The following is a 45859-nucleotide window of genomic DNA, read 5'->3' as shown; positions in this document are numbered from 1 at the left end:
GGACATTCTCCTTTTTGAATCTAAGACCGAAACAAACCTGTAAATATATTTCATTAATTACCAAAATAGTAATTGGACCATAATTTCAACTTTTCATGTCAGGTTGTTTGCATGGCTAGTGCTTTGGTGTCCCTTAGCCTCCAGATTCCTCTTCTCCTTCCCTTTCTACCTGCGCATCGCCCTCTCCCCCGCCGAAAAGGAATACAAATTTTGGATATAACCTCAAAAAAACCCCAGACTAACCATGAAACCATGGTTAAATCTGAGGAGGTTATCATCATTTATAGGGTTAACTAACGAGCCACTTTCTGCTTCTCCCGCAACGCACGCTGAATATCACGTTGGGCGTCGCGTTTGGCGGCGGAATCACGCTTGTCGTATTGCTTTTTCCCTTTGCCCAGACCCAGAAGCAGCTTCGCGTAGCCGTTGCGGACATAAATCTTCAGCGGCACGATCGTGTAGCCTTCCTGCTTGGACAATCCGAGCAGCTTGCTGATCTGCGCTTTGTGCATCAGCAGCTTACGCGTCCGTGTCGGGTCGATTGGATTAAACCGGTTACCCTGCTCGAACGGGCTAATATGCATGTTGTGGATATGGATCTCGCCGTTCCGGATCGTCGCAAACGCGTCCCCGATATTCACGCGGGCATTACGAATTGACTTGATCTCCGTTCCGGTGAGCACCATGCCCGCTTCGTAGGTATCTTCGATGAAATAATCATGGGAAGCTTTTTTATTTTGCGCCAATACCTTGCCATCATTTTTCTTGCCCATGTTCATCCTCCTTCTGAAGCCCCACGGGGCAGTTTACCAGACATTTATTGTATCAACTCCGGCTGCCAAAAGCAAGGACGCTCATCCCCGGTCCTTACGAATCAATACCGAACACAACAAAGCAAGCGAAAGAATGCCGGCAAACACTTGAAAAGGTAAAGAGTAGCGGTTCATCTCCAATAAATTGGCCGTAAGAATCGGACCCGCACTCGCCCCCGCAAATAAAACGAAAGTATATAAGGATGTTGCAACCCCTCTGTTCCCGCTCCCGATTTCCCCGATCAGCGAAATCAGCGCAGGTACGGTCACGGCAATGCCGGCCACGAACACAACGCTCATAAGGGCATAAACCGCCACCGACTGAACAAAAGACATCATCACCAATGCGGCGATCGAGCAAGCGAGTCCGGTGCGGAGCACGGACAGCATTCCCCATTTACGGCACATTCGCCCGGCAAAGAAGGAAAGAAACATCCCGATCATGCCCAGCGAGCGCACGCCCAGAATCTCCATCTCGCTCAGTGAATACGGCGGTTTAACGAGAAAGGCGCCCATCGCACTGTACATCCCCACAAAGCAAAGCAGAATCGTCACGGTAATGCCATAACATAACAAAAGATTTCGCTTTGACAGCACCGCATACCAGCGGCGACCCTGCCCAACCCGGCCTTGCCTCACCTGTTCCGCCGGAACAGGCGGCAGCCAAACGGTCACAAGACACAATAGCGCAACATAACCAAGCGCCAGCAGCCTAAACACCCAAGGCCATTCCAGCAGCGCGGCAAGCGAGCTCGCCCAGACCTGTCCAAAGATCCCCGCCATTAAAAAGCCCGAGCTAATAAATCCTATAGCCGTCACTCTTTGCTCCGCAGGAAAAACTTCTCCTGCATAAGTTAAGGCCACGGGCGAAAATGTCGCGGCCGCCGCCCCCTGCAAACATCGCAACGCGATCAAGCCTCCGAAACTTCCCACAAATCCCAGACACGCGGTGGCCAGAACCAACACGGCAAGCCCCGCAACGATCACCCTTTTTCGGCCAAGCCGGTTCGATAAAGGACCATAGACCAGACAACCAACGGCAAAAAACAAGGAAAAAGCGCTCCCCGCCAAAGCCGATTCACTTGTCCCGATGTGAAATGCCCCGGCAAACACGGGAAGAAGGGGGACCGTAACATATAAGGAAGACAGGATGAGCAAGGCGGCCCCAAATAACAGCCACCGGATCAGCGTGTAATTGGTGTGAACCCATGGCGGGTTATCCATTTTAGTTTTCATAGGCGCTCCTATTATCCAAATATAATGAAAATGAGTAGATCATCAGATGTTTTGTTTGCTCGTAGGATTGTAATTAAGAATACGCTCGTTTTAGAGTTCATGTCAAGAATTGTACGTCAGGTTTTATGACATAAATCAAAAAAACTTCTTGTGTTTCGACATTTTTCTGCATATAATGTGAACCAACAAATAAAAACAAGCATTGAATATTCCATTCAATGTAATTTTATTTAACATAAGAGGAGGTGGCAAATCATTACTTACACCGAATTCAAAGCCATACCCAGAAGAAAACTGGTCGATGAAGTGTTGGATCAAATGCAAGCGCTCATTCGGTCGGGCCGTTACAAAAGCGGGGACAAGCTGCCGCCGGAACCCGAATTGATGAAGCTGCTCGCGGTGGGAAGATCCACCGTCCGGGAAGCTGTCAAGGTGTTGACGCATGCCGGTTTGCTGGAAGTGCGCCAAGGAGACGGGACCTATATTCGCTCCTCTTCCACAGGTCTTGCCGCAGTAAGCCAAACCCTAACTCCGAAGAACTCTGCTCATATTCTCGAGGCGCGCAGGATTCTCGAAATCGAAGTTACCGGACTAGCCGCCTTAAGAAGAACGGATGAGGATCTTGAAGTGATGCGCTATTTTCTAAATCAACGAAACGATGCTCTGGAGAAGGGACGGTACGCGGAATACGTTGAAGCGGATATTTCCTTTCACATCGCGTTGGCCCAGGCCGGCAAAAATGAAGTTCTCCTGGAAATGTACAAGGTCGTGGCCGAAAGCTTGAAGGAAATGCTCAGCCTATTGATTCTGGACACACGGCAGTACGAAGATAACACGGTTTACCATGAAGCGGTTTATGCCGCCATTGAAGCGGGAAATAGCGATGAAGCCAGAAAATCCGCCATCCAAAATCTCGACGCGGTCCATCGCTCTCAAGTTTACCATTTCTAAACATCTGATGATCTCTTCTTTAATAACAAACATCCGATGATATGTTGAATTGCTCTGCTCGAAAATAAAACCTAGGGGTGAATAAGCTATGAATCATGAGCACGAGAATAACGAAACTTTGCAAGTCGGCATCGAGGACAAGCTCTCCATCGGCGCCAATCTGACCTATGGTTTTCAGCATCTGCTGGCGCTCACTGGGATATTTCTTTTCCCGGTATTAATCGGCCAAGCTTTGAATTTGGAGTTTCAAACGATAGGTTATTTGATTCAAGCCTGTTTCTTGACGACCGGGCTCGTGACGATTCTGCAATCGGGAAAAATGCTGCGGCTCCCCGTCGTGCAAGGGCCGACCGCCGCGTTTTTCGTGGCCGTGCTTTCCGCAAGCGCCAGCGTCGGATTGGGAACGGCCTTCGGATCGATGGCCGTGGCGGGCGTCATTTTCATGCTTCTGGCCCTTCCGATCCGCAAATTCGGCTTAATCGGCCATATCAACAAATTCATCGCCCCGCCGATCGTTTATGGCACACTGCTGATCATCATCGGGGCGCAGCTCGCCGATATCGGCCTTAAAAATTGGTTCGGCAGCGCAAACATAGGCGTCAATTTCGCCGCTTCCATCGTCACGGTTGGCTGCGTGCTTGCCTTGATGATTTTTGGCGGCAACACCATTCTGCGCCGGGGCGCACTTCTGTGGGGGATTATTGCCGGAACCTTGTTTTTCGCGGTGTTCGGCAGCGTCGATTTTTCGGCGGTAGCCACGGCCGGCTGGTTCCGTTTGCCGGAAGTTTTCCCGTTTGGCTTCGGCATTTCCATCCCTGTCGTCATTCTCATGCTGCTGGCTTTTCTGCAGGCTTCCGCGGAGGCGGTGGGCATGTATACCCTGCTGACCAAATGGGGGAAACAAGAGCTCGACAGCACCCGGGTTAACCGCGGTTTGTTCGGTGAATTTCTCGGCTGTACCCTCGGCGCCGTCTTTGGCGGGCTGGGCACGACCTCTTACCCGGAAAACATCGGCATCGTCCGCGTCTCGGGCATCGGCAGCCGCTATGTCACCATGACCGCCGGGATCATGGCCGTTATTTTGGGCCTGATTCCCAAAGTCGGCCTGTTTATCGCCTCCCTGCCTAGCGCCGTTTTATCCGCGGCTTCCACGATTTTGTTCGGCATTATCGCCATCAGCGGGATTCAAATGGTCAGCAAGGTCAAGTGGGATGAATTGAATCTCGCCGTCGCCGGCTCCTCCTTTATTATCTCGCTCGGAACGATGTATTTGCCCGCCGAGCTCACAGCCGGCTTGCCGCTGGCTATCCAGAGCGTCGTCACCCAGCCGATGCTGGTAGGTGTAGTTATGCTGATCGTTTTAAACACGATAGTTAATGTATGGATTCGTCCCGTGCTCGAACGGCGTGCGCCGGCAAACGGTTCACAGGACTCCATTCCTACAGAGGCCGCCTGACGCGGCATATTCATTCCGACTTATAAGGAGCGTGTTTCTATATGAGCTTGAAAAACAAAGTAAAATGGGAGATTGATCCCGAGAGAACAGCCGTTATCGTAGTGGATATGCAAAATGTGTTCTGCAAACCGGACGGAGCACTTTATGTGCCGCGGACCGCAGGAATCATCGACAACATCCGGCAGCTCACCGGCGCGGCCAGAACGGCGGGTATGCCCGTGATCTATCTGCGCCATATCGTCCGGGGAGACGGCAGCGACACCGGAAGAATGAAGGACATGTATCCGAATGTGAACGAGATCCTGAAACGCGGCACCCCCGGCGTAGAAATTATCGAAGAATTAACCCCGCTCCCCCAGGATATTATCGTTGATAAGCTGTTCTACAGCGGTTTTCATGATACCGATCTGGATACGATCCTGCGGGCAAAAGATATTAACACGATCATCATCTGCGGGACCGTGACCAACGTTTGCTGCGAAACGACCGTCAGAGACGGCGCGCACCGGGAATATAAAGTGATCTTTCTGAGCGACGCGAACGCGCCTATGGATTACCCGGACATGGGCTGGGGGGATATTTCCGCCGAGGAAATTCAGCGCGTAACGCTGACCGTTATCGCTTACGAATTCGGTCAAGTCAGTTCGACCGCCGAAGTCCTTAACGAAATTCACACGAAAACAAAAGCAGCCCGCTGATGGGAATCAGGGGCTCTCAATCTTAACACAACAAATGCATTCATCCGGCAGGGTGAGTGCTTTTTTATTTTTCGCCGCCCTCTACGCTCATAACTTCCCCTTCACGCCTTCCCCCGCGGCAGCTTGTCGGCATACCTCGCCCGCAGCTCGCCCAGATATTCCAGCTTGGACAGCACTTTTTCCTTATTGAACAGGCCGATGCTCAAAATCATCTGTTCGATCAGCAACAGCGGCGTCACGATCGAGTGGAATTCTCCCATTTCGCCCCGGCTGACGTAAAAAGCCGCCTCCACCTGCGCCCCGTACCGGAACTCCTCGCGATCCGTGATCATCACGGCCGAGCAGCCCACCCGTTTTACGCAGTCGAGGATCACCTCGGTTTCGGGGAGCAGCCGGGTGAAATTGAACAACAGCACCACGTCCTCCCGCTGTACATGCGCCAGCGACTCCAACAGCTCATGCCCGCTGGCCGCCATCATCCGCACCGACATGCCGAACCGGGACAAGCGGTAAAACAGCAGGTCCCCCAAAGCCAGCGCCGGCCCAGGGGCGTACACGTAAACCCGCCGGGCTCCGGCCATCAGCGAAGCGGCGAGCTTCAACTCCTCCGGGTCCGTCTGCTCCGCCGTTTCCCGCAGATGGACCAGCGACTGCTCCAGCATCTGCAGCGGCAGGCTTGAAGGATCCATCTGCGAAATCGTCTTCTCCAGCTTGACCGCCGGGGTCGTGTCGGCAGCGGACCGCAGCTTCAGCCTGAATTCTTTGCCGTTCTCGTATCCCGCCGCACGCCAAAACCTCGACACCGTGGCGATGCTGGTGCCAATCCGGTCGGCGATCTCCTGCTCGGTCATAAACAGCACCTCGTCCGGATGCCTTTCGATAAAATCGGCGATTTTCAACTGGCCGGGGGAAAAACCGCTTTTGTCGGCAAACACTTGATTGCGGGTCAATGGCATTGCTATCAGCTCCTTGGGTCTTTTTTGACGCGTTCCTGACTCCATCCTACCAGCGTTTTGTTATGTAAATTTTATTACATTATTTTCACTGTGTAAAAAATATTACAATGCGTTGACATACAACTCCGCTTCTTTTAATAATCCGGCTCTACACTAAAAGCATAACAAACCCAATTCAGATTCAAGGAGGTTTCCCTTCATGTCACGCAAAACCCTCTACACCCTCACGCCCTCGCAAAAAATGATGATTTTCGTGCTGTCGATGTCGCTGTACGGGCTGTCCAACATGTTCACCGAACTCATCCCCTCACTGCGGCTAGGTCCGATCGAGCTGTCCGTCGAGTATTTCGCGTTTATCCCGCTCACCCTGTGCATCCTGTTCCATCCTTTTTATGCCGCTGTGGGCGCGGCGCTGGGCGAGGTCATCTTCGGCGAGCTGATGCTCGGACAATTCGGCGGTCTGGGGGAACTGGAAAAATTCCTGACCTTCTCGTTTGCCATGTACGTCGCCGGCCGGATGGTGCGCAACCCGCAAAACCGCCTGCAGGTCGGCACCGCCGCGATCACGGGCGTCATCATCCATCAATTGTGCAGCAGCCTAGTGGATATCGGCAAAGTCTGGATCGGCGTGGAAGAATTCGAAGCCGTGCCGGGCCTGGCTCAAAGCGTTGTGGTCGTCGAGGGCGTCGGGTTCCTGAACGACGTGCTGTTTTCCGGGATTCTTTTTGCCCTGCTTCCGACCTTGTATCTGGTACCTAGACTTTATGGAAAAATCGAACCCCTGCTCGGCATCAAACCCCGCGACAAAAACACCAAATACGAAGCAGCCGGCGTCATTACGCCCAAGCTGGTCATCACCGGCATTGTGCTGGCGCTCGTAGCCTTTGGCGCCGAGTCCTTGTCAGAGACCGACTGGAATCTGGGCGAATGGGACAGCGGACTGGCCGACCGGATGGGTTCGGGCGCAATCTGGCTGAGCATCGCCGCAGCTGCGGTCGTCGCCATCGTCGTTCTGCTCATCATGCGGGCGAAAAAATCGCGCAGCTCGCAAAACAGCGACACTGAGAGCTTGCCTTATGCATAACGGGTTTCAAGCCAAAGCCGATACCGCGCTGGCCGCCGAAATCCGCAGCGTCTCCTTTACCTACCCGGGTTCGGAGCAACCGGTGCTGAACGAAGCCTCCCTGACGATTGAAAAAGGAAGCTTCACGGCGATCATCGGCGGCAACGGCTGCGGCAAATCCACGCTTTGCAAACTGTTCAACGGCCTTATCCCGCACTATTATTCCGGGGATTTTGCTGGCGAAGTCGTCATTAACGGCGTTTCGGCCCAGGGAAAAAGCGTAGCCGCCTTGTCCCGCATGGTCGGCTACGTCTACCAGGACTTCGACAACCAGCTCGTCCGGCCGACCGTTCTCGACGAGGCTTGTTTCGCCCCGCTGAATTATGGACTCGCCGATTATCGGGAGCGGGCCCAGCGCGCCCTCGACTTATGCGGGCTTGCGCCTTTGCAGCACCGCTACATCTGGGAACTGAGCGGCGGACAAAAACACCTGCTCGCCCTGGCCGGGGCTTTGTCGCTGGAACCGGACCTGCTGATCGTCGACGAGCCGGTTTCCCAGCTCGACCCCAGCCATGCCCGCCAGGTGTATGAGGTATTGCGTCAGTTAAACCGTGATCACGGCAAAACGATCATCGTCATCGAGCATCACACCGAATTTATCGCCGACTACTGCGGCGACGTCTGCCTGATGGAGCAGGGCCGCGTGCTGTGGAAGTTGCCCGTGGCCGAAGCGCTGAACCGCCTACACGACCTGGAGCGGCTCGGCATCCAGCCGCCTGAAGTTACCCAGGCGGCCGCCCGGTTGCGGGCTATGCTGGAGGAGGGGGACGCCGCTCATACTCATGCTGATGCTCATGCTCATGCTCATGCCGATGCTGGTTACCCGATTACAACAGAAGACGCGGTGAAGTATTTTACCGGCTTGCTGCGGGAGCATAGCGGTGCAAGCAGAGAGGTCAAATTTGCCGTACAAGAGGCGGTCTCCGAATCTGCAGGCACGACAAAGGCTCACGGCTTACCGGAGCAATCAAAAGCTGACGGCTTACCGGAGCAATCCCAGACCGTGCCCCAGACCGTCATCCGCTTCAACCAGACTTCGCTAAACTACCGGACTATCCGCAAAACGGAACAAACGGTGCTGCACGGAATCGATCTCGCCATCGCCGAAGGCGAACGGATCGCGCTGGTCGGCAACAACGGGGCGGGCAAATCGTCCCTGCTGAAGCTGATCGCCGGGATCGCCAAACCGTCGGCGGGCTCCGTTGCTGTGCTGGGGCAGGATACCCGCGGCACCCCGATCGAACAGTTGTCGCGGCAGGTCGCTTTCGTGTTTCAAAACCCGGAGGATATGTTCATCGAAGACAATGTGCGCAAAGAAATCGCCTATTGCTTAAAACGCCGGAAATATCCCGACGCCGACGCGAGAATCCAGCACATGCTGCGCAGCTTCCGATTGGAAGAGCTGCAGGACCGCGACGCCCGCTTGCTCAGCGGCGGACAGCAGCGCCGCGTGTCGCTGGCGATCGGCGCGGCGGTCCGGCCTGCGGTCATGCTGCTGGACGAACCGACGGCCAACCTCGACCTGGCCACCCGGGAGGAGCTGCTGAGCACGCTAGCCGAGCTGGAGCAGCACGTGCGCACGGTGATTATCGCCACGCACGACATGCAGCTGGTGAGCCGGTGGGCAACGCGCGTCATCGTCATGCACGATGGGGCCGTCCTGGCCGACGGGACGGCGGCGGACATTTTCGCCAGCCCGAACCTGATCCGCCGTGCCGGTCTGGCCCTCACGCAAAGCATGGAGCTGTCCGATGCGCTTGGGCTCCGGCCCGCATGCAGTTCTCCGGCCGAACTGGCCGACTGCTTATATCAAACCATCGCTGGAAAGGAGACTTCGGCCCATGCAGCTCGTCCGCAACTGGTTTAACAAAATCTCGCTCGACCGGATTCAGCTGGAGCTGATGAATACGGCTTACGGCAGCGGCCACGCCTCCCTGTCCCGGCTTGATCCGCGCGGGCTGCTGATATGGTATCTTTTTTTCGCTATCGTCCCGTGGTTTATGAACAGCTATCTCATTTTGGCCGGGATGTGCCTGTTTATGATCGTTACGACCGTGTTGTCCCGGGTCACGCCGTTCATTATTATCGTACTTTGCCTCGGACTGATCGGGCAGGTCGGCTGGCTGTTCATCATCTCGCTGTTTTTTGGCGGGGACATCTCCTCCGCCTTGCCGCTGCTCAAGCTGACGATGAAGCTGTCGATCGTGTCGCTGGCCAGCATCACGGTTTTTTCCGGCATGGATCCGGAGAAAATCAGCGACGGCCTGCTTGCGCTTGGCATGCCTGCCGCTTTTTCGTTCAGCTTGTCCTATGGTTACCGCATTTTGCCGGTGCTGTTCGAGGAATTCCGCAATGTGCTGCTGTCCTACCGGCTGCGCGGCCAGGCGCCGGAGCAGAGCGGTCTGCTCTATTGGCGGCTTGGAGCGTATTACCTCAAGCTGCTCGTTTACGCTTTTTTCCCCTTGATGCTGGCGACCGCCAAACGCTCCCGCACCACGGTGGAGGCGCTGGAGACACGCGGTTTTTCCTACGGAATGAAAAATCCGCGCTCCAAAAAGCTGAAATTATCCCATCTGCGCATGAAAAAACAAGACCTGTGGTTTCTATCCGGCTCAGCGGCGTACGTCGCCCTGTTGTTTTGGATCGATTGAGAGCCTCTGAATGAATGCCCAGCCTTGCATAAACCGCCGGTATCCCATTAGAACGCACATTAAATAAGGAGTGTCACCCCATGCGAATCGACCTGCATACCCATGCCAAGCTGTCCAAAGCCAGCGATTTCTCGCCGTCTTATTATGAAGAAATGCTCCGGGAAGCCGTGGTAAACGGACTGAACGCTTTGGCTTTGACCGAGCATTTTAACACGCGTAATTTTTTCGAAGTCTATGAGAGCCTGGACCGGCTTTATCCCTATAACGGAGAGTACTATGAAGCGGGGCCGCTAAAAATATTCCCCGGCATGGAAGTGGACATCCGCGAAACCGGCCACATCCTGCTGATCGGGCGCAAGGAGCATATTGTGGAGGTGCGGCGGAAGCTTGACGACTATACGGAAAAAGACGCCTTCATCCCCTTCGCCGATCTCATGACGCTGGCGGAAAGCTATCCGCTGCTCAAAATCGGGGCCCATCCGTTCCGCGAATCGACGCCGCTGCATCATTTGGACCGGTCGCAGCTCCAGCGTCTGGACGCTTTTGACCTGAACGCCAAAGATATGTACGAATACGGCAACGAGGTAAACCGCGCCAACGTCGAGCGTTTTGCCGCCGGGCTCGGCAAGCCGGTAACCGCTGGCAGCGATACCCACCAATGCCTGCAATACGGCAGCGTATACAACGAGCTTCATCAGCCATGTCACTCTGTCACCGAGTTGAAACAGGCCATCACCACCGGCGCCTACGACGTCCGCATAGCCGAAAGTCTGCCGCTGCAAGTCAAAGCCTCCATCATGCTGAAAAAGCTGCTCAAGCGCCTGGCCCAACTTGAAACGCCGGCAGAGACCACCCCCGTCCCGAACACGCTTGTATAAACCTGCCAAACCAACTAATCCTGCAAAACAACACCGTTCTGGGGGAGCCTCCCCCCTCTTCCGTTATTCGCACCCTCTCATTAATCATCGAAAATTATCGAAAGTTCGAAAACCTGTGAGCAATGTTTTTTGAAGTAGCAAGCTATCAGTTGTAAAATACAGGAAGGGGATGCCTATAGAATTTCCTGCATCGACGCTTCCCACGAAATCATGGAAAGAAGAGAGCGAGCAATGGAAAATAATTATAACCTGAAAGAGGAATTAAAAAAGCCATGGGTTCATATCTCTGTCCTCTTTATTGTGCTGCACATGATCAACTTCGCCATTCTCTCCCCGTCATTACAATCTCTTAAGTATCCTGCTGTTTTTTTATGCGTGACATTAGGAGCTATGATTATCACTTTGGTCATTGTCATCTTAAACCCCAAGTATTCAAAATATAGAGACCAATTTTCAGATTTAACTTCTTATCGTTGGATTTGTTCAAGCGCTTTTGTTGTGGTCAATCTAATTTGCCTTGCGGTCATGTTAAAGTATTCAGAAAAGCTTTTTTTCAACACTTTAAATATGGTTTTATTATTTTTGGCGGTACTGCACTTAATAGTAGGAGTCGTATTCATTAGATCAACCCCCAACCGTTTAATTGGTTTAAAATTTCCTTGGCTGCTTTCGAATGAACTCGCCTGGAAAAAAACGCACCGCATTTCCGCCTATATTTGGATAGCATTTGGCCTAATAGGCATATCTTTGGGGTTAGGGACACAAGTGAACATTTATATGATACTTACTTCTTTTTTACCAAATATCATCAGCTTGATTATTTCTCTTGTCATTAGTAGTAAACTCAAGATACGTGAACGGCGCGAGGGAAAATAAAAAATGAAATCCAAAATGAAACTTATAATATGGTGGTCACTTCTTTTATCCATAACTCCTTTTGGCGTGTTCTATTGTTTTTACACGCAAATCCCCCAAACGATTCCTATACATTTTAATACCTTGGGTGAAGCGGATCGTTTTGTTAATAAAACAAGCATAGAAGTCTTCCTTTTATGCGGCCTGGGATTGTTGGGACTTTTCTTCATGAAGCTACTGGGTATTGCAGTCACTGGACAGAGTACTAAGAAACGAAACGAGGAGGGTGAGATTTCAGAAAAGATTATGGATTTCGCGGCATTGTTCGTGACAGTGCTGTTTTCCGGGATAAGCATTTATTATATTATCATTGTGGCTCACAACTGAAACTTGACACACATCAATGTTGTAAGTATCGTTATTACAACGAGAGGGTGAACCATTTGAGAATCAGCAGCCGATTTACAATTGCTGTACACATGTTATCTTTAATTCACGTTCGAACCGATCTTTTAACTTCCGAGCAAATTGCCGATAGCGTGAACACGAATCCGGTTATCATTCGGCAAATTAGCGTTTTGCTGAAAAAAGCCGGGCTTATTGGGGTGAAACGCGGGTCGGGTGGAGCTTATCTGCTGAAGGACCCTTCGGAGATTTCATTATATGATATCTACCAAGCGGTAGATGTCGTTGAGGACAGCGGATTATTTCACGCGCATGAAAATCCCAACCCCAATTGCTGGGTCGGCGCAAATATTAATGAGGTGCTCGGCGTTTTTTTGGTCAAGGCACAACATGCTATGGAAGGTGTTTTGCGGGAAGTCACCATTCAGGACCTCGTCCATATCATAAGCCAAAAAAAGAATGCTTCTTCGGGAGCATAATTTTTTCGAACGCGTTGTAATGATTTCACTTACAACAATTTTCAGGTTTTCTCTCTCGTTGAAAAAGATGTGTCATTATAAAGGAGGATTATTTTCAAATGACTGCTCATTTTGAATCTGAAATCAAAGAAATTTCCTGGGAACCGGACGTCAATTCCTATGTTCAACTTATTCCCAATATCGTCTATTCCAATAAAGGCAACAGCCCTTTAAAACTAAACTTATTGGTGTACAGAAACCCGAATGACGGTTTATTTCATAGAGAGGGCAACAAAGAAGTGTATCCGCTAATTATTTATCTGCACGGCTGCGGGTGGGGATGGAGCGAGCAGGACATATTCGAATTTATCCCGCAGTTGACCGAATTTGCCAAAAGCGGGTTCGTCGTGGCCAGCGTGCAATACCGCTTAAGTTCGGAAGCGATTTTCCCTGCCCAACTAGAGGACGTGAGGGATGCGATCCATTTTCTCAAATCAAATGCCGCTAATTATAATATAGATCCGCACAAAGTCGGCCTATGGGGAGATTCCTCAGGCGCGCATTTAGCTTTATTAGCTGGTTTGGAAGCCCTGGGAGACGAGGGAGGTCCCTGCAATGTGCAAGCCGTTGTTGACTGGTTTGGGCCGACGGAATTGCTGTCGATGAGTAAATACCCTTCCGTATTTGATCATGACTCTCCGCATTCGCCGGAATCCAAACTGGTAGGAGGAGCCCTTCAAGAGAATAAAGCCAGAGCAAGAGCAGCGAGTCCAATGGAGTATGTCCGCTCTGATGCTCCCCCTATCCTGATTATGCACGGCGACGCGGATGATGTTGTTCCTTTTGAGCAAAGCGTTGAGTTTTTCAAAGCATTACGGCAAGCCGGAAACGATGCCACCATGTACAGAATCAAAGGAGCCGGGCACGACGGGTTTACCCAACGGCAAACCATGGATGTTGTAAAAGCATTTTTCGACGCCCATTAAAAATAACCGCTATTGAACTAACAAAATTCGAACGAACAAAACAGCTCAAAACCAAAAACGGCGCTTGGCAACAGGAAGACGTGGCTCCTTCAAGTGAGGCCCCCGTGGCCAAGGCTAGTAGACGATTCTGGAAATAACGTTAGAATAATGGCAAATGAAGACTTGAGAAAACGGCAAAATTAGTCTATTGAAGATCACGGGTGACAACATAAAGGAAAAAAGGGGCGCTATTTCAGCGATATCCCCCATGTTGCGTGAAATAGAGGAATTTTATGGCGCTATTTTCACGATTTAGCAGCGAAAGGCCGCCTTTCGACCTGTTCATCGAAAAATAAGACCCAATAGTTCCCCTATAGTGATGAATAAGCTCAAGTTCGGAAAATAAGACCCTAAAGTTCCGCTATTTTATGGGGACGATACTGAGCACAACTGACTTTGTAGTCAAGCACCGATTTCTAGGTTGCCGCATAAAATGTGCACAAAACACCGGCTCCCCTGTGATGAAAACAGCATCACGTAAAGGAAGCCGGTTTTTTTTAATCCGAAAAACCTCGCTCACTTTTTCTTCTTGCGCACGAACGCCGCCGTGCCGTTGCCTTTGCCCTTGCCGCCGCCCCGCTTGCGGCGCGGCGCGGGCTCCCCCGCGCCCTCCTCCCGGCCGCCGACAAAAATCCCGCTCGCGGACGTCTTCTTCCGCCGCGAGCCGCCTCCTCCGCCGGTGCGGTACCCGCCACCGCCGTCGCGGGCGACGGCCACCGTCCCGGAGGCATAGCCTCCCTTGCCGGAGCCGAAGCCAAAGCTCGCCGCGGGCGTCCCCGCCGCTTCCGCAGCCTCGCCCGCGCCCGCCGCACCGCCAGCGGCGTCAAACGACACGCCGCCGGCACCGCTGGCACTGCCGGCACCGCTACCTACGACGCCTCGGCCGGGCTTGCCCTTCTTGCCCTTGGCGCCCTTGCCACCGCCTTGGACTCCACTACCTCTGGCGCCGCTGCCCTTGGCCCCGCCGCCCTTACCGCTCTTGCCGCCGCCCTTACCGGCCTTGCCGCCTTTCCCGGCGCGACCGCCGCCCCGGCCGCCGTCAAACCCGCCGCCGCCGAACAACTCACCGCCCCGCTGCCGCGGTTTCATGTCGACCATCTCGAAATCGATCGTATGGTCGTCCATATTCACGCGCGCCACGCGGATTTTCACCTCGTCGCCGATCCGGTAAATCTTCGACGTCCGCTCCCCGATCAGCGCCATATGCGGCTCATGGAAATGGTAGTAATCGTCCGTCATCGCGCTGAGCCGGATCAACCCTTCAACCGTGTTGTCCAGTTCAATGAACATGCCGAAGCTGGTCACGCTGCTGATAATGCCCGGGAATTCCTCCCCGACCTTATCGAGCATGAATTCCGCTTTCTTCAACTGCTCCGTATCGCGCTCCGCCTCCACGGCAATCCGCTCCCGCTCCGAAGACTGCTGGGCGATATCCTGCACCCGGCTCGCCAGGTACTCCAGCCGGGCTTCACTCAACGCCCCGCCGCCTTCGATCACCTCCCGGATCACCCGGTGGATGACCAGGTCGGGATACCGCCGGATCGGCGACGTGAAATGCGTGTAGAACTCCGCCGCCAGCCCGAAATGCCCCGTGCTTTCGGCATCATACTTAGCCTGCTTCATCGAACGCAGCATCATCGTGCTGATAACCGTCTGCTCCTTCGTGCCCCGGATATCTTCCAGCAGCGTCTGCAAAGCGCGCGGATGCACCTTGTTGCCTTTGCCGCCCTTCACCGTATACCCGAAATTGGCCACAAACGCCAGGAAATTCATCAGCTTCTCCTGGTCCGGGTCCTCGTGAATCCGGTAGATAAACGGCACCTTCAGCCAGTGAAAATGCTCCGCCACCGTCTCGTTTGCCGCCAGCATAAACTCCTCGATGATCTGCTCGGCGATCGAACGCTCACGTTTCACGATATCGACCGGCTTGCCGTTTTCGTCGACGATTACCTTCGATTCCTCGAAATCGAAATCGACCGCGCCGCGCCGCATCCGGTTCGCCCGCAGCTTCAAAGCCAGTTCCTTCATCAACCGGAACGTCTCGACCAGGCCAGCGTAACGCTCCGTCACTTCCGGATCTTCCTCCTGCAGGATTTTGCGGACGTTCGTATACGTCATCCGCTCCTTCGTACGGATCACGCTGGTGAAAATATCGTGGTTTACCACTTTCATCTGATCGTTGAACTCCATCTCACAGGACAACGTAAACCGGTCCACCTTCGGGTTCAGCGAACAAATCCCGTTGGACAGCCGGTGCGGCAGCATCGGGATGACGCGGTCGACCAAATACACGCTGCAGCCGCGATTGTACGCCTCCTGGTCCAGCCGGGAGTTCTCGCGCACATAATAGCCGACATCGGCGATATGCACGCCCAGCCGGATGTTGCCATTCGGCAGCCGCTCCACGTGCACGGCGTCGTCCAGGTCCTTGGCGTCCTCGCCGTCGATCGTGACGATCACTTTGCCGCGCAAATCCCGCCGACCTTGACGTGCGATCTCCTCTTCCTCGATCACATCGGGTGCATCCAGCGACTCCGCCAGTACATCCTCGGGAAAAGCCTCCGGAAGCTGATGCTTGCGGATGATCGACAGAATGTCGACGCCCGGATCGTCCTTGTGGCCGAGAATTTCGCTCACCTGGCCGACGGCCGCTGCCCGGCCTTCCGGGTACTCCACGATCTGCGCGACGACCTTTTCGCCGTCCACCGCGCCCCCGAAACCTTCCTGCGGAATAAACACATCACGGTTAATCCGCTTGTCGTCCGGAATCACGAACCCGTACGATTCATGGTTTTGGAACACCCCGACCACCTGGGTGACCGCCCGGTGCACGATGCGCACGACCTCGCCCTCCAGCTTGCCGCCCCCGGCGCTTTTGGAGCTGACGCGGACGAGCACCGTGTCGCCATTCATCGCGCTTTTCAAGTCATTCGCATGAATGTACACATCCGGATGATCCCTGTCCTCGGGGATGAGGAAAGCGAACCCCTTGGCATGCGCCTGCAAACGCCCGCGCACCAAATCCATCCGTTCCGGCACGCCATACCGGTGTGTACGGGTCAAAATAATCTGTCCTTCCTGCTCCAGACGGTTCAGCAGCTTGAGAAACTCTTTGAAGTCGGCGGCATCGGCAATCCCGAAATGCTCCTCAAGCTCCTGATACGTCATCGGCTTATAAGCCTTCTCCCGCATAAAAGCAAGCAGTTCTTGTTCTGTAATCAAATTCAAATGATTTCACCTCAGGCCCGGCCTGTCCTTTTACCGGAATGTTATTTGCAAATGAATTTCCATGAAATGCCTCAACATGGTATATACCCTAGTATACACGAATTTGGCAGTTTGCATCCGTTTGCGGGCGAATCCCCTCCTATTGCTATATAAGTTGAACTAATTATTGTACGGTAAAGGGCAGCCGTGTTAAATGTTCTTACGATCGCTGTTGTTCGCGGATTTCTCTAATTGGACCAAATTCAGATGTTGTAGAAATCCGCTCACAAAGGCGACCAAACTCCGTTATTTTTTTAGTTCAACTTTATATAGCGAAATGGCCGATGTTCACATAAGTTTTACGGTCGAAATTTATCAAAACTCTTCATTTCATAGCATATTTTTCCGAAAATAATAAAGTAATACCATTTATTAGGAGATGAAAATTTCATGGATAGTAACCTCATTTTGCAGAGACGAAACAAACTATTCGTCAAAATCATTTGGATCATGGTCGCTTTTGGGGCGCTGACCGACCTGATGATCGGGGTGGACAGCACCGTTCTGATTTCCCTGATTGCGGTTGGCGGCATCTGCTGCTCGATCGCCACTTATATGAGTTACGCCAACAAGGGCACCCGCTTCGTCATGTTCATCGTCCCCGCCGTCATTTCACTGCTTACGTTTTTGATCATTTACCATGACCCTAATCCCCTGATGAGCTCCTATTTGCTCGTATACGTCAATATCGGGCTGATGACGCTTTATGCCAACTACAAGCCGATTGTATTTTCCGGCATACTCGGGATCGCCCTCACGCTTTATTTTTACAATATCCCGTTTTACCACGATCATATGTTTCCTCGCGAACCGCTGACCTACCTGCTCTTATACCTTATTTTCATCATCGTCGCGCTCTCTTTTGCGGCACGGTTCAGCGAACGGCTCCAGCTGGAGGTCCTGCACAAACAGAAGGATACGGAGGAAGCCAAACAGCGCGGCGATGAGCTGCTCACCCATTTAAGAAATTCACTCGAAGTGCTTGGCCGCCTCAGCACCCAGCTGCGCGATAATGTCAATACCACCGGAAAAATCTCCAAGGAGATCACCGCTACCTTCGGCGAGGTTACCGCGACGCTGGAACAGCAGACACAGGGACTCCAAGCGACGACGGACTCGGTGCACGAGGTGAATGATGCCGTGGAACAGGCGGCGGTCATAGCCTCTCATCTGCAACAGCTATCTGCGGCAATGCAGCATTCGACGGAGGACGCCGGCGTCCGCATGAATGCTTTGTCGGAAAATATGGGGTATCTGCAGCGGGTAATAGCCGGTACGGTGACCCAAATGCAGCGGCTTCGCGATCAAAACGAACAGATCAGCCAAATCGTCGATACGATTCACGGGATATCGGCGCAAACGAACCTGCTGGCCATGAATGCGGCGATTGAGGCGGCCCACGCCGGAGAGCACGGCAAAGGATTTGCCGTCGTGTCCGCGGAAATTCGCAAGCTGGCGGAAAATTCCCGGGAATCAACCGACCGGATTAACCTGATTTTGGAAGACGTGATTGGGCAAATCAACAACGTTGCCGAGCAAATTTCCATTGGCTTTACCGCCATCGATGCCGGAAAAGAAGAAGCAAGAGAACTGCAAAGCTATGTGGCGGAAGTTGCCGGCAATGCGGAAATCGTAAATCAGCAATCGGATCAGGTCGATCAGTCGGTACGGCATATGAAAGAACGTTACGCCAGCATTATGGAAGAAATTTTGGCTGTCGCGGGCGGCACGGAGCAAAATATGGGCGCCGCAGAGGAAATTTTGGCCGGCCTTGAAGCCCAGGACAACAAAATCCATGAGATTGTGCAGCATTATCAGGAACTCGACCGGTTGATTGTTACGCTTTCCGATAATTAGGCCCCGTAGAAATAACCAAAGGCTTGCCCCAGGGGCAAGCCTTTGACTCATCCTGATTATGCAGTTAGCAATGGCAGCGCATCCAAATACCAATCAAAGCGAGGTTTGTTTTCGTAGATTTCGGCCACATGAATGATTGCGGGAATGACGTTCGCTCCTTTGTAAAAAAAGCTTGTCCCCACCTTGGACAGCGGAACGTGGAAGGAAATTTTCAAAGCCCGGGACAAAATCGGATCCAGAAGCGTCACATAGTGGCGGATATGTTGGTCTCTGGCAAACAGCACGATCGACGACAGCAGGCGGTTCAAATTTTTACCGCGGTACTCCTTCAGCAGAGCCACCTTGTCCACTTCGGCGGTGTACTCCGGTTCGGCGATGATCGCCGGATGCTGCGCAAATGGGACCAGCCGATTTAAGCCTTGATCTGCGGCGGAATCATACGGTTTGATCTCTGCCGTAGCAACCGGCACTCCATGCTCATCATACACCAGACAGCGGCCCAATACTTCGCTCGCAAATTCGAGCTCAAACCCTTTTTCCAGCCAAACTTTCGTCCAAATAGCGTGATATAGAGCTTCTTCCTTCAAAGTTGTCACCAGCTTATACATTTTTCTACCTCCAATCCCTGTATATAGTACTATTATACTATTTTTCCCAAATGGAGACAAATACTATAGTCGAAGCAACAAGCACTTCGTCTCTTTCCAATCTGTGGACGCTACTCTAACGGACACCAGCGACCTTATCTGCCCATTTCCCGGGTATTTCCCAGCCTAACGGACACACATGACTCTATTTGGCTCAAAACCCGTTCATCCGGGCCGATTTAAGGTAAATAAGGTCGTCTGTGTCCGCTACATTTTGCAAACCTCCGTTCTCCCGCTAGATAACGGCTCTGGTGTCCCTTAGCCTCCAGTTTCCCCTTCTCTACCCCAACGGTCTATATCTGCGCAAAAAAGCCCTTGCCTCCAAAGGAGACAAGGGCTACATAGCTTATTCGTTAAGTAAGAACTACTGCGACGATGATCGACAGGATAAAAAATCCCGCCCCCAAGGCTACTGTAATGCGTTCCAGAACCAGATCCATGCCGCGAGCCTTCGTTTTTCCAAACAGATGTTCAGCTCCCCCGGAGATGGCACCGGCAAGCCCCGCGCTTTTCCCTTTCTGCAACAATACGACTGCAGTCAAGGCAATCGAGAAAATCACGAGCAAAACCTTCAGCAAAATTTCCATTTAATCCACCTCCTAAGCGAGAACATCCTTATCTATTCCAAGACTTACATAGTTGATATATGAACAAATCATTATCATTTTACCATAGAGAGGCAGGAATAACAACCGTTTGCTGGTTTACGTTCCTGCGATGTTTATGTGATCAAAATTTCGCGGCACGTCAAGGTATTTTCTCATGATCTGCAGCGGTGAATCAGGACAATTTTCCCCAATATTCTTGAAATTGTGCCAAATTCCGACTTTTAACCGTGGTACGATTAGCTTAAGTAAGTCTAGTTCAAACGTATGGGAGGGACATTATGTCGAAGACCAAAGCACTACAAACCAAAACACGGGGGAAATCCGGGGCGTTCCAGCGGAAATTGCTGATCATTATTTTGGCCACTTCCCTGATCCCCCTGATCGCCGCCAGTTCGTTTTTCATCCGTTATTTCAGCGGCGTGACGACCGAAGACAGCCAAGAATTGGCGCAAACGACGCTGGACATGAACATCTCCAAAATCGATGAATGGATCTTGTCCAAAACGTCAACGGTGGAGCAGCTCGTTCAGCAGAACCCGCAATTCCAGTCCTATGATCCGGAGAAAATGTTTCCGATTTTGGACATACTGGAGCAAAGCGACAACCAAACCGAAGGCTTCAGCCTTATCGACAAAAACGGCCAGCTCATCAACAACCTGGGGATGACCGCCGACATGTCGAAAAGCGACTATTTTCTGAAAGCAAAAGAAACGAACAAACTGGCTTTTTCCGAAATGAACTACCTGGAGGCGCTGGGCAAATATTTCATTACGGCGGTCGTGCCGCTTCATGATAAGGGCGGGCAATTTATCGGCGCCGTCGCTTTTTCGATCACGCCCGATGTGCTGACGCAGCTTAGCAACAACATTAAAATGGCGGACACGGGCTACGGATACGTCGTCTCGAACAACGGAATCTATTTCAGCTATCCGGATGCCGAACGCTTCAGCAAAAACATGAAGGATTACACCGAAACTCCCGCTTTAAAAAATGCAACGGAAGCGATTCTCGGTAAACCAAGCGGTTCTCTTACCTACAAAGACGAAACGGGAAAAGAAGTGATCACCTACTACGGCACGATTCCGAGCACCGGGTGGAAAATGGTCATCACCGTGCCGACGAGCGAGATTTTTGCCAAAGTGAACCGGGCCAGCACGTTATCCATCGCGATCGCGATCGTTACGGCCCTGATCGTATCGGTCATCGCTTTCCTGCTGGCCCGCCTCATCGTCAAGCCGATTCTGGCGATCTCCCAGGTCATGAAAAAGGTCGCAGGCGGACAGCTGAACGAGCGGGTAACCGTCCATTCGAAGGACGAAATCGGGGAAATGAGCGAAAACATCAACCTGATGATCGAATCGCTTTCCGGCATGGTGAAGCAGATCGATCTCACGATCGGCCAAGTGGCCGCCGCTTCGGACGAGCTGCTGGCCGCCACCCGGCAATCGTCGCAGGCGACGGCGGAGATCAATTCGGCGATCCGGGAAGTCGCTGGAGGGACGGAGACCCAGTTCCGCGGAGCCGAGCAGTCGGCGAGAGCGACGGAGGAAATGGCCCAAGGTGTGCAAAAAATAGCCGAAGCATCAGGCAGCGTTTCCGCGCAGGCCGAAAACGTCTCGAGTGAAGTCGAGCGCGGCTATGAGGAAATCCAGGCGGCAATCAACCAGATGGCGCAAATTCAAACCACCGCCAACCAAACGGCGCAAGACATCGGCCGGCTGGCCGAGCATTCCAAGGAAATCGGCGAGATTGTTAATGTCATCTCGGACATCTCCAACCAGACCGCGCTGCTGTCATTGAACGCTTCGATCGAAGCCGCCCGCGCCGGCGAAGAAGGCCGCGGATTTGCCGTTGTCGCCGGGGAAGTGAAGAAGCTGGCCGAACAAACCAGCGAGTCGATTTCTCATATCGTCGAGTTGATCCAATTTATTCAAAACTCTACATCCCAGGCCACGAATTCCGTGCAGACGAGCGTCCGAGAGATTAAAGACGGCATTGCAAGCATGGAGAAAGTCGGCGTTTCGTTCGGGCAAATCCGTCAAGCCATCTACCAGGTGTCGGCAGAAATCCAGGACGTATCCGCCACGACGGAGCAAATTTCCGCAGGCACTGAAGAAATCGCCGCATCGGTCGGGGATATGCTGACCATCGCCAAAGATTCGGCGGACAACGCCCAATCCGTAGCCGGCTCAGCCTCCGACCAAGCAACCATTATGCAAAGCATCGAAACATCGGCGGGGTCGCTGCATCAGCTGATGAACGAGCTCAAAGAACAAATCAAAGTATTCCAGGCCTGATGCGCCCAGGCTAATGTGATATACATAGGACGGCATGTGAATAAAAGTACGAATGGCCCTTCCGCAGATCAACCTGCAAGGGCCTTTTTCCTCTCTCCGGTGACTCTATTCTACAATTCCGCAGCGCTCGCCTTATCGGCATGGCTCGGATGCGAGCTTTCGTACGCCTGCAGGATCGAATCGAGCAAGCCGGGAAAGCGGTACTCCAGATCCTCTTCCCGCAGCGACATGAAGCGTTGCGTTCCCTGGATGCGCGTAAAAACGACCCCCGCCTCGCGCAGCGTCCGGCCATGATGGGACAACGTCGATTTGGCGACCGGCACGTGGAAGCAGTTGCACGGCTGTTCGCCGTTTTTGCGGATTTCGGCAACAACGCTTAACCGGACAGGATCGCTTAGGGCATAAAGCACGGAAGACAATTGAATCTCTTCCCGATCCGGATGATACAGCACTTTCATCGGAAAAACCCCTTTATACATATATTCATCTGCCATCAATTAAAAAACGGACAAAAAAAATTTTATTCATTTTACCGGTTCCCTAATTGCATTTTAAACGATGGCATGCTATATTTCAATCGTTCGATTACAATCGAACTTTAAAACAAATAAAGAGTGGGTGAAATGCATGAATGCTGTATCAACCGAAATTCCCGCGGTCCCTTCCTCCGAAACCTCTTTGCAAAAGGAAGGGCTGCTGACACTTCTGCTCGGGCTTGCCGTCGTGCTGGTCATCATGAACACGGCCATGTTTAATCTGGCGCTGCCCGATGTAACCGAAACGTTTGGCCTCTCGGCTTCCGTTTCTTCCTTAATTGTAACCGGATATTCCATCATGTTCGCCATTTCATCCATTACGTTTAGCCGGCTGGCGGATTTCCTGCCCATCCGGCGGCTGCTGGCGACCGGGCTGCTGACGCTGGGGCTTGCGGCCATAGCCGGGCTGTTTAGCACAAGCTTCTGGTTTCTGCTCGCCGTGCGCGTGATTCAGGCTTCCGGCGCCGGGGCGATTGTCTCGCTGTCACTGGTGCTGCTCACCCGGTATGTGCCGGTTCAACGCCGCGGCAAGGCGATGGCGCTGATCATGTCGGCCGTTTCGCTGGGGCTCGGGCTCGGTCCTGTCGCCGGCGGCGCGATCGTAGAATACTGGGGCTGGAGATACCTGTTTGTTGTGACCGCACTGACCCTGGTGCTGATTCCGTTTTTCCTTCAGTACATACCGAAGGAAAAAACGGCGCGCGGCGCATTCGACGCGCCGGGCGCCATATTCGTCGCCATCGGCACAACCGGGCTGCTGCTGTTTTTGACCGAAAGCTCCGGAATCGCGCTGGCCTGCGGCCTGGTTGCGCTCGTTTTGTTCGTTTGGCGCATCCGCAGCACGCCGGAACCGTTCGTATCGCCCGCCCTGTTCGGCAACGGTGCTTACCTGACCTTGTCGCTCGCGGGCATCGCCTCGTATTTGTGCAGCTTCGCCACACTGTTTCTGCTGCCGCAAATCCTGGTGCACCATTTTCATCTTAGCGCCAGTCATGCCGGCCTCATCATTTTTCCCGGCTCGATGCTGGCCATGGTCGCCTCCCGCAAAGTCGGCTCTATCATCGACCGGCACGGCAACGGCGCGATTTTGCGGTATGTGCCGCTCCTTGTGCTAAGCTCCATGATCCTGTTCGCGTTGTTTAGCGGGCAAGCCTGGCTGGCCATTGTATTCATTTACTTGCTGATGAGTCTTGGCTTCACCATGATTTCCAGCAGCGTCTCCAACGAAATTTCCCGCATCCTGCCCGCGTCCCAGGTCGGTTCGGGTATGGGGCTGTTCCAACTGCTGCAGTTTTTCGGCGGCGCCTTCAGCGTCGCCATGGCGTCCAGCGCCATGGAGTGGCAGCACGGCCTGCCGCAGACCACCGCCTACTCCAACATTTTTTGGGGACTGACGGCCATCGCCCTGCTCGCCATCTTCTCTTCGTATGCTTACCTCCGCAGCGCTTCCGTACCGGGGCAAAGAAGCTGCGGGTCCCTTGAAGTTTGAGGATGGATAGGGGAAGCCTCCTCCTTGCGGAACGGCATCCCTTTCATAATAAATGCACCCCATGGGGTGCATTTATTATGAAGAGCTTGTTGCAGGAACTTTGCATTATCGTCAGAATTTTCATCATAACGACACGGGCTGCAGCCTGCGTATTCGCAGCGCCATACCGGGTTTGGCGGGCAGTTGGATGATGCAGGTTCCGCTGAGTGTCTCATCCACCGGGGTTACGGTCATTTCCCAAGTGTCGATAATATCGGCCCGATAGACGCCCGTCTCATCCAGTGTGGCGACAAAATAGGCCGGGCGGTGAATGCCGAAATATCCGAGGTAATATTCGCCTTCCACGCCCAACGTCTCCATCTGGCGCATGGTGAACAACGGAGTGCTGTTCTCGGGAAGCTCCTCCAGAATCCCCCGGAGAAAAGCGATCCTTGCCGGGCTCTCTCCGTGCAACGTGCCGCCTTTGGCCCACCAGATTTCCCCCTCCGGGTGCAGATAGGTTTCGCCGTGTCCGGCATAACCGCCCCGGACGGCCGCTTCCCAGAAGCGGTGAGTCATTTCCTCGGCCGTAATATTGCCCCATCTAAAAGGTACGTTTCCTTCATACAGACACTCGTCGATCACAATTGGCTTGCCGTAGACCCGCCGCCATTCGCGGACGAGCGTCACATCCCAGTGCTGAATGCTGCAATGCGTGACCCATTCCTTGCCGTGATCATACATTACTACGCTTTGCGGCTCGTACATGCGGGTGCCGTTATGGATGGAACGAAGATGTCCGTACGGGTCCTCTTCTTTCACAATCGCGAAAAGCCGGTCCCAATCTTCTATCTTCTTCTCGGTCATGAAGTCGTACTCATTGGCCATCGCCCACCATACATTGCGGTAAGCGGATAGCCGGGCAAGGATGTAGTTCAGGTACCGCGCGTCATCCTCAGCCGTCATGCGGTCAAAGCCCCATCGCCCTTCATCATAGGGATGAAATAGAATCAGATCGGCTTCAATGCCGAGCGCAAGCAGTTCTTCGATATGACCCTCAAGTCTGGTGAAAAACGCGGGATTGAACCGCTGCACATCGAAGCCCGTTTCCGGGCTGCCCTCGTAAGGGAAATCCACTGGATCCGAAGCGTTGAAGCTGTAGTTTTTCGGAAAGACGGTCATGCGGATTTTGTTGAACGGCGAGTCCGCCAGCGAGGCGATCGTCCGCCGTCTAACCTCCTCCGGCTGATGAATCCAGGCGTAACAAGTCGTTCCGAACGGATGGTAGGACGTGCCGTCGGCGTACCGGAAATGCGCCGCATCCTTCACTTGTACGGGCCCGCGGTTCCCCGCCGAAGCTTCCGTGCAGATGAAGCTGCCGGTATGCCCGTGCAGTTCGCCGATTCCGCTCGCCGTCACATAATCCCATCTGCCGGTTCGGTCCGGCATGAACCGCAGCCGATAGGTCCCGTCTCCGTCGTAGAAGCCTTTGACTCCCACGATGCGGTCACCGCAGGTAAAGACGGCGAGCCATATCCCCTCGTGAAACGGATCTTCCGCTTCTGGACCTCGAAAGACGATTTCGAATCTTCCCCACTGCTCGACCGCGGCCAGCGCCTCGTCCGGCCGGTTGTTCATTGTCAAGTTAGTAACCTCCTCTTGCTTTCCCGCAAATTTTCCTATCCTTTAATGCCTGTAGTGGAGATTCCTTCAACAAAGTACTTCTGCATCGAGAAGAACAGCGTCAGGCTCGGTACAAGCGACAGCACCGACATGGCGAACATCGGCCCCCATGAGGATTCGCCGGTGGAATCCATGAACAGCCGGAGTCCAAGCTGAACGGTGTACAGGCTTGAATCGTTCAGATAGAGCAATTGGCTGAAGAAATCGTCCCATGTCCACATAAAGGAGAACAGGGCGGTTGTGATCAGCGCGGGGGCGGCCAGCGGCAGGATCATGCGCAGGTAAATCTGCACCGGCCCGCAGCCGTCAATGCGCGCGGATTCGTCCAGTTCCTTCGGCAGTCCCCGGATGAACTGAACCAGCAGGAAGATAAAGAAGGCCTCCGTCGCCAGAAATTTCGGAACGGTCAGCGGTAGGAAGCTGTCCACCCAATTCAGCTCTTTAAACATAATGTACTGCGGTATCGTTCTGACATGCTGCGGAAGCATGATGGTAACGAGCATCAGCGCGAACCAGAGCTTTTTGAGGCTAAAGTTCAGGCGCCCAAAGGCAAATGCCGCCATGGAGCACGAGATCAGATTGCCCGCGATCACGATTACACAGATGATCAGTGAATTCAGAAAATAAAGGCCAAAGCCTTTGCCCGCGATCCCGTTCCAGCCGGTCGTGTAATTGCTTAACGTAAACTCTTGCGGCCATAAGCTGATATCACTGAAAATCAGCTGGCTTGGCTTCAGCGAGCTCATCAGCATCCAGACAACCGGATAGAGCATCAGGATGCCGATCAGGATGACAAAGCCATGCTTCAGCAGCACCCGGTAATTCCAAGTGGCTCCCATAGGTTATTCCCCTCCATCCCCGTAAGTCACCCAACGCTTCGAGGAAGCGAATATGAGGGCTGTGAACAGGCCGATGATGACAAGCAGAACCCAGGCCATCGCCGACGCATATCCCATTTCAAAAAATGAAAATCCTTTTAAATACAAGTACAGCGTATAGAACATCGTGGAATCCATCGGCCCCCCTTTGCCGCCGCTGACGATAAACGCCGGGGTAAAAGCCTGAAAGGAGCTGATCACCTGCATAATTAGATTGAACAGTACGACCGGGGAAAGCATCGGCAGCGTGATACTGAGAAATTGCCGCATTTTTCCCGCACCGTCGATTTGTGAGGCTTCATAATAATCGTTTGGAATCTGCTTCAGCCCGGCCAGGAAAATAATCATGGACGAACCGAACTGCCATACCGACAGCGCCACGAGCGAAGACAGGGCATACTTGGGATTGGACACCCAATCCGGTGCCTGAATGCCGAAGGCCTCCAGCAGGAAGGTATTGACGACCCCGCCGCCGCCAAACATTTTGCGCCACAGCACCGCGATGGCCACACTTCCCCCCAGCAAGGTCGGAATGTAATAGACGGTTCTGTACAGTCCAAGTCCCCGCATCCCTTTGTTCATCAGCATCGCAACCGCCAAGGCGAAGCCCAGCTTTAACGGAACCGAAGCGAAGACATAGACGAACGTGACCTTCAGGGATTGAAGGTAACGTGGGTCCTGATTGAACATTTTGTTGTAATTCTCGAGCCCTACCCCATTTGCCGGTGTCAGCAGGTTAAAGTCGGTAAAAGACAAGTACAAGGAAGAAATCATCGGAATCAATGTCAGCACGAAAAAACCGATGAACCATGGCAGCAAAAATAAATAAGCGGTTAAATTCCGCTTCCACCACCCCGCAAAAGAGTGGCTGCGGGCCCGAACGCCGGGATCGGGCCCTTGTTGTGAAGCCGCAGCCTGACTCAATACTGCTCACCCTTTCTCTTTGTTGCTATTTCGATTTGTTCACGGCCTCTTCGGCGGCGGCAAGAATATCGGCGGCCGCTTCCGCCGGCGTTTTGGCGCCAAAGCCTACGGACATGGCCGCATTGTTCAGCTTTCCGTCAAATTCGCCGATATTCGGTAGCTCCCGGTCCATCGGGCTGGCGTTTTCCGCCGCAATATTGAAATATTCATAGATTTTCTTATCGATGTCCGAGCCAGCGGCACTGAGTGCGCTTCTGACTTTCTCGGAGCCCGGAATCCCGCGGTCATTGCCGAGAATCTGCGTCGCCTCGGGATCATTAACCATAAAATCAATGAACATCGCGGCTTCCTGCGGATGCTTGGATTCCTTGCTGATCGTCATGAACTGGCTCGGCTGCACCCACAGGCCGGGACGGACCTGGTCCGCCGCCTTCGGCAGCAGGCTGATGCCAATCTCGTCGGTCATGGCGCTTTGAAAGCCGGACATCTGATTCGACCACACCAGCGCCATCAGCACCTTGCCCTGCACAAGCAGCGATACGTCCGGGCTTGTTTCCGACATGGAAGCGGAGGCTTCCGAAGAAGGAATAATGCCCGCTTCGCTGAAATCCTTCCACAGGTTTAGCCAGGCTTCCGCATCCTCCTGTCCGAAGCCGACGCCGCCGTCACGGTACAGCGCCTTGTCCTGCTGACGCAGGAAGTAATTGAAATAGTGCGGGAAGAAGGATTGCCCGGCAAAGGCGAACTTTCCGTCTCCGAGCTTCGCTACCGCATCCTGGCCGTAGGCCTTCAAGTCGTCCCAGGTCATATCCTGAGCCGGCGGCTGCAGTCCGGCCTGCTCCAGCATGCTCTTGTTGTAGATCAGACCCAGCACGTTCGAGCCCAAGCTGATGCCATACTGCTTGCCGTCCATGGTTCCGGCCTCGATCACGTTCTGATCGAAATCAGCGACGTTAATCTCCTTGCCGACGTAGGGGCTGATGTCCAGCAACGCATCCTTGGACACATAGTCCGGATAGTTGTTGCCGAGCTGCATCAGATCGGGCGGATTGCCGCCTGCGATCTGCGTGGCCAGCTTGTCGAAATAACCGTCGTTGCCCATATACTCCGGGCTGATGGTAATGTTCGGATATTTGGCTTGAAACAAATCAATGACTTTCAGCGTCGCATCATGCCGGGCCTGCGATCCCCACCACATGATCCGCAAGGTCACCTTATCCGTGGTCCCTGCGCCATTCGTCTTCGCTCCTTCTTCCTTAGGCTTGTTTCCTGCTCCCCCGGAGCAGGCTGTAACGGTCAGCATCAGAACGAGCAGCAGTAATACCCAGCTTTTTCTCACGACTTTCATGAATTTCCCTCCAATTCTTCTTTGTCCAAACCAAACAACGGCTTCATGCCTTAATCCCGCGTTGGCGGCAGCTTCCGCTACTCCTTAAGGAAGCGGCTTAGCGGAGCCTTGCCCGCCAGCTCATCGGCCATATTCACGACGAGCATATTCCAGTTTAGGAACCCCCCGTTCATCACCGGCGTTCCGGTCACAGGATCGTAATACTCATGCAGCGTTCCGCTCTGCTCCAGATCCTTCCCCAGCAGGCGGACCGTCCGGCGGGCCAGCTCTTCCGCTTCTCGCCGGTATCCGTAATTCATCAATCCGCGGAAACCGACGTAATTCACAATGCCCCAGATTGGGCCCAGCCAGTTCGAGGGATTGTTTGTGGCCGAGATGTCGTACATCTTCTCGTCCATGGCCAGCGATGGAATGCCATAAGGGCTGTTGAAGGTATTTTTGTCTTCCATATGCAGCCCGGACAGCCAGGCCGCTTGCGCGTCCGTTGCCACCTCCGACCAGAGCGGAATAAATCCGGTCCAGGCCCTGATTTTGATCGGCAGCGTCTTCCAGAATACACCCAGTCCTGTATGGAACCAGTCGAATTGCCGGGTTCTGATATCCACGTCGACAGAGTAGAAGAACTTGTCCCTCTTGTCCCAGCACTCCTCCTGTATGGCGTCAGCCAGCCGCTGCGCCTTGTCCAAATAGTGCCTTCTTCTGTCCGGCAGGCCCCATTTTCCCGCCAGAAGCGCCATCGCTTTCAGTTCACTGATCATAAAGGCGTTCAGATAGATATTCGCAGTGGAATATTTCGGCCGGCCAAAGGTCGCCGGATCGTTGTCCATGCCAATCATGATGTCATCGGCCCATACGTACAAACCGCAATTCTCATTGAAGTAATCCCGGTCATAGCAGCCGAAATACCGCTCAAGTCCCTCCGCATACCGCGCCGCCCACTCATAATCGCCGCAGTGGCCCGAGATCAGCGCGATCTGCTGGCACAGGAACGGCTTGTGCATATTCAGCTGCAGTCCTTCCTTGCGCTTGCCGATCAGATAAGGCTCCTCGGTCTTCCCTTTTTCAATCATCATCGGAATGTAGCCGTCTTCCATCTGATGATCGAAGAAATTATGGATGTTGCCTTTGGCGTAAGGAGTAACCTGGCCTGCGGGCAGCAGATTTCCTTCCATGTTCAGCAGCGCATAGGCCGACCAGAAAGAGTCCCAGTCCCACAGGTTGGCGCTGTATACCGACCCCGGATCGATAAAAGGATGTTTCAGGTAATGGGCGGGCGCCTTCAGGCATTGCCCCGCCTGGTCCGAGATGAATTCCCTTAGCAGCGCTACCCTTCGTTCATAGTGATCGCTCATTACCGTACCTCCTAAAAGTTTTGTGAGCGCTACTTCCTGAATCAGCTTCGAGCAAAACTTGCTTCGGAAGCATAAGCTTAGTTCGAGCCATTCGGCTCATGTTCGGGCCGACCCGAGGACGCTGACAAACCGGTAGCGGCCCGATCCTGCCGCATATACGGTTTTTCCATTTTCCGTCTTCAGCTTCCGGGCCATCGCGTCCGCTTTAACCAGCCTTCCCGGAACGTAAATGTCGGCCGTCGTATTCACCGGAATACGCACATTTAATTCCAATCGGTCCCCATCTTTCCTCCACTCAACTGCCAGCAGGCCGTAAGGAGATGCATATTCGGCCCGCAGACTCGTCAGCTTGCCGCCAGGCTCGGGGGCGATCAGGCTATGCTTGAATCCAGGGGCTCTCCAATCCGCTTCCAGACCCGCCGCGTAGCGGTAAAGCCATTCTCCGACCGAACCCAGCGAGTAGTGGTTGAAGGAGTTCATCGATGGGGACTGGAAACCGCGCTCCTCCGTCCAACCATCCCAGCGCTCCCAAATCGTAGTGGCGCCATGCTTGACGGAATACAGCCAGGAGGGGAATTCCTCCTGATGGAGCAACTTGTACGCCAGGTCCGTCCGGCCGCTGTCCGACAATGCCGGCAGCAGGTAACCGACACCTAGGAATCCGGTTGTCAGACGGTTTCCGTTGTCCTTGATCCGCCGCTCCAGCCTGCTTGCGGCCTTCAGCCGCAGCTCTGGAGTGAGGAGATGGAAGCAGAGCGCCATACAATAGACGGTCTGGGTATCCCCCTGAATCACTCCGTCAACGGATACGTATGCCCGGATAAAGGCCTCCCGGATCTCCTCGAACAGTTCCCCGTACATCTTCGCATCCGCCTGCTTGCCGACAAGCCCGGCGATCCTGGCGAACAGGAAAGTGCTATAGCCGAAATAGGCGGTGGCCAGCACGTCCTTTGGCGTATTCGCTCCGATCGACAGCCAGTCCGCATGATCGGCATAGCCGGGCCTGAGGCATCCCTCGCTGTTAGTCCGCAAATAGTCGATCCAGCGGCGCATCGGAATGTAGTGCTTCCGCAAAGTCTCCAAGTCGCCGTACATGAGATACAACGTCCAGGGAATGATGATGCCTGCATCCCCCCAGCCGGCATTATCCGGGGCGAACCATTTGGAGCTGCTCAAGCCTTTGTAAATGTGCCAACCGGCATCAGGGGCCACATCCGGCAGCGCTCCATCCGGCGACTGGGCGTCGAAGACATCCACCAGATATTTGCGGAAGAACCCGGCCACATTCATATTGTAAGAAGCGGTGCGCGCGAAAATCTGGGCGTCTCCGGTCCAGCCGAGGCGTTCGTCGCGCTGCGGACAATCCGTAGGCACGGACAGGAAATTGCCGCGCTGCCCCCATACGATATTCGCGATTAGCCGGTTCACCAGCGGATCGGACGTCTCCAGCTTCCCCGCTGCGGGCGTGTCAGAATGAACGACTTTGGCCGTGATACGCTGTACCCGGATATCCGGCGAAGAGCACTCTATTTCCACATACCGGAATCCCTGGAAGGTAAAATGCGGTTCAAAGCGTGCCTCCCCTGAACCATCCAGCACATACTCGCAAATCTGCACCGCCCTGCGAAGGTTTGCGGTGTATAGAGAACCGTCTTGGTCCAGCATTTCCGCATGATTAACGGTAATGACCGCCCCTTCGGGTCCCGTCACCTCGAGCGCCGTCCAGCCGGTCAGGTTCTGTCCGAAGTCATAGATGACGGTGCCGCGACTAGTCTCGCTCTGCCGGACCGGCTCGATCGTCTGCATCACCCGGACGGGCGGCCCGCTCTGGGGAACGAGAAGCCCTTCGTAGGGCGCGAACACCTCCGCACGGCTCCAGGCTGTGTCATTAAATCCCGGACAGTCCCACCCCTTCTGCTCCAACCTTGCATCGTATCTTTCCCCCTTAATCATGTCGGAGTAGCGAACTGGGCCTTCGCTCAGCTTCCAGCTTCCGTCCGTGCAGAAGCTGCCTTTGCTCCCGTCTGCGTATTCGATCTTAAGCTCCATCAGGCAGCGGGGATCTTCCCCATACCGGCGTACGCCCATCATGCCGACGTTCCCGGCATACCATCCCGTGCCCAGCAGAGCTCCCCAGGCATTCCCCCCTTCAAGCAGCAGTTCCGCAACGTCATATACCTGGTATTGCACGCGGGTACCGTAATCCGTCCAGCCCGGAGCGAGCTGATGGTCGCCCACTCGTTTGCCGTTGAGCCTCGCCTCGTACATGCCTAAAGCGCTTGCATAAAGCCTTGCGCAGCGGACCGGTTTATCGATCCGAAACTCGGTCCGCATATAGCTGACCGGCACAAGCTCCTCTTCCCCGGCCGCTTTTTTCCCGATCCATGAACCCAGCCACTGCTCTTTGCTTAAGGCGGTGCCAAATTCGTAAATCTTGCTCCAGCCGGAGTATACGCCATGCTTATCCCACACGGCAGCTTTGCAGTAATACCGGCACCCGGGAGCCAGCCGTCTTCCGGCATAAGGGATATAGACAGATTGATCGCCGGCGACGATACCGCTGTCCCACATATTTCCGCAATCCTCGGCAAGCTTCTCTTCGCTGTCCGCCACGAGCACCCGATACGCGCTCTGGGACTGATTCCACTGTTCCTTCCCCCGCGTATCCGCTTCCAATTCCCAAGAAAATCTAGGGTGATCTACTCCTACGGCCAGAGGACGTTCTTCATCCTCAATCAACAGCCGCGATATGTGTATAGCCATAACTGTACAATTCCCCCCTGATTTTTAACCCCCCACTCCCTAAGTTTGTCGTGGATGATGAATACTGGTTGAGAACAGTATAGGGGAGTTTAGATGTGAATTTATAGGGCGATCGTGCACACTTAGAGGGGGGATGATGTACATTCTTGAACTTCCGGATAATCTATGGTAGAACTGGGACAAAGGGCATACGGAATATTGCATCACGAAATGGAGGCGCTTCCATTTGGTTTTTATGTTATCGGGCACCCGCTTTTTTCAGGACGATTTCCCCATCTATCTGAACCGGGAGATCGAGGCCTTTCACCTGCGCGCACATGTCCACGATTTTGTGGAATTATGTCTGGTCGAGGAAGGACAAGGCTATCATTTTATCGGAGAAAAATCCTTTCCCGTACAGAAGGGAGACGTGTTCCTGCTGCCGGTAGGCACGCTCCATGTGTTCCGCCCCTTATCGGCCCGGGCGTCTCATCCGCTTGTGGTATGTAACTGCATATTCAAAATAGAAGCGCTTCAAGAGTTGATTCATTCCCTCTCCCAGGACGCCCGGCTCCAAGATATGCTGAAAAAAACCTATGAGGGCGGGGGCTGCTGGTTTCAGTTTCATGATAACCGGAACCGTCTTGTCCGGCTGTTCAACGAAGCCTATATCGAATTCCACAACAAGGGGGACAATTACCGTGTCCTGATCAAATCGCTGCTGCTGCAAATCTTCATCGTGATCGGCCGCCTCGCAGGCGAAGAGAATACGGGCATCTATTCCAAATCCTCAGCCATCATCTCCGAGAAGATTGAAGACGCGCTGGAAATCATCAACTGCCGCTACCAGGAGCACCTTACCCTCGAAATGATGTCGGAGCAAACCTTTATGAGCGTGAGGCAATTCCAGAAGCTGTTCAAGCAGGCGACGGGCAAGACGTTTAATCATTATCTTCAACATGTCCGTATCCTGAAAAGCTGCGAACTGCTCGTGAATACAAGCGATTCGGTGAGACAAATCGCCGAGCAGGTCGGTTATGCGGATATGAAATTTTTCCATACACTCTTCCGGAAGATCACGGGGGAATCGCCGCTCCGGTACCGGCAACTCTACAGAAATATGCGCTGCACAAGCAACCATGTTTAAAAAAGACCCGTCCGATCACTTGGGCGGGTCTTAACTTTGTATCTGCTTTTTCTACAGCTCCAGTCCCCTTTATCGTATAATTTGTGACGCAGCTCCTGGCGACCCATGATTTGCTGCTGCGGCAAGAACCGGATACGGAAGCCGTGAAGCAACGCCTGAACGAATTGCGCAAAGCGATATACGTTAACGCACAGCCCATGACGGCGGCCAAGTGGGAAGAGCTGTTTTGCCAAGCGGGCTTCGGCGAGGTGGTTTGTGTCACGGGCAATATGTCTTTGTTGTCTTTGAAGGGGCTGATTGTCGACGAAGGCTGGGAAGGCATGACCCGCATCCTGTCCAATGCGATGCAAAGCGAAGACGACCGGCAGCGCCTGTTCCACCTGATAAACCTATTTGACGAGAGCAGCGACTTATACGGCCACATCACCTGCGTTTCGACCAAAGCTTAGCGGAGCGGCCACCGGATGACCACATTGATTGCGTTGGAATCACGAAGAAAGCCAGACTTGGATAAGAAAAACGCCTGACGGCGTCCTTTAGTGGCTCTGACTTCTACTTTGGAGCGATTGGAGGCTCTTCCTAAACACTTTGGACGCTGCTCTAACGGACACCAGCGACCTTATCCGCCCATTTCCCGGGTATTTCCCAGTCTAACGGACACAAACGACCCTATTTCGCTCTAAACCCGTTCATCCAGGCCGATTTGAGGTAAACAAGGTCTTCTGTGTCCGTTACATTTTGCAATCCTCCGTTTTTCCGAAATTAACGGCTCTGGTGTCCCTTAGCCCCCAGATTCCTCTTCTCCGCCTTTTCTACCTGCGCATCACCCTCTACCATATCCGAATTTTATAAATTCTATATGGTAAACAAAAAGACCCGCCGATCGATTCGGCGGGTCTTTTCGCAACTTATGCGATTAGTGTTTCAGGTTGTAGAAGGATTTCAAGCCGTTGTACTGAGCCAAATCGGCCAATTGGTCTTCGATGCGGAGCAATTGGTTGTACTTGGCGATCCGGTCCGTACGGGAAGGAGCACCGGTTTTGATTTGGCCAGCGTTCGTTGCCACGGCGATATCGGCGATCGTGCTGTCTTCGGATTCGCCGGAACGGTGGGAGACAACCGCAGTGTAGCCTGCGCGTTTCGCCATTTCGATCGCGTCGAACGTTTCAGTCAGCGTACCGATTTGGTTTACTTTGATCAGGATCGAGTTGCCGATGCCTTCATTGATGCCTTTTTCCAGACGTTCGGTGTTGGTTACGAACAGGTCGTCACCGACAAGTTGGATTTTGCTGCCCAGTTTTTGGGTGAGCAGTTTCCAGCCTTCCCAGTCGTCTTCAGCGCAGCCGTCTTCGATCGTGATGATCGGATATTTGTCTACCCAGGAAGCGAGCAGGTCAACGAATTCCGCGGAAGTAAAGGATTTGCCTTCGCCTTCCAGGTGGTATTTGCCGTCTTTGAAGAACTCAGTGGAAGCAACGTCCATACCCAGGAATACGTCTTTACCCGGAGTGTAGCCGGCTTTCGTGATAGCTTCCATGATCGAGGACAACGCGTCTTCGTTGGAAGTGAAGTTCGGAGCGAAGCCGCCTTCGTCGCCAACCGCAGTGTTCAGGCCTTTGTCCTTCAACACGGACTTCAGGTTGTGGAAAATTTCCGCACCGGTACGCAGAGCTTCCTTGAAGGAAGGAGCGCCTACAGGCAGGATCATGAACTCTTGCACGTCGACGTTGTTGTCGGCATGCGCGCCGCCGTTTACGATGTTCATCATCGGAACCGGAAGCTGCTTGGCGTTGAATCCGCCAAGGTATGTGTACAGCGGCAGGTCCAGAGCGTCAGCGGCTGCGCGGGCAACGGCCATGGAAACCGCCAGGATAGCGTTGGCGCCGAGTTTGCCTTTGTTCGGCGTGCCGTCCAAAGTGATCATCAATTTGTCAATGCCGATTTGGTCCAAAGCGTCCATGCCGATTACTTCAGGCGCGATGATTTCGTTGACGTTCTCAACGGCTTTCAATACGCCTTTGCCCAGGTAACGGGATTTGTCGCCGTCGCGAAGCTCAACGGCTTCGTGCGCACCAGTGGAAGCGCCGGAAGGAACGATGGCGCGTCCGATCGCGCCGGACTCGAGGTAAACTTCAACTTCAACCGTAGGGTTGCCGCGGGAGTCAAGGACTTCGCGTGCGTATACTTCAGAAATAATTGTCATGGTATAGTCTCCTTGTTTAATATTTTAATTATACAGCTTGTTATACGGTTTGGCTTATGCCTTGCGGCTGGCGATCATCGACTTGCCGGTCATTTCCGGCGGCTGCGGCAGGCCCATCAGGTCAAGCAGCGTTGGCGCCACGTCGGCGAGGATGCCTTTGTCGCGCAGCACGACGTTTTCGTCGGTCACGATAAACGGAACCGGGAAGGTCGTATGCGCGGTGAAAGGACGGCCTTGCTCGTCGAACACCATGTCGGCGTTGCCGTGGTCGGCGATGATGACGACAACTCCGCCCTTCGCCTTGACGGCGTCAACCACTTTGCCGACGCATTCGTCGGTCACTTCGACCGCTTTTTTCGTCGGCTCCAGCATGCCGGAGTGGCCGACCATGTCCGGGTTGGCAAAGTTCAAAATGATCGCGTCGTGTTTATCCGCTTCGATCTCTTTCACGCAAGCCTCGGCGACTTCATAAGCGCTCATTTCTGGCTTGAGGTCATAGGTCGCAACCTTCGGCGAATTGATCAGGATGCGCGTTTCGCCCGGAAGCTCGACGTCGCGGCCGCCGCTGAAGAAAAACGTCACGTGCGGATATTTTTCCGTTTCGGCGATGCGCAGCTGCTTTTTGCCGTGCTGCACGAGCACTTCGCCAAACGTGTTGTCGAGATCCTTCGGTTTGTAGGCTACGTAGCCTTGCACCGATTCCGCGAACAAGGTCAGGCACACGAAGTGCAGGTCCGTCGGGAATTTCGGTCCGCGGTCAAAGCCTTGAAAATCCTTGTTCGTGAACACGTTGGACAACTGAATCGCCCGGTCCGGACGGAAGTTCAGGAAGACGATGGAGTCACCGGATTCCACCTGCGCGACCGGCTCGCCTTTGTCGTCGACGATCACGGTCGGCATGACGAATTCGTCAAATACCGACTTCTCGTAGGACTCGGTGACAGCCTTGATCGGGTCCGTATATTTCGGACCTTCGGCGTAAACCATGGCCCGGTACGATTTCTCGACGCGGTCCCAGCGTTTGTCGCGGTCCATCGCGTAGTAACGGCCTTGCACCGTAGCGATTTTGCCGATGCCGACTTCGTTCATCTTGGCGATCAGCTTCTCCAGGAAGCCTTTCGCACTGTCTGGAGCCACGTCGCGGCCATCGAGGAACGCATGCACGTATACATCGTGCATATCTTCTTTTTTAGCCAGCTCGAGCATCGCGAACAAATGGTTAATGTGGCTGTGCACGCCGCCGTCGGACAAAAGCCCGTACAGATGAAGTTTTTTGCCTTTAGACTTAGCGCTGCGAACCGCGTTTACCAGTGTTTCATTTTCAAAAAATTCGCCTTCGCGAATCGATTTGGAAATCCGGGTCAAGTCCTGGTACACGATCCGGCCGGCTCCGATGTTCAGGTGTCCGACTTCGGAGTTCCCCATTTGGCCTTCCGGCAAACCTACCGCTTCGCCGCTAGCCGTCAGGGTCGTGTTCGGATACTGCTTCAGATAACGGTCGTAGTTCGGCTTATGGGCTTGCGCTACAGCGTTGCCCTCTACCGTGTCACGAAGTCCGAAGCCGTCCATGATGATCAATGCTACAGGTTTTGGAGCAGCCATTTACTTCGCCCCCTCAACGAGTTGAACATAGGAAGCCGGCTGCAGGCTGGCACCGCCGACGAGCGCGCCGTCGATGTCGCTTTGGCTCATATATTCCTTCACGTTCTCCGGCTTCACGCTGCCGCCGTATTGGATGCGGATTTTGCTGGCTACATCGTCACCGTACAATCCTTTAACCAGGCTGCGGATATAGGAAATGACTTCGTTCGCGTCCGCGGATGTGGACGATTTCCCAGTGCCGATGGCCCAGATTGGCTCATACGCAATGACGACCTGCGCCGCTTGCTCTGCAGTCAGCCCTTGAAGCGCCGCCTCGGTTTGCACCTTTACGACGTCCTTCGTTTTGCCGGCTTCCCGCTCCTCGAGCTTTTCGCCAACGCAAGGGATCGGAGTCAAACCGTGTTTAAACGCGGCATGAATCTTCTTGTTTACGATCTCGTCGGTTTCGCCAAAATAAGCCCGGCGCTCGGAATGCCCGATGATGACGTAGTCCACGCCGAGTTCTTTCAGCATACGTCCGCTGATTTCGCCGGTGAAAGCACCTTCGTCTTCAAAATGCATGTTTTGCGCGCCGATTTTGATCGACGTTCCTTTTGCGGCTTCCACCAAAGCCGGAAGGTTGGTGAACGGAGCGCAAATCACGCTCTCAACGCCCGCCACTTCCGCTTTTCCTTTTGCCTCTTCAAAAAAAGCTTTTGCTTCGGAAACCGTCTTAAACATCTTCCAGTTCCCGGCAATGATAGGTGTTCTCATGGAGCCAACTCCTTCACTTCTTAAGGGTAGTTCAAAAATCAGCTTTTGATCACGAAGTGAACCACGAAGTTTATTCGGCATCGAATCTTGAATTCAGCCGGGCCTTCCGTTGCTCACGTAGGCAAACCTACGCTCCGCTACTCAGTCCCTAGCTTCATCCAACCTTCTCGGTGCTGAAAAGCCGATTTTTGAACAATTCATCTAAAGGTAGTTCAATTCATCATTTTTTGACGTCTTACTTATCGTTCAAAGCTACAACGCCCGGAAGCGCCTTGCCTTCCATAAATTCGAGGGATGCGCCGCCGCCGGTGGAGATGTGGTCCATTTTCGACGCCAGGTTGAATTTCTCGGCTGCCGCTGCGGAATCGCCGCCGCCGATGATCGTGTAACCTTTCGTCTCTGCGCAAGCTTCAGCTACTTCCTTCGTTCCGTTCGCAAAGATGTCGATTTCGAATACGCCCATCGGCCCGTTCCAAACGACCAGCTTGGAGTTTTTAATCACGTCGGCATACATAGCGCGCGTTTTCGGTCCGATGTCCACGCCTTCCCAATCGGCCGGAATGCTGTCGATGTCAACGGCTTTGTGGTTGGCCGTGGCACTGAAATCGTCGGCAACGATGCAGTCTACCGGAAGCAAGAACTTCTTGCCGAGCTTTTTCGCTTTCTCAATGAAGCCGAGTGCAACATCCAGTTTGCTGTCATCCAACAGCGATTGGCCGATTTCATAGCCTTGCGCTTTGAAGAACGTATAGGCCAGACCGCCGCCGATCAGCACGTTGTCCGCGATGTTCAGCAGGTTGTCGATAACGTCGATTTTGTCTTTAACTTTCGATCCGCCGATAATGGCCGTGAAAGGACGATCCGGGTTCGACAATGCTTTGCCGAGAACGGACAATTCTTTTTCCATCAACAGGCCGGACACGGCAGGCAGGTAATGCGCGATGCCTTCGGTCGACGCATGCGCCCGGTGAGCCGCGCCAAACGCGTCGTTGACGAACAGGTCGGCAAGCTCCGCGAATTGTTTGGCCAATTCCGGATCGTTTTTCTCTTCGCCCGGATAGAAACGGACGTTTTCAAGCACCAGTACATCCCCGTTGTTCAATTGAGCCACTTTTGCCTTAACCGCGTCGCCAACCGCTTCATCGGCTTTTGCTACCGGCTTGCCGAGCAGCTCGGACAAGCGTTCTGCAGCCTGGGTAAGGCGCATCGATTCGTTCACTTGACCCTTCGGACGTCCCAAGTGGCTGGCAAGAATGATTTTCGCGCCTTTTTCGATCAAGTAGTTGATCGTCGGCAGCGTTTCGCGGATCCGGGTATCATCGGTAATTTTACCGTCTTGCATCGGCACGTTGAAATCGACGCGGACAAATACGCGTTTTCCGGTTACTTCCACATCACGTACACTTTTCTTGTTCATCTCCACGTTCCTCCTAAAGGTGTGCGCGGGCTTCTCCCATGCATCGAAAACCGCGCATCCACGGCTATGATTCTGATTTCTCTCCTAAGCGTAAGTCTGTATCTCTATATTTTTTATTTAAGTATGTGTGTGTGAATATCGTTCTTGCTTCAAGACCAAAGAGGAGGCCTATTGACAGGTTGCTCCTCTTTGGGATTTATATCAGATTGGCTGAGATATTACTTAACTTTCTTTGCGAAGTATTCCAAAGTACGAACCAATTGAGCGGTGTAGGACATTTCATTGTCGTACCAAGCCACGGTTTTAACGAGCTGTTGGTCGCCCACAGTCAGTACTTTCGTTTGAGTAGCGTCGAACAGGGAACCGAAAGTCATGCCTTTGATATCCGAAGATACGATTTCGTCTTCCGTGTAGCCGTAAGTTTCCGAATCGGAAGCGGCTTTCATAACAGCGTTCACTTCTTCGGCAGTAACTTTGGTTTTCAGAACGGTAACAAGTTCAGTCAAGGAACCGGTCGGTACAGGCACGCGTTGAGCGGCGCCGTCCAGTTTGCCTTGCAGATCAGGGATAACGAGGCCGATGGCTTTAGCTGCACCGGTCGTGTTAGGAATGATGTTTTCGGCAGCGGCGCGGGCACGGCGGAAGTCACCTTTCGCATGCGGAGCGTCCAGCGTGTTTTGGTCGCCGGTGTAAGCGTGGATCGTCGTCATCAAACCTTCAACGATACCGAATTTGTCGTTCAATGCTTTAGCCATAGGAGCCAAGCAGTTTGTCGTACAGGAAGCGCCGGAGATAACCGTTTCGGAGCCGTCCAGGATTTCATGGTTAACGTTGTAAACGACCGTTTTCATGTCGCCGGTAGCCGGAGCGGAGATAACGACTTTCTTCGCGCCGCCTTTCAGGTGAAGTTCTGCTTTTTCTTTCGTTGTGAAGAAGCCTGTGCACTCCAGAACGATATCTACGCCAAGCTCGCCCCAAGGCAGTTCTTCAGGGTTGCGGTTAGCCAGAACCTTAACTTCTTTGCCGTTAACTTTGAAGAAGCCGTCATGAACTTCGACGTCGCCTTCGAATTTGCCTTGCGTTGTATCATATTTCAACAGGTGAGCCAGCATTTTGGCGTCTGTCAGGTCGTTGATAGCTACTACTTCGATACCTTCCACGTTTTGAATGCGGCGGAAAGCCAGGCGTCCGATACGTCCGAAACCGTTAATACCTACTTTTACACTCATGAATAGTTCCTCCTAGTGTTGGTTTTTTTATTATTCAAGACAGGCTAAAAAGCCAGCCATGAGTAAACATCATTAGCTTCACTTGATTTCTTGCTTGTCACCCTGCTCAAGCTGGGTTACGATCTCCACCGCGGCGGCCTCGTCGATGACGAGGATGTCCTCTTGGCCAAAACGCAGCACGGCGTGAATCGCCTTGGCTTTGCTTTTGCCCCCGGCAATTCCGATCACGGTTTCCGTCTTCATGATGTCTTCCAGGCGCAGGCCCAGAGTCCGCATCTTGTGGACGACGACGCCGTCTTCATTAAAATAATAACCAAATGATTCCGCGACCGCGCCTTCCTTCCGGATTTGTTCGGTCACCTGCGGCTCCAGCTTGCGCCGCCGAGCCATCTCCATCGCGTCGCCGATGCCGTGGACCACGATTCGCGCTTGCCGGATCATATTGACGATATCCTCGATATTCGGATCGTGGACAAGCGATTCGTACGCTTCCTTGCCGAGCAAATCAGGTACGTGCAGCAGGCGGTAACCTGCCCCCACTCGTTTCGCCATCCCGGATGCGATCGTGTTCGCCTGAATTTCCAGGCTCTCGCCCAATCCTCCGCGCGCAGGCACAAACCAGCTGTCCTTCATCATCACGTTATGCGGCGGATTCAGTTGCTCCGCCACCTCTGCCAGCGTCGTTCCGCCTGTGACGGCAACCCCGTCGCCCTCGTTCATGGAGCTTAAGAGCGCCCTGGCTCCCGCACGCCCCAGTTCCCGCTTCACCAGCGGTGAAGCATCGCAATCTCCGGGGACGACCACGACTTTGCGCAGGCCGTAGCTCTGACGGATCGCTTCTTCCAAATTGGCGAGGCCAAACAATTCCTTGACCACCGGCTCCAATTCCTCAAGCAGAAGCCTGCCCGCATCGCTGATTCTCATGCCGATATTCTCGATTTCAATCAGGCCCTGAGCCTTCAGAAGATCCGTTTCGGCCCGCAACACACGCTCCGTCATATCCAGTGAAGTTGCCAAGGTTCTGCGGCCAATTACGTCAGATAACATGATCTGATGAAGTATGGTGTACCTTTTCTTGAGAATGTCCATGAGATCAGGCAGAAGCTGCTTCTGAATTTCCACAAGGTTACGCATGATCTCCATTCCTGCAAGCTCCTTCTTCTCTCCAACTCCTTGGTCTTAAAATGTCCCGGGTTAACTTTTTAAGTCCCACCGTTATTTTAACCAATTTTTAGCGTGGTTGCAAGCCTGACGTCCGTATAATTCTCAAAGTTTGGTATGGTTATACGGCGGTAAATAAAGAAAGCGTTTTATCGCTATGCTTCTTGTCCACTCCATTAGTTTTGTCGATAGGGTTGTCCAATAAACGCTGTCCCATGAACGAATTTAGGCAACGCATGAGCCGGATTTTTTAATTTACAAGTATTGCATTCGAATTTACTATAAAATAGTTATAATAATTGAATTTACTGGAAAAGAGGCTCAGGAATTGCGCGGATTGCTGTTATTTTTCATGGCTTTAAATTTGGCGATTGTATCAGGTTGTGCCGGGAACACGCCTTCTCTTAAAGATAAAGAGGTCAGCTTTAGTTTAAATATCGGTTTCTTCTCGCAAAAACATTTCGATGACAGATACGCCTCTCTATTGGCGCTGGAATATCCGAATTTGCGCTATACCGTCGTTCCGACGAACGATATCGTCAAAGGAAAAGTGACATTACAAGAATGGATGAAAAACAACGAAGTAGATTTGCTTTATTTGTCTGGCGATGATTTTCGGGAAGCCGCTGAAAGCGGATTGCTCCAAAAGCTTGACGATGATGTTGCCCGAGATTCCTTTCCTTTGGATACGCTGATCCCCGGTGTCGTCGAGTTAACGAAACATTACGGCAACGGCGAACTGTACGGACTGCCTCCTTCCTTTTTCAGCAGCGCTATAGTTTACAACCAACAACTGTTTGATCAATACGGTGTGGAATATCCCGGCAACCAAATGTCTTGGGAGGATACGATTATGTTGGCCAATCGATTTCCGAAAGGCCTAACCTTACCCTATCCGTCTGCAGCCGATTGGTTGATTGATATAGGGAGAACCGAAAGCCTTCGGGCATACGACGAACATACGGACAGCCTCACTTTAGATAGTCCGTCATGGGGCAAAATTTTAAAATTGGTGAAGGATCCGTTAAAACGCGGAAATATCGCCATCAACGATATAAACCAAAACGCCTTCATTACAGAAAACTACGCGATGGCCGTGGTTAATTACGAAGATTTTAAAGTTGTAGAGCAGCAAGGCTCCGAAATCAAGTGGAAACTGGTCACCATGCCGGTCAGTCCAGGCTCTCCGGAAATCAGTCATCATATTTCGTTAGGGGGAATTTGGGCGATTCCCGCCAACTCGACGCAAACTGAGGCGGCCTGGGAGTTGATCCGATTTTTCTTGTCCGGCAAAGTGGCGGAGTGGGAATACCGTTCCGTATACGGGTTTTCTTCGCTGGCCGATTATATTTCATTAGGGAATGCCGACAAAAATATCGAATCCTTCTACATGCTGCAGCCCTCAAAAGAAGAAAATGCCGTTTCCGAGCAGGCGTATAACCTGATCAATGCCTACGTTGATCGCATGCTGTCCAGCGAGTGAATTTCTTGTACGGGAAGGTCGGGAGTCGCCGGAACAGGCATTCCTAACCTGCACCCGTTTATAATAAAGGGGATCAGAACATGTATAAAATAACGCGTACATTTATAGGCTTGGCGCTTATGACAGTCTTATTATCAAGCTGCCAAACGCGTCAGCCGGAGGAGCCCGTCATCCTCAAAGTTGCTTATCCGTCCGCCAAGCAATTTTATGTTAACTTTGGCTATGCTTTTGAAAACAAATATCCCAATATCGATGTTCAAGTGATTCCAAGTGATCCGGTATCCGAAGAAACGGGTTGGAATCGTGAAGCTGATGTTATTTACATAAATGGTATGGAGCAATATAAGATGGCTATTGAAAAGGCGATTTTAAAACCGATTTCTCCCCCATTCACCAATGGATCGGAATCCAGCGACCTTTCTCCGATTGTTACGTCACTTTTGGAAGCTGCGTCGGATAACGGCCAGTATTATGCTCTTCCGCCTACTTTTCATAGCGAAGCGCTTTATTATAACAAGAAATTGTTTGACACTTATCATATCCCATACCCGCAAAACGGAATGACCTGGGAAGAGGTGTTTGCATTAGCCGAACGGTTCCCGACAGAAGATGATCAAGGAAAATCCCTTTACGGAATACAAATGAACTATTATCGCAATGTTACCATGAACTTTATTTTAAAAGCGGGCGAAACGGAAAACCTGACTTATCTCGATTCAAAAACCATGAAAGTTACGATGAATACGGATAAATGGAAGTCGATCTGGACCGCCGCGGTGAAAGCTTTTCGTACCGGGGCAGTTTATGATCAGGGAGAAGAAGCCGATTCGATGGAACACCCCAAGTTTTTAACTGAAAATGCCGCTATGACCGTTAGTTCCAATGCTTTTGCATATGATTTCGAGCCGTTCTCCCATTTTGAAGGCGCTACCTCAATCGACTGGGGAATGGTTACAGCTCCGGTGGACCCTTTGAATCCGGACTATATGAATTTCTACGAAATATTTGACTTTTTTGGCGTTTCTTCAAGCACAGAACATGCAGCCGAAGCGATGAAACTTGTTAAATTTATAGCCGGAGATCCGGTAAACAGCCAACTATTGGCCAAAAACCAGCCAAATTACGGGCTGCCTGCCGTAACCGAGTACGTGGAGCAAGTTGGGGAGCATGATTTGTCTCCTCTCTACACCCTTAAAGCAAATCCTAATTATGTAGACCTGTATACCCAAGTCGATGCCGAAATTCTCGACGCTTTCCAGGATGCTGCCCAAGGCGTGCTGGACAAGCTTCTGCAAAATGAAATAACCTTGGATGAAGCACTTGCCGAGGTGGAAGTGAAGGGACAAGAAGCCGTAGACACCGCGGTCCTTACCCTTGAGCAAAAAAAGAAACACAAACAAGGTGACATTCTTTAATGCCGGATATTTGAGTAACCTTCCGCTTCTTTCATGAACGGTAGCAGCGAGTACCTCGGCCCTCTACAATCTGTAGTCTACATCCAGTGGACGTTGCTCTAACGGACACCAGCGACCTTATCCGCCCATTTCCCGGGTATTTCCCAGCCTAACGGACTCACGTAACCCTATTTCGCTCTAAACCCGTTCATCCAGGCCGATTTGAGGTGAATAAGGCACTAGCCATGCGTAAAATCTAACATGAAACGTTAGGAATTAAAGGGAACGAAAAAGTTCAAGCACTTTCCAGGATTTGGTCTTCCCAAGTAAAAAAAATTCTCCTAATGTGGAAGTGTGGC

The 45859-nt window shown here is 52.9% G+C and carries 37 protein-coding genes; 18 read left to right on the top strand and 19 right to left on the bottom strand.

Features of this window, described 5'->3' with window-relative positions; genetic code table 11:
* Nucleotides 1-293 precede the first annotated feature (293 nt).
* Both smpB and ACLD72_RS31745 read right to left on the bottom strand, forming a co-directional pair.
* Complete coding sequence (smpB, locus tag ACLD72_RS31750) at nucleotides 294-773, bottom strand: SsrA-binding protein SmpB (protein ID WP_128631083.1); 480 nt, start codon at nucleotides 771-773, stop codon at nucleotides 294-296.
* Between the two features lie 81 nt (nucleotides 774-854).
* The gene (locus ACLD72_RS31745; protein WP_411003468.1) at nucleotides 855-2048 is read right to left on the bottom strand and encodes an MFS transporter; all 1194 of its coding nucleotides are present in this window, start codon (nucleotides 2046-2048) and stop codon (nucleotides 855-857) included.
* A 255-nt stretch (nucleotides 2049-2303) separates the two neighbouring features.
* Here ACLD72_RS31745 and ACLD72_RS31740 point away from each other — a divergent pair, with 255 nt between their 5' ends.
* The 3 genes from ACLD72_RS31740 (at nucleotide 2304) to ACLD72_RS31730 (ending at nucleotide 5153) form a co-directional block, all read left to right on the top strand.
* Nucleotides 2304-2999, top strand: a complete 696-nt coding sequence (locus tag ACLD72_RS31740; RefSeq protein ID WP_411003493.1) for a FadR/GntR family transcriptional regulator — start codon at nucleotides 2304-2306, stop codon at nucleotides 2997-2999.
* Nucleotides 3000-3087: 88 nt separating this feature from the next.
* Nucleotides 3088-4455, top strand: a complete 1368-nt coding sequence (locus tag ACLD72_RS31735; RefSeq protein ID WP_411003469.1) for a uracil-xanthine permease family protein — start codon at nucleotides 3088-3090, stop codon at nucleotides 4453-4455.
* A gap of 41 nt (nucleotides 4456-4496) precedes the next feature.
* Nucleotides 4497-5153, top strand: a complete 657-nt coding sequence (locus ACLD72_RS31730; RefSeq protein ID WP_411003470.1) for an isochorismatase family protein — start codon at nucleotides 4497-4499, stop codon at nucleotides 5151-5153.
* Nucleotides 5154-5254: 101 nt separating this feature from the next.
* Here the strand turns inward: ACLD72_RS31730 and ACLD72_RS31725 are convergent, their stop codons facing one another.
* Nucleotides 5255-6109 carry a MurR/RpiR family transcriptional regulator gene (locus ACLD72_RS31725; RefSeq protein ID WP_411003471.1) on the bottom strand — a complete coding sequence of 285 codons (855 nt, stop codon included), beginning with the start codon at nucleotides 6107-6109 and terminating at the stop codon, nucleotides 5255-5257.
* Between the two features lie 199 nt (nucleotides 6110-6308).
* On the opposite strand from ACLD72_RS31725, the gene ACLD72_RS31720 reads away from it, so the two are divergent.
* From ACLD72_RS31720 to ACLD72_RS31685, 8 genes are all read left to right on the top strand, one after another.
* Complete coding sequence (locus ACLD72_RS31720; protein WP_411003472.1) at nucleotides 6309-7193, top strand: cell division protein FtsQ; 885 nt, start codon at nucleotides 6309-6311, stop codon at nucleotides 7191-7193.
* Complete coding sequence (locus ACLD72_RS31715; RefSeq protein WP_411003473.1) at nucleotides 7186-9099, top strand: ABC transporter ATP-binding protein; 1914 nt, start codon at nucleotides 7186-7188, stop codon at nucleotides 9097-9099. The genes ACLD72_RS31720 and ACLD72_RS31715 overlap by 8 nt, the downstream gene beginning before the upstream one ends.
* Nucleotides 9074-9883 (top strand): energy-coupling factor transporter transmembrane component T family protein, encoded by an 810-nt coding sequence (locus ACLD72_RS31710; protein WP_411003474.1) that lies wholly within the window; start codon nucleotides 9074-9076, stop codon nucleotides 9881-9883. Before ACLD72_RS31715 ends, ACLD72_RS31710 begins: the two co-directional genes overlap by 26 nt.
* A gap of 80 nt (nucleotides 9884-9963) precedes the next feature.
* Nucleotides 9964-10761: a PHP domain-containing protein gene (locus ACLD72_RS31705; protein WP_411003475.1), complete on the top strand. Its 798-nt coding sequence runs from the start codon at nucleotides 9964-9966 to the stop codon at nucleotides 10759-10761.
* Nucleotides 10762-10971: 210 nt separating this feature from the next.
* Nucleotides 10972-11637, top strand: a complete 666-nt coding sequence (locus ACLD72_RS31700) for an SdpI family protein (protein ID WP_458476512.1) — start codon at nucleotides 10972-10974, stop codon at nucleotides 11635-11637.
* Between the two features lie 3 nt (nucleotides 11638-11640).
* Complete coding sequence (locus tag ACLD72_RS31695; RefSeq protein WP_411003477.1) at nucleotides 11641-12003, top strand: DUF1648 domain-containing protein; 363 nt, start codon at nucleotides 11641-11643, stop codon at nucleotides 12001-12003.
* Between the two features lie 56 nt (nucleotides 12004-12059).
* Nucleotides 12060-12500 carry an Rrf2 family transcriptional regulator gene (locus ACLD72_RS31690; RefSeq protein WP_411003478.1) on the top strand — a complete coding sequence of 147 codons (441 nt, stop codon included), beginning with the start codon at nucleotides 12060-12062 and terminating at the stop codon, nucleotides 12498-12500.
* Nucleotides 12501-12598: 98 nt separating this feature from the next.
* Nucleotides 12599-13465, top strand: a complete 867-nt coding sequence (locus ACLD72_RS31685) for an alpha/beta hydrolase fold domain-containing protein (protein ID WP_411003479.1) — start codon at nucleotides 12599-12601, stop codon at nucleotides 13463-13465.
* Nucleotides 13466-14020: 555 nt separating this feature from the next.
* On the opposite strand, the gene rnr is transcribed toward ACLD72_RS31685, so the two are convergent.
* On the bottom strand, nucleotides 14021-16726 hold the full coding sequence (gene rnr / locus ACLD72_RS31680) for a ribonuclease R (RefSeq protein WP_411003494.1): 2706 nt from the start codon (nucleotides 16724-16726) through the stop codon (nucleotides 14021-14023).
* A 435-nt stretch (nucleotides 16727-17161) separates the two neighbouring features.
* Here rnr and ACLD72_RS31675 point away from each other — a divergent pair, with 435 nt between their 5' ends.
* Nucleotides 17162-18628 (top strand): methyl-accepting chemotaxis protein, encoded by a 1467-nt coding sequence (locus ACLD72_RS31675; RefSeq protein WP_411003480.1) that lies wholly within the window; start codon nucleotides 17162-17164, stop codon nucleotides 18626-18628.
* Nucleotides 18629-18684: 56 nt separating this feature from the next.
* Here the strand turns inward: ACLD72_RS31675 and ACLD72_RS31670 are convergent, their stop codons facing one another.
* Together ACLD72_RS31670 and secG are read right to left on the bottom strand one after the other, a co-directional pair.
* A complete protein-coding gene (locus ACLD72_RS31670; RefSeq protein ID WP_411003481.1) occupies nucleotides 18685-19236 on the bottom strand; it encodes a GNAT family N-acetyltransferase in 552 nt (183 codons plus the stop codon).
* A gap of 392 nt (nucleotides 19237-19628) precedes the next feature.
* Nucleotides 19629-19862 (bottom strand): preprotein translocase subunit SecG, encoded by a 234-nt coding sequence (gene secG, locus ACLD72_RS31665; RefSeq protein WP_251593642.1) that lies wholly within the window; start codon nucleotides 19860-19862, stop codon nucleotides 19629-19631.
* Between the two features lie 299 nt (nucleotides 19863-20161).
* On the opposite strand from secG, the gene ACLD72_RS31660 reads away from it, so the two are divergent.
* Complete coding sequence (locus ACLD72_RS31660; protein ID WP_411003482.1) at nucleotides 20162-22180, top strand: methyl-accepting chemotaxis protein; 2019 nt, start codon at nucleotides 20162-20164, stop codon at nucleotides 22178-22180.
* 110 nt (nucleotides 22181-22290) lie between these two features.
* On the opposite strand, the gene ACLD72_RS31655 is transcribed toward ACLD72_RS31660, so the two are convergent.
* Nucleotides 22291-22638: an ArsR/SmtB family transcription factor gene (locus tag ACLD72_RS31655; RefSeq protein ID WP_411003483.1), complete on the bottom strand. Its 348-nt coding sequence runs from the start codon at nucleotides 22636-22638 to the stop codon at nucleotides 22291-22293.
* 169 nt (nucleotides 22639-22807) lie between these two features.
* Here ACLD72_RS31655 and ACLD72_RS31650 point away from each other — a divergent pair, with 169 nt between their 5' ends.
* Nucleotides 22808-24205, top strand: coding sequence for an MFS transporter (locus ACLD72_RS31650; protein ID WP_411003484.1), 1398 nt, complete (start codon nucleotides 22808-22810; stop codon nucleotides 24203-24205).
* A gap of 123 nt (nucleotides 24206-24328) precedes the next feature.
* Here the strand turns inward: ACLD72_RS31650 and ACLD72_RS31645 are convergent, their stop codons facing one another.
* The 6 genes from ACLD72_RS31645 to ACLD72_RS31620 form a co-directional block, all read right to left on the bottom strand.
* Nucleotides 24329-25822 carry a DUF5605 domain-containing protein gene (locus ACLD72_RS31645; RefSeq protein ID WP_411003495.1) on the bottom strand — a complete coding sequence of 498 codons (1494 nt, stop codon included), beginning with the start codon at nucleotides 25820-25822 and terminating at the stop codon, nucleotides 24329-24331.
* Between the two features lie 41 nt (nucleotides 25823-25863).
* A complete protein-coding gene (locus ACLD72_RS31640) occupies nucleotides 25864-26706 on the bottom strand; it encodes a carbohydrate ABC transporter permease (protein ID WP_411003485.1) in 843 nt (280 codons plus the stop codon).
* A 3-nt stretch (nucleotides 26707-26709) separates the two neighbouring features.
* A complete protein-coding gene (locus ACLD72_RS31635) occupies nucleotides 26710-27564 on the bottom strand; it encodes a carbohydrate ABC transporter permease (protein WP_251593756.1) in 855 nt (284 codons plus the stop codon).
* A gap of 130 nt (nucleotides 27565-27694) precedes the next feature.
* The gene (locus ACLD72_RS31630; RefSeq protein WP_411003486.1) at nucleotides 27695-29017 is read right to left on the bottom strand and encodes an ABC transporter substrate-binding protein; all 1323 of its coding nucleotides are present in this window, start codon (nucleotides 29015-29017) and stop codon (nucleotides 27695-27697) included.
* A gap of 77 nt (nucleotides 29018-29094) precedes the next feature.
* Nucleotides 29095-30369: an MGH1-like glycoside hydrolase domain-containing protein gene (locus ACLD72_RS31625; protein ID WP_411003487.1), complete on the bottom strand. Its 1275-nt coding sequence runs from the start codon at nucleotides 30367-30369 to the stop codon at nucleotides 29095-29097.
* Nucleotides 30370-30465: 96 nt separating this feature from the next.
* Complete coding sequence (locus ACLD72_RS31620; protein ID WP_411003488.1) at nucleotides 30466-33132, bottom strand: family 78 glycoside hydrolase catalytic domain; 2667 nt, start codon at nucleotides 33130-33132, stop codon at nucleotides 30466-30468.
* A 235-nt stretch (nucleotides 33133-33367) separates the two neighbouring features.
* Here ACLD72_RS31620 and ACLD72_RS31615 point away from each other — a divergent pair, with 235 nt between their 5' ends.
* Nucleotides 33368-34258, top strand: coding sequence for a helix-turn-helix domain-containing protein (locus ACLD72_RS31615; RefSeq protein ID WP_411003496.1), 891 nt, complete (start codon nucleotides 33368-33370; stop codon nucleotides 34256-34258).
* An 83-nt stretch (nucleotides 34259-34341) separates the two neighbouring features.
* Entirely contained in the window at nucleotides 34342-34707 is a 366-nt protein-coding gene (locus ACLD72_RS31610; protein WP_458476511.1) for a hypothetical protein, read from the top strand.
* A 467-nt stretch (nucleotides 34708-35174) separates the two neighbouring features.
* On the opposite strand, the gene eno is transcribed toward ACLD72_RS31610, so the two are convergent.
* The 6 genes from eno to ACLD72_RS31580 form a co-directional block, all read right to left on the bottom strand.
* The gene (gene eno, locus ACLD72_RS31605) at nucleotides 35175-36461 is read right to left on the bottom strand and encodes a phosphopyruvate hydratase (protein ID WP_251593667.1); all 1287 of its coding nucleotides are present in this window, start codon (nucleotides 36459-36461) and stop codon (nucleotides 35175-35177) included.
* A gap of 54 nt (nucleotides 36462-36515) precedes the next feature.
* Nucleotides 36516-38063 carry a 2,3-bisphosphoglycerate-independent phosphoglycerate mutase gene (gene gpmI / locus ACLD72_RS31600; protein ID WP_411003490.1) on the bottom strand — a complete coding sequence of 516 codons (1548 nt, stop codon included), beginning with the start codon at nucleotides 38061-38063 and terminating at the stop codon, nucleotides 36516-36518.
* Nucleotides 38064-38816, bottom strand: a complete 753-nt coding sequence (gene tpiA / locus ACLD72_RS31595) for a triose-phosphate isomerase (protein WP_251593671.1) — start codon at nucleotides 38814-38816, stop codon at nucleotides 38064-38066. It lies immediately after the preceding gene.
* A 235-nt stretch (nucleotides 38817-39051) separates the two neighbouring features.
* On the bottom strand, nucleotides 39052-40233 hold the full coding sequence (locus ACLD72_RS31590; protein WP_251593672.1) for a phosphoglycerate kinase: 1182 nt from the start codon (nucleotides 40231-40233) through the stop codon (nucleotides 39052-39054).
* 218 nt (nucleotides 40234-40451) lie between these two features.
* Nucleotides 40452-41462 carry a type I glyceraldehyde-3-phosphate dehydrogenase gene (gap, locus tag ACLD72_RS31585; protein ID WP_251593675.1) on the bottom strand — a complete coding sequence of 337 codons (1011 nt, stop codon included), beginning with the start codon at nucleotides 41460-41462 and terminating at the stop codon, nucleotides 40452-40454.
* Nucleotides 41463-41540: 78 nt separating this feature from the next.
* Complete coding sequence (locus ACLD72_RS31580; protein ID WP_411003497.1) at nucleotides 41541-42596, bottom strand: sugar-binding transcriptional regulator; 1056 nt, start codon at nucleotides 42594-42596, stop codon at nucleotides 41541-41543.
* A 379-nt stretch (nucleotides 42597-42975) separates the two neighbouring features.
* Here ACLD72_RS31580 and ACLD72_RS31575 point away from each other — a divergent pair, with 379 nt between their 5' ends.
* Together ACLD72_RS31575 and ACLD72_RS31570 are read left to right on the top strand one after the other, a co-directional pair.
* On the top strand, nucleotides 42976-44106 hold the full coding sequence (locus ACLD72_RS31575; RefSeq protein WP_458476510.1) for an ABC transporter substrate-binding protein: 1131 nt from the start codon (nucleotides 42976-42978) through the stop codon (nucleotides 44104-44106).
* An 80-nt stretch (nucleotides 44107-44186) separates the two neighbouring features.
* Nucleotides 44187-45521, top strand: coding sequence for an extracellular solute-binding protein (locus tag ACLD72_RS31570; RefSeq protein WP_411003492.1), 1335 nt, complete (start codon nucleotides 44187-44189; stop codon nucleotides 45519-45521).
* Nucleotides 45522-45859: the final 338 nt, after the last annotated feature.

The sequence above is a fragment of the Paenibacillus lacisediminis genome (genome assembly GCF_046567315.2).
This window is presented reverse-complemented; position numbering and strand designations above follow the sequence as displayed.

Bases quoted from the DNA above. Each gene is read 5' to 3' on its own strand.
- ACLD72_RS31590 (WP_251593672.1), bottom strand. From the start codon at position 40,233: ATGAACAAGAAAAGTGTACGTGATGTGGAAGTAACCGGAAAACGCGTA.
- ACLD72_RS31575 (WP_458476510.1), top strand. From the start codon at position 42,976: ATGGCTTTAAATTTGGCGATTGTATCAGGTTGTGCCGGGAACACGCCT.
- ACLD72_RS31685 (WP_411003479.1), top strand. From the start codon at position 12,599: ATGACTGCTCATTTTGAATCTGAAATCAAAGAAATTTCCTGGGAACCG.
- ACLD72_RS31630 (WP_411003486.1), bottom strand. From the start codon at position 29,017: ATGAAAGTCGTGAGAAAAAGCTGGGTATTACTGCTGCTCGTTCTGATG.
- ACLD72_RS31720 (WP_411003472.1), top strand. From the start codon at position 6,309: ATGTCACGCAAAACCCTCTACACCCTCACGCCCTCGCAAAAAATGATG.
- ACLD72_RS31695 (WP_411003477.1), top strand. From the start codon at position 11,641: ATGAAATCCAAAATGAAACTTATAATATGGTGGTCACTTCTTTTATCC.
- secG (WP_251593642.1), bottom strand. From the start codon at position 19,862: ATGGAAATTTTGCTGAAGGTTTTGCTCGTGATTTTCTCGATTGCCTTG.
- ACLD72_RS31745 (WP_411003468.1), bottom strand. From the start codon at position 2,048: ATGAAAACTAAAATGGATAACCCGCCATGGGTTCACACCAATTACACG.
- gap (WP_251593675.1), bottom strand. From the start codon at position 41,462: ATGAGTGTAAAAGTAGGTATTAACGGTTTCGGACGTATCGGACGCCTG.
- ACLD72_RS31735 (WP_411003469.1), top strand. From the start codon at position 3,088: ATGAATCATGAGCACGAGAATAACGAAACTTTGCAAGTCGGCATCGAG.
- ACLD72_RS31710 (WP_411003474.1), top strand. From the start codon at position 9,074: ATGCAGCTCGTCCGCAACTGGTTTAACAAAATCTCGCTCGACCGGATT.
- ACLD72_RS31670 (WP_411003481.1), bottom strand. From the start codon at position 19,236: ATGTATAAGCTGGTGACAACTTTGAAGGAAGAAGCTCTATATCACGCT.
- ACLD72_RS31620 (WP_411003488.1), bottom strand. From the start codon at position 33,132: ATGGCTATACACATATCGCGGCTGTTGATTGAGGATGAAGAACGTCCT.
- ACLD72_RS31730 (WP_411003470.1), top strand. From the start codon at position 4,497: ATGAGCTTGAAAAACAAAGTAAAATGGGAGATTGATCCCGAGAGAACA.
- ACLD72_RS31725 (WP_411003471.1), bottom strand. From the start codon at position 6,109: ATGCCATTGACCCGCAATCAAGTGTTTGCCGACAAAAGCGGTTTTTCC.
- eno (WP_251593667.1), bottom strand. From the start codon at position 36,461: ATGACAATTATTTCTGAAGTATACGCACGCGAAGTCCTTGACTCCCGC.
- smpB (WP_128631083.1), bottom strand. From the start codon at position 773: ATGGGCAAGAAAAATGATGGCAAGGTATTGGCGCAAAATAAAAAAGCT.
- ACLD72_RS31570 (WP_411003492.1), top strand. From the start codon at position 44,187: ATGTATAAAATAACGCGTACATTTATAGGCTTGGCGCTTATGACAGTC.
- gpmI (WP_411003490.1), bottom strand. From the start codon at position 38,063: ATGGCTGCTCCAAAACCTGTAGCATTGATCATCATGGACGGCTTCGGA.
- ACLD72_RS31655 (WP_411003483.1), bottom strand. From the start codon at position 22,638: ATGAAAGTGCTGTATCATCCGGATCGGGAAGAGATTCAATTGTCTTCC.
- ACLD72_RS31625 (WP_411003487.1), bottom strand. From the start codon at position 30,369: ATGAGCGATCACTATGAACGAAGGGTAGCGCTGCTAAGGGAATTCATC.
- ACLD72_RS31700 (WP_458476512.1), top strand. From the start codon at position 10,972: ATGGAAAGAAGAGAGCGAGCAATGGAAAATAATTATAACCTGAAAGAG.
- ACLD72_RS31650 (WP_411003484.1), top strand. From the start codon at position 22,808: ATGAATGCTGTATCAACCGAAATTCCCGCGGTCCCTTCCTCCGAAACC.
- ACLD72_RS31675 (WP_411003480.1), top strand. From the start codon at position 17,162: ATGGATAGTAACCTCATTTTGCAGAGACGAAACAAACTATTCGTCAAA.
- ACLD72_RS31705 (WP_411003475.1), top strand. From the start codon at position 9,964: ATGCGAATCGACCTGCATACCCATGCCAAGCTGTCCAAAGCCAGCGAT.
- ACLD72_RS31660 (WP_411003482.1), top strand. From the start codon at position 20,162: ATGTCGAAGACCAAAGCACTACAAACCAAAACACGGGGGAAATCCGGG.
- ACLD72_RS31640 (WP_411003485.1), bottom strand. From the start codon at position 26,706: ATGGGAGCCACTTGGAATTACCGGGTGCTGCTGAAGCATGGCTTTGTC.
- ACLD72_RS31715 (WP_411003473.1), top strand. From the start codon at position 7,186: ATGCATAACGGGTTTCAAGCCAAAGCCGATACCGCGCTGGCCGCCGAA.
- ACLD72_RS31580 (WP_411003497.1), bottom strand. From the start codon at position 42,596: ATGCGTAACCTTGTGGAAATTCAGAAGCAGCTTCTGCCTGATCTCATG.
- ACLD72_RS31645 (WP_411003495.1), bottom strand. From the start codon at position 25,822: ATGAACAACCGGCCGGACGAGGCGCTGGCCGCGGTCGAGCAGTGGGGA.
- ACLD72_RS31615 (WP_411003496.1), top strand. From the start codon at position 33,368: ATGTTATCGGGCACCCGCTTTTTTCAGGACGATTTCCCCATCTATCTG.
- tpiA (WP_251593671.1), bottom strand. From the start codon at position 38,816: ATGAGAACACCTATCATTGCCGGGAACTGGAAGATGTTTAAGACGGTT.